A 57671-nucleotide genomic window follows, 5' to 3' on the forward strand; every position below is an offset into this window, starting at 1 on the left:
TGCTGTCCCGGGACGACCGCGTCACCCTGCTCGAATTCACCGACACCGGCGACAGCAAGGTGCCGGCTGCCACCCGCGACACCTGGCAAGGCCTGCTGGAAAAAGGCGTGGCGTTGGGCGCCTGCACCCAGTCTTGCCCGCAAAAGATGATCTCTGCTTACTACAATCTGGAAAGCTCGCAGTTGTCGATCCTCACGCAGGACGTTGAACTGAGTAGCGAAGCCCCGCGCTTTTACGACCAGCCCGACGGCGGCAGCCTGGGGTTGATCATCAACAACCAGCTCAACCTCAATGGCGGTCAGCAAGACAGCCTCGGCGGCCGTTATGGTTTGCAAGCCAGTTCCAGCGTGGGCAACTGGAGCCAGGTGTTCAACCTGCAACTGGCGCGCCAGAGCGGTAATGACCAACCCATGCGCCACGCGATTCATGAGCTGTACACCCAGCGTGAACTGGAGGGGCAGTTTTTTCGCCTTGGCCACTTCACCCCCAATTCCGATGGCCTGACCCGTCAACTGCGCAGCTTCGGCGCCAGCCCCGACACCGCCTTGGGCATCATGTACGGCAGTTCCGACAGCCTGGCGATCAACAACCCCAAGCCCAGCGTGTACCCGATCTATGTCACCGCCAACCGTCAGGCAGCGGTAGAGATCTATCGCAACGGCTTGCTGATCAACACCCAGGCCGTGGCCGCCGGCCTGCAAACCCTGGACACCCGGCCACTGCCCGGCGGTATCTATGAAGTGGAAGTACGCCTGGTGGAAGACGGCCTCACCACCAGCACTACGCAGGAGCTGGTGTACAAGCCCGGTAACTGGCGCAACGCCGAAGACCGCTGGCGCTACAACCTGTTCGCCGGGCGCGAAACCAAGCTGTTCAGCAACTGGGACGAGCAAGCCTCGGGTGCGGTGACGGCCGGCGCGTCGCTCAATTACCTGCTCCACCCACGGGTGATTCTTGGCCTGTCGGCCCGCCAGGTGCGCGAGCAACTGCAATATGGCAGCTCGGTGGACTGGACCGTTGCCGACAACACCAGCCTCTATGCCAATGTTTATCAAACCCGTGAACATGGCACGGGCCTTGACCTGCAAGGGCTCTACAGCTTCGGCGCGACCAACCTGGTGTTCAGTCACAACCGCAGCTGGCTCGACACCCGCGACACCTACGAAACCCTGCCCGACGGCACGCGCCTGCGGCGCAACACCTTTGTCGGCCAGGCCAGCAATTCGGCGTTGTCGGTCAACCATCGCCTTGATGCGAAAAACACTTTGAACATGCGAGTGTCCCACAGCCAAGGCAACGTCGAAGGTGCGGGGCTGGACCTGGGCTGGAGCCGTCACGACAGCTTTTTCGGCAGTGATGCTAACTGGCGTTTCTCGGTGTTCGACCGCCCCGGCAGCGCCGGCACCAATGACCAGCGCAACCGTGGCGTGGATGTGAGCCTGAGCGTGAACCTGGGCAGCGATGGCCGGCAGATTTCCGGCAGCATCGGCACCCGCACCGCCCGTGATGGCGGCCGCGATAACAACGCGTCGATCACGTATCGCCAGAACCTCACCGACCATGTGCTGCAAAGTGTCTCGGCCACGGCGATCACTGATACCTACGGCGTCGGCCTGTCAGGCATGGCCAACTTCAGCACCGACGTGGTCAGCGGCGACGGCTTTGTGCAGCGCAGCTCCTTCAATGGCGATTTCAGTGGTGGCTTGAACCTCAACAGCACCTTCGTCGCGGGCGCCGGGAAAATGCTGCTCAGCAGCCAGTACCAGGGCAACGGCGCGGGGATGATCATCGATGTGGAAACCGACCTTGACGAGATCGCCCTGCGCGCCGACGACCTGGGCGGCGGCAGCGCGGTACTGCGTCCGGGGCGCAACTACGTTCCGGTCTCGGCCTACAAGAGCAGCAGCGTGAGCTTCGACTTCGAAGGCAACCACCCGCCGGCGGCGAACATCCAGCCCGCACGCTCCAGTTACCACCTGAACAAGGGCGGCGTGGACTACCGCAAGATCACCGTGATGAAAACCGTCACCGTACTCGGCCGCCTGCTGGATGAACGCGGCGCGCCGCTTAAAGGCCATCACGTAATCAATCACGCCAGTCGTGGGGTCAGCGAAGTGGACGGGTTCTTCTCCATGGAGATGAGCGCCAGCGCGCCGACCCTGCAGGTGCGCTACCAGAACCAGTTGCTCTGCCAGTTCCGCCTGGACCCGAGCACTGCGCCGGATGAAAACGACGTGCTGATGATCGGTGATCTGCGCTGCACGCCGGACACGCTGGCCGAAGCTAACCACAAGGGCGAAACCGCCGGTTGACGGCGGTTGAAACGGGAGTTCATGACCTTGATTACCGCAATGAAAAAACGCTTGGGGCTCTGTGCATTCGCGCTGGTTTTGGGCGCTACCTACAGCTTGCCGGCACTGGCTATCGTCGAGCAGATCACGGCGGTGTTTCGCCCCGATCCGGCCAACCCAACGAGCAATAAATTCGTCAATACCACGCCGCAAAGTGGCTTGTGTCCCTGGCACGTTCCAGCCAGGTGCGAGGCGGTCAATACCTTCAGTATTCGTAACAGTTCGTTCCGGGCCTATTCCAATGGGCCGATACCGGCGTTTCCGGAGGATCCGCGCCAGAGCGCCTATTTCAAGGTGCCCTCGGCATTTCGCGATCTGCAAGTGACTCACACAGTCACCGGTCGTGCGGAGACGGTACAGATGCGCATTGCCGGTATTGGGGGACGGTGGAATGTCTCTTATCCACCGGGTGTGTCCGGCTGGGCCACGCCAGGTGTGGGCTGGAACGCTTATTGGCGAGGGGCGCCGGCACCGTGCTTGCCGATCAATTACATGGCGGCGGGACAAGCGTATGCGCTCTTTTTCTGGATCGTTCCGGAGAACGCCGGAGCCTGCAGCGTTACAAATGGTATGGAAATCGGGCGGATGAGCTACAGCACGCTTGAGTACGGCTACGAACTCAAGACACCAAACCCTCTGGGTATGGACGCTGGTACTTATGAGGGGTCCATCACTTACACCATGGGCCCGGGCGGCGATATGGATTTCGGCACCACCATGATCCCCGACGAAAACACCCTGACCTTCAACTTCATCTTGTCGGTGGAGCACGTGCTCAAGATTGACCTGCCGGCGGGCGGCAATCGCATCGAGCTGTTACCCGAAGGCGGCTGGCAAGCCTGGCTCAACCAGGGGCGGCGCCCGTCGCGGCTATGGCGTGACCAGACCTTCGCAATCTCCGCCAGCTCACGTTTCAAGATGACCCTGGAGTGCGGGCTGGTGATCGGCAACACCTGTGGCCTGCGCAACAACGACGGTGACGAAGTGCCGCTTCAAGTCGCCGTGAGCCTGCCCTATGGCTTGCGTGATCAGCATGACCAGGGTGTGAACAAACTGCCCCTGCGCCTTGACGGTGTCGGCACCGAACTGTTCCAGCCGTTGCAGTACGTGAACAACCGCGAGGGCAAGTTGCATTTCGAGGTGGGCAAGGATGACGTCGCCGACATGCTCAAGAAACCCGGCAGCACCTATTCCGGCGTGGCCACGGTGATCTGGGATTCGGAAGTCTAGGCGAGCCCGGCTCGCATATCGGCTCCCTGTGGTGGGCCGCGTTCAATCAATAAGGCGTAATCAAACATGAAACATGCAGTGTTAGGGGCTGGGCTGTTGCTGATGTCGTTGGCGGCGCAGGCCGGGCCGGCGATCAATGTCGGCGTGGTGTATGACTACCTGGAGGGCGACCGCAGTTCTTACCTCAAGCGGGTGTTCAACGGCGGCACCAGCACCGCCTTTATCAAGGTCAATGTGCTGGAAATTGTCTATAACGCCGACGGCACGTCCAGGGAAATTCCGGTGGCCTCCCTGACGGATGAGAAGGGCGCCGCCACCAGCCGCGACGGCCTGATGGCCAGCCCGGCGCGGTTGATCGTTCCGGCGGGCGGGCGCCAGGGGACGCGCTTGCTGTACATGGGCGAGCGCGACAAGGAGCGTTACTTCCGGGTGCGCTTCATCCCGGTGGTGCCGGAGAAGGAAGACGACTTCGCCGTGACCGACGCCGAGCGCGACGAGTACAAAAAAGATCTCGCCGCCGGCGTCAACGTCATGGCCGGTTACGGCACGGTGTTTTTCGTGCGGCCCAAGGACACCCGCTTCGATACGAAGGTCGTCGAGACCGCCGACCAGTACACCCTGCGCAACGCCGGCAACAGCGTGGTGGTGCTCGATGAGTTCCGGGACTGTTCAGCGGCGAAAAAAACCGACTGCGAAGCCACCACCAAGCACCACATTCTGCCGGGACGCCAATGGCAGCTCGTGAAAAAGCCCGGACGTGAATACCGCTTCCAGATGATCGAAGGCCGCGACAAAACACCGATGACGGTCAACAGCAACGGGTGATGACAATGTTCAAGCAACTGACGGTATGGGCGGGGCTGGTCGCAACGTTGTTCATCGGCGGGCCGGTACAGGCGTTTCAGGAGCGCCAGAGTTTTGATGTGTCGGTCACTATTCCGATCCACGAAGCCTATGTGCTGCCCTCCGAACCCGACTGGATGGCGCAGGACCAACTGCTGGCATGGGACCTGGCGACCTCCAGGCTCGGGCGCCTGCGCAAGAACTTCGACGTGAAAAACCTCAATGGCGGCGTAGCCGCGCGGCTGGGGGACGTGCCCTATCTGTTGAGCGGCCGCGACCGTATTGATTTGCGCGTGCTGTTCAACCGGGTGCCCCTGACCCTGGACTCGACCCAGATACTCAGCGCTGACGAGGCGGGCATGGGCCGGCGCGTCGAGCTGGAGATTGCTCCGATCGAGCCGCAGGGTGGATACCAGGGCGGGTCCTACTACGGCACGGTGCACCTGATGTTTGATTTTCTGGCGCCTTGACCGTTTGGGCTCATTTCATCGAGCTGCTGGTACTTCAGGTCGAAGGTGTTGCCGTTGTTTCATTTGGCGGTGGGGTTCTGCTGCTCAAGGTAACGCTTCCAACCTTCTCAACCGGGCTACCAGCGTACTGCGAGAGGCCAGATGAATACCGGCCTCGTCGTCCGATGTGAGCCGGTGCTGGTCCAGCTGCGTGCGGGTAGCGGGGCTCGAATAACAGGGTTGGGTAGTCTGTAAGTCAGATGACTTACCCTAATCACGTCCATGAAAGCATGGGTATCTACACTACTTTTTGGTGCGACGCCGGGCCTGTGGGAGGGGGCTTGCTCGCGAAGGCGACCTGACAGCTGAAGCTGTTATCCGTCTACATATCCATTTCTGCGGTAACGGCCACTTAGGGTTCCGCTTTTACAGCGGCTCACTTTTGAAAAGCGCAAAAGTAAGCAAAACGCTCTTGCCCCACCACTCGGCACCTCGCTTAGGCTCGGTGTGCCCGTAATCCGCCAGTGATTTGGGGGGCCGCCGCCACGCGCCATCCATGGCGCGGGGCGGCTAAACCGGCATCCCTGCCGGTTTACCCCCCAAATCCCTGTCGAATTCCGGCCAGCGTGGTTTGACGGGGCGCCTAAGATCAAGATCAAAAGCAGAGCAAGAGCAAGAGCAAGAGCAAGAGCAAGAGCAAGAGCAAGAGCAAGAGCAAGAGCAAGAGCAAGAGCAAGAGCAAGAGCAAGAGCAAGAGCGGCTCGCTTCGCATCGTGGTTAGCGTCGGCAGTGGCTACAAAAGTTGTGTAGATACCTATGCCCATGAAAGGCCAATACATAACCACTGCATCGCACTTTGCGCTGTATGTTCATTTACCGGTGCTGCTCACGCAGGCGTTCTGCTCGTCGCCTTGCAGGTATGGCATCAATAGGGGCGCCATGCCTTTGAGCACCTGCACAGGCAGCGCCGAGGTGAAGGTGAAACCCTGCGCCGAACTGCCGGGCACGAAGGCGGTGAGCGTGCCGAAGTGGCGCTCGCCGATATAAAACACAAAGGTGGCGGTGCGGTTGATTGCTTTGGAGCTGAGAATGCGCCCGCCGGCACCGATGGCTTCGATACGGTTATCGCCGGTGCCGGTCTTGCCGCCCATGGCCAACGGTGTGCCGTCGGCGTGTTTGAAACTGCCGGCGACGCGTTTGGCGGTGCCGGCATCGACCACCTGGGAGAGCGCGCCGCGCAGGGCCGTCGCCACCTCGGAAGGCATCACTCGGCGGGCGCGGTCGGGGGCATTGATCAGGCGGGTGTCATAGGGCGTACCGGCAGCAAAGTGCAGGCTGTCGATGCGCAGCACCGGAATGCGTACGCCGTCATTGAGGATGATGCCCATCAACTCGGCCAGCGCTGCCGGGCGGTCGCCGGAGCTGCCGATGGCGGTCGCCAACGATGGCACCAGATGGTCAAACGGATAACCCACGGCTTTCCAGCGCTGATGAATATCCAGAAACGCTTCGATCTCCAGCATGGTGCGGATACGCCCGTCGCGGGCGCTCTGATGGCGGCTTTTGAATAACCAGCTGTAAACCTCCTGGCGTTCGAACTGACTGGCTTTGACGATCTCGCTGAACGTCGCGTCCGGATGGTTGAGCAGGTAGCCCATCAGCCACAGGTCCAGCGGGTGCACCTTGGCGATATAGCCCTGGTCAGGCAAGTCATAGGCGCCTGGGCCGTAGCTGTCGTACAGCGTGTCGAGGCGTTTGTCGTTCAGCGTCTGCTGGCCTTTGGTTCCCGCCAGGCGCGCACGCAGGAAGCTGTTGAAACTCTCGCGGCTGGCGTCGGGCAGCAGGTATCGGTGCACGGCCGCCAGGCGGATCGGCGTGGGATGCAGACTGTCGAGGAAGGTTTCCAGGCGCGCCTGGGTGTCTTTTTTCTGGTACTTCTTCCAGAACTTGAGCAAAAAAGCGGTGCCTTCGCGGTCGGCGAATTGCGCCAGGTATTCCTGGCGGCGTGGCTCGCTGTCGTCCTTGAGCAACTGCGCGCTGTTGTTGGCGCTGCTGTAGGTGACGTAGCGCACCAGGTCGCGCATCAGGCGGATGAACGGCAGGTTGATCGACTCGCGCAGGGCATCGCGCAGGCTCGGGTTGCGGCCGTTGTCCTGGTTGCGAAAGTTATGGAAGCGGTGCAGGCCGCCACCGGTGAAAAAGCTTTCGCCGGGGCTGGCCGAATAGGTGCGGTCCAAGGCCGCTTCGAGCATGTCTGCCAAGGATTTACCGGGATTTTGCAGCAGGTAGTCCACGGCCCAACGGCTGAGGCGGTCCTGCTCGGCGACCTCGACTTTTTTCAACGCTGCTGGCGTCAATGCGCCGTAGCGCTCATGTAGCTCGGCGATGATTTGCAGGTAGGTGGTCAGCACGCGCAACTTGGCGGTAGAACCCAATTCAAGCTTGCTGCCCTCGTTGATGTCGAACGGCTGGTCGGTGTTGTCGGTCTGCACCCGCACGCGCGCGCTGTCGGCGGTGCGCTCGAACAAGGTAAAGCTGTAGCGCACCTGCGGCGTGCTGGCGGGGGTGAGCAAGCGCTCGCCCAGCAGCCCGATCTCTTTGGCATAGACCGGGTCGGCCAGTTGCTTGAGGTACGCGGTGATCTGCTCCTGCAGTCGGCCTTGCAAGGTGCTGGTGGCGGACAGGTCCAGGCGGTCGAGGTCGTACAGCGGGCGATCGAGCAGCGCGGCCAGGCGGCTGCGGGCCACGCTGATGCCTTTGTTGGCCTCGATCTTCTGGGTGGTCGGTTGTTGCTGCCAGTCGCGGTAGGTGACCTGGCTGGCCAGCGCTGCCTTCAATAATCCCGGCTCGATCACGCCCTGTTGCGCCAGCAGTCGCAGGTGACTGTCGGTCAACTGCGCCAGCTCATCGCGGCCCTTGGTCAGGTAGTGGGACGGGCGGCGCTGGGCGATCATCAGCGACAGCACTTGGCGCAACGCCAGGCCACGGGCCGCCAGGCTGGGCGCGGTGTTCGTGGTGTCGGCCAGGGCCCGGTTGACCTGGTTGAAGTCGGCGCCATACCACACCCGCAGGCCTTCGGCCATGCCGTGCACTTCGCCGTGGCCGGGCACTGCCGAAAGCGGCACGCTGTTGAGGTAGTCGCGCACCACGTTCTGCCGAGCGAGGAGGGTGTCGGGGCCGTGCTGATAGGCGCGCACACTGGCCGAGAGCATCTGGCGCAGTTTTTCGCTGCCCGACAGGGTCAGGCCGTCCGGCGAATGGCGGTACTTTTCCAACTGCGTGGCCAGGGTGCTGCCGCCCGCCGTTTGCCCCGGCAGGTGCAGCTGGCGCGCAACCTGTGACCACGCGGCCTTGGCAAAGCGCGGCCAGTCCACCGCCGGGTTGGCCTGGGCTGGCTGCGGGTCGAGCAACTCGCGGTTTTCGATAAACAGCAGGCTGCGCACCATCAACGGTGGCACGTCGCTGAACTGCGCATACAACTGCGTCGGGTAATTGAATTGATACAGCGGCGCGGCGCGGCAATCGGTGATGCTCAGCCCGGCCTGGATTTTTTCTGCGTAGGGAATAAACAGACCGTGACGGCTGTAGTTCATCAGCGCCGCGGAGAAGCGTGCCTGGGACTCGATCACGTAATTACGCTTGAGCAGGCGCGGCAGGAAGTCGCCCAGGGCGCTGTAGCCCAGGCGCTGATCGAAGGGCCCGGCGCCGGGGTACAGGATCGCATCGCTGGCTCCGGGTTCGACGCGGTAGGTCAACTGCGCGGCCCATTGGCTGAGGGTGCGAGCCTGCCAGTGAGCGCTGTGCATCTCGCGCAACACGGCAAAACCCAGGGCGAGCAGCACCAGCAGCAGGATCAGCCAGAACAGCCGGCGCCATGGCCGGGGCGGTCTGAATTTTTTCGGCAATGGGGCGGGTGACGGGCTGTCGGCTTCAGCCTTGTGCGAGTCGGTTTGCCACAGTGCGCCCATAGTCGACTGATCCATTCCTACAGATTGATCGGACTTGTCTGAAGCGTAGACGCGAATTGCCTTGCCCATGAAGTTTGTCGACGGGGCAGCACACAGCGCGTCATGGCAGGCGTTAATTGTCTAGGCCAGCGGGTCGCTCGGCGGCGGTTAGCGTTTGATTTTAACTGCCCTCAGAGTATCAACATGACCGCTTCCACCCCTCCAGCCGACTCACAGCACCTCATCACGAGCGAGCAAATCGAAACGTTGTTTCGCGAGCCGCCGTCATTGCTGGCGGTAGCGCAAGAAAGCGCCCAGGCCTACCTTGACCAGCATTTTGCTGAACACAAATGGCAGGCCGGTCTGATTTATATCGCTGCGCCCGCCGACACTGACGGTAGCCTCGTTTACCAGGCCTTGTCCGAGTGGCTGCTGCAACGCCTGGCCCTCGCCGGCCCGGTGTTGCTGGTGGCGGACTATCACGTGGTCGCCCAACGGGTGCGCGAGGTGTTTGTGGAAGGTGGCCCGAGCCTGGTTGAACTGGAGCGGCTGATCAACCGCTGCGGCGCGCTGTTGTGGAGGACCTACGTACGACGCCTGCAAGCCTGGTGGTGTGAAGAGTTGCCGGTGAACATGACGCGCTGGGGCTACCTGTCGGATGACCTGCTGACACTGCTGTATGACTCACCCAAGCCGCCGGGATACAGCGAAGAGCAATTCGCCACACTGTTCCCCAAAACCCTGCTGCATCCGATTCGTCCGGATAACGAGTGGAGCGCCCACGGCGATGCATTGCGGGTGCAGGCGGTTTACCTGGCGGGGCCGCCCGTCGAGATGCTGCCGGTGCTGGTCCTTATTCACGGACAACAGCGCTTGCTGTTCAGCCCGGCCAGTGGCCTGCACCCGCTGCGCGACGAGGACGAAATCGCTGCATGGTTGCCGGCTTTTGCTGAGGGCGCGCGCGTAGAGCAATGGTTTGCCGAGGACGTTGACAGCGATCCGTTCGACGCCCTGGCGGCGAGCTACCTGGCACGTCAACTGCGCGATATCGACCGGATTGACCGCAGCCTGGCACTTGCACCGGGGCAGCATCAGGCGTTGCTCGACTACATCACCGATCCGCGACGCTGGTTCGTCGCCAGCCTGGGCGCACGTCAGCAAGCGCTGCGCAGCGCCGTGCCGCTGTGGCTGGCCCACGCCGACGAGCAAGACAGCATCGCCTATGCGCGCCTGCTCCAGGCGCTGGTGGTGGCCCGCGAGCAAAATGGCGGAAAACAGTATCTCGACGGTATCGACTCGATCCGTCAGTTTGCCGATGACGCGCTCAAAACTTGCCTGCACGCTCAACCAGCGGCGCGCAAAGTGCTGCCTGCCGATGTTCAGCTGACCTTTAAACGGGTGATTGCCGCCGCAGTGCCGGTGCCGGGAGGTTTCATAGCGGGTGAAGTCGACCTGATCACCGTAAGCCTGACCGAACTGGCGCTGGAAAACCTGGCCGGGTTCCCTCACACCGTCACCAGCATCACGTTGAACGACGCCCCGGCGCCCGGTTGGTTGACTTACGACCTGCTCAGCGGGTGTGTGCAAACGGCTGACGTCGGCCAGGCTTACCCGGCTTTGTTGAAAAGAAAGCTGTTGGATGATCCAACCGAAAACGCTCGGCGCTTGCAGTTGTTCAAGCGCCAATTACGCGTGCAGTTGCCGATGCTGGCGTTGGAACTGAAGATCAAGGACGAGCACGGCCTGACGCTGGATGGCTTCAGGCGCGTGCAGGCTGCGCTGCAATCGCGCCTGGCCGATCGTACGGTACAGGACCAGGCAATGGCGCTGTGGCCGCTGGCGTTCAAGGCTTCGGCGGCTGCTGACGCCGATGAGGTGACCGCGCACTTCATCATTGGCCCAAGGGCCGGGCAGGCGGGCGTGCATCTGCTGTACCGGCCATTGCTCGAACCGATGTTGCAGGAGTACGCGTCGATCCACGCGTTGTTCGAGGCCATCAAGGCGCCAGGCCCATTACAGGACAGCGTGTTGACCTGGATCGCTCCGGCACGCCAGGCGGTCTACGCCAACGGCGGTTTCAATGAACCGCATATCCGTCGCTTTTTGCCTGGCGATGAGTTCGGCGTGTATGACAAACCGCCGGCGGCGCAACTGCACAAGCAGTTGGGCACGCAAGGCCCCTGCACCCTGGTGTTCAACGGCACGGCAAAGGCTCTGGTTGCCCTGGCTGACCGGCAATCGGTATCGAACGCCGAACAACGCTGGGCCCATATGAAAGAGGTAGGTTGGCTGTTGTTTGCCAGTGTCCTGCCGTTGACCAGCGGGCCGTTGCAATTGGGCGGATGGCTGGTGCAATTGGTCGACAGCCTGCAGCAGGATATTCAGGACCTGGCCAGCGACGATGAACAGGCCAGGAACAAAGCCGTTACGGATGTACTGAGCAACCTGATGGCAATTCTTGCGCACCAGGCCACGCCCCACGCCCCCCATCAGGCGCTGCAACTGGAGCACCCCGTCTTTGCGCCGTTGGCGCACGCCGAGCCCGCCGCGTCGGCGCCTGTTCGTGTCCCCGTGCCTGCAATGTTCCACACCCCGATCCGTTGGAGTAATGCGCGTAAAGACCTGACCACCGCGCAGAATGCTCGGGCACGCCGCCTGAGCCTCAGGGTTTTCTCCGGAGAATGGAGCAACGCCGAGCAAAGCGGCCCGCGCCAGGGTTTGGTCTATGACACTTCCTTTTCACCACCGCAATGGCATGCCTTGGTACGCGGGCACGTGTATCGGGTGGTGGACGAGGCCAATGCGGTGCGGGTCGTCAGCGCCGATGGCCGCGAGAAAGGTCCCTGGTTGAAATCCTTGGGTGACGGGTATTGGGATTTTGATGCGCGATTGCACTTGCCAGGGGGCAATGCCGATTCCGCGCTCGAAGCCGAACTGCAGGCACTTGAAGTGTCCGAGCCGAGCCTTGAACAGCAATATCGTGATGCTGGGCGCGCACGTGACAGGGCCGGTGCAGCCATGATCGTGGCGCGTAAGCTGGCGCGCGAATCAAAGGGCAAGGTTACCGAGGCACAGTTGGCGCAACTTGAGGAACGCTACCGCAAGGAAATGCAGAATAAGGTGACGTCCTCGCAACAAGAGCTGCAATTGCTGATGCGTTTGCGTGCGATCAAGCCACGGCCTCGGTATGAAGAAGAACTTTGTGAAGTGCTGGAATCACTGATTCTGGGCCTGCAATTACTGGATGCCGACACGCGTGAGCAGATGCTGCAGATCAATGCGCGCATCCGCCCTCTGCTCGATGTCCTGCAAGATGAGAGTGAGGACGAAGCCGGCTCCGATCTTAATCGCCAGGCCCATGCTGACTTGGACCGCAACATGCGTGAGCAAGTGGCAGCCGAGGAGGCGGCGATTCGCTGGCGCACGCTGGAAAAAACCTATATTGACCAACTCAGGGCAGTGCCGCGGCTTGGGCGCAACAAGGCCCGCGAGCTGCAAAATGACTTGGCTGCACGGCCTTCGGTCCTGGATTTGCAAGCGTTGCAAGTGACCACACTGTGGGGCATCACCATTGATATCGAAGGCCCACCGCTGGAGGCGGAGTTTTTTGACAGCTTGAACCAGGTGATCAATCGTGCCCGCTGGGCCAGCCGCTCCCTGGCGGACCTGGAGCATCTTTCCATCGCGCGGGAAGAACGTGTAGAAGTGCTCAAAAGCCTGGGGCGCATCTATGCGCTCACCGACGACCACATTCAGTTCTGGCGCGCCATGGCGCCGGACACCTTTGACTTGGCCAATCTGCAAAAACTCCAGACGTTGCTGTCTGGCCTGCACCGTCAGGTTGAGGAGCAACTGGCTGACCTGCTGGACACCGCCCCCGGCGTGGTGTCGGTCAAGGCAGAGGCAGCAGGCTCGCGGCAAAAAAAGATCATCCGCACGCGCAACCGCGATGTGTATGTGGCCCGGGTCAAAGGCCCGACCGGCACCGCAGAGCTGGTGGACGACAAGGGCAGTGTGATCGCCACCTTCACCGAGGCCGACGACGGCGTATGGGAAGCGGTGGAACCGCCGGCCAAACCCCGTACGGCCAACCCGCAACTGGGAGCGCTGGTGAACAAGGGCCTGCGGCTGTTGGCAGGCGTCGACAACGCGATTGCGAAGGTGCAAGGCATGTCGGACAGGTGTGAGCCCGAATCCCTGCAAGCCCTGTTGGCGGCGCAAGCCAACAGTCGGCGCATGGTGGCGGCGGATATCGACAGAAAATTACGCAGCCTGGACGTTTCACGGCTGGCCGCCACCCAGCAGGCCAACGCCAGGGTGCGGGCCAGCGACTTGCGGGCCGCGGCGACGCGCCTGGAGGCGGCGGGTGTCGAGGCGCGTGTCCGGGCCAGCAAACTCAAGCTGACGCGGGCCGAAGATGTCGATTTCCTGCACGCGCTCAATGAGGTGCGCATCCAGCGACAAGGTGCCCGCGTACGCCTCAAGGGTAAAACCGTGGATTTTCTGCAAGTCTATGTTGTGCAGGATGCGCAAACGGCGCAGCCGCTGTGTTACGCGCACTTTCACTATGGAACCCGCCTGGGCCCGGACGATCACTACACCGCCGCCCACATCAAAAGCCCCGAGCAGCAGCGCTTGGGGCGCCAGGCCCAGGCCGAAGCTGAAGCCCAGGCGTTCGCCCGCATGCGCAGCGGCCAGACCGGGCGCGTGCAGCAAACCCTGGACATCGACCGTGCGAGCATTTCCCGGCTGCTGGCCAGACGTTTGTTTTTCAGTGTGGACTGAACGGCACGCCGGCTCCCACATTTGAACGGCCTCGGGGTGCAGAACCGCGCCATCATGTGCTTGCCCCCAGGTGTCCCGATCCTGACCGGTTATGCAATACTCTGCGCCGTTTTGCGCCGGGAAGGCCGATCTAGACGCTTGGTGCTTGCACCGTCCAAGCGGTTTTTCTCGGGGCTTATCGCCAAATTTCCTTGTTTATTGAGTGAAAAGACCTGACGTTAGCTTTTTATACTGCACGCCCGCTGACCTGTGCGCGTGAGTCGCACCAGGCGGATTTGCCCATGAGGCGAGTTCGGTCCAGCCGGTGTATCAGCCCATCCGCGGATACGCCCAGGCTCGGTGGCTAAATCCAATAACAAAATGAGGTTGTATTCCTATGCCTGTCGGCAAACCACTGCCCCCTGGCGAGACCGCTCAAGGCGGCCCGCTCAAACGCGAACTCGGCGAACGGCATATCCGCCTGATGGCGCTCGGCGCGTGTATCGGTGTGGGGCTGTTCCTGGGATCGGCCAAGGCCATCGAAATGGCCGGCCCGGCGATCATGCTCTCCTACATCATTGGCGGCCTGGCGATCCTGGTAATCATGCGCGCCCTCGGAGAGATGGCCGTGCACAACCCGGTGGCCGGTTCGTTCAGCCGCTATGCGCAGGATTACCTCGGTCCATTGGCAGGCTTTCTCACCGGGTGGAACTACTGGTTCCTGTGGCTGGTGACCTGCGTCGCAGAAATTACCGCGGTGGCGGTGTACATGGGGGTCTGGTTCCCCGATACGCCACGCTGGATCTGGGCACTGGCGGCGCTGATCAGCATGGGCACCATCAACCTGATCGCGGTCAAGGCGTTCGGTGAGTTCGAGTTCTGGTTCGCGCTGATCAAGATCGTCACCATCATTGCAATGGTGATCGGCGGCGTCGGTATCATCGCCTTCGGTTTCGGCAATGACGGCGTGGCGTTGGGCATTTCCAACCTGTGGACCCATGGCGGCTTCATGCCCAATGGTGTGCAGGGCGTGTTGATGTCCCTGCAAATGGTGATGTTCGCCTACCTGGGCGTCGAGATGATCGGCCTTACCGCCGGTGAAGCGCGTAACCCGCAGAAGACCATTCCCAGCGCCATCGGCTCGGTGTTCTGGCGCATCCTGCTGTTCTACGTGGGCGCGCTGTTCGTGATCCTGTCGATCTACCCGTGGAATGAAATCGGCACCCAGGGCAGCCCGTTCGTGATGACCTTCGAGCGTCTGGGCATCAAGACTGCCGCGGGTATCATCAACTTCGTGGTGATCACCGCCGCGCTGTCGTCCTGCAACGGCGGCATCTTCAGCACCGGGCGTATGCTCTACAGCCTGGCGCAGAACGGCCAGGCGCCGGCGACGTTCGGCACCACCTCCAGTAACGGCGTGCCACGCAAGGCCTTGCTGTTGTCGATCTTTGCCTTGTTATTGGGCGTACTGCTCAACTACCTGGTGCCGGACCAGGTGTTCGTATGGGTGACCTCCATCGCCACCTTCGGCGCGATCTGGACCTGGCTGATGATCCTGCTGGCCCAGCTCAAATTCCGCAAAGGCCTGAGCCCGGCGGAGCAGGCGGGCCTCAAGTACCGCATGTGGCTGTACCCGGTCAGCTCCTACCTGGCGCTGGCGTTCCTGGTGCTGGTGGTGGGCCTGATGGCGTACTTCCCGGAGACCCGTGTGGCGCTGTATGTCGGGCCTGCGTTCCTGGTGCTGTTGACCGTGTTGTACTACGTATTCAAGTTGCAGCCCGCCGTCGCCAATAGCAGCGCGACCCGCTCCGTTTAAATGTGCGGGCTTGCCTGCGATAGCGGTGGTTCAGTTGCAGATTAATTGACTGGCCCGCAGCCTTCGCGAGCAAGCCCGCTCCCACAGGGGATCTGTGCCGGGCGTTGATCCTGTGGGCAATACACGACCAATGTGGGAGCTGGCTTGCCTGCGAAAGCGGTGGTTCAGTTGCCATCCTGGTGTCCGGCGGCGTCGCTAACTATGTAGTCGTGACGACGGCGCGGCTGGCGTAGCGTTGGTCCAGGCGCTTGTTCAGGTCCAGCCATGCCGCCAATAAGCCCATCAACACAGCGCCCGCCAAGGCCGTGGATAACTTGATCGCCAGGCTGTCGCCGGCCATGGCATTGAGCATGTCGGCCAGTGGCGCCAGCACCACGCCCAGGCAAAACACTTCCAGGGAGTAACGCCCCATTCTCGCCAATTGCAGGGCCAGCCACTGCTGCGTCCAGCCGACGTCGGGGAGCAATTTGGCGGTGACGTAGGCCAATGCCAGGAAGTGCAGCAGGCGCACCGGCGACAGATCGGTCTTGCTGATGGGGTACAGCCATTCGCCAATCACGCGTGGCATCCAGGCGTCATGCACCTCGGGCCAGCGCCACGACAGGGTGATCACACAAGTCACCAACACGTAGAGCGCAGCGGCCACGAACAAGGGTTGGCGCAGCACCGGCCGCGCTTCGGCGCGGCTGGGTGAGCGCAACGCGGCTGCGCCGCCGAGGATGAACAAGCATTGCCAGGTGATGGGGTTGAAGTACCACACTCCGCCGTTGCTCGCGGGAAAATTCCAGCCCTGCCAGGGCGCCAGCAGGTACACCGCCACCGAGATCGCCACCATCACGTTGGGCACATACACCAGCAGTGGCAGGGTGAGCGGCAGGCTCAGAATCAGCACGATGTACAACGGCAACGGGTCGGTGAGGTTGGGCTTGAAGCGCAGCAGCAACTCATCCATCAAGGCCTGCTGGGTATTGCTGAGAAAATAACCCAGGCCCATTTCCTGCACCAGGTCGCGAGTCTCGATATGGCTGTTGGCGAAAATCACGATGCCCATCAACAGCGCCAACAGGAAAATATGCGCCACGTAGAGTGTCCACACCCGACGCAGGATTTTCAGGCAGGCGAAGAGATAGCCCTCGCGCTGCAGAATCTTGCCGTAGGCCAGCACGGCTGCGTAGCCGGCCAGGAACACGAAGATTTCCGCGGCATCACTGAACCCGAAGTTCTGCACGGTGATGTTGGCGAGGGGGTTGTGAGGCACGTGATCCCAGAAAATGAAGATCAACGCCAAGCCCCGAAAAAAGTCGATGCGCGGGTCGCGTCCGTTCAGCATGGCAGCGGGCTCTTGAACAAGTAGTTGAATGACGAAATGTGAGCGCGGGCGTCGCCGCACGTCGGGCGGGCGCAGGTTGGCGGTATTTGTAAGCAATTGCAAAGGCTGGGTATTACTGAATGTCTCTAGAGATCAATGATCACCAGGGTGCCCTGGCTGCCGGCGAGCACACCGTGGGCGGTGCCGGCTTCCACCAGGTACATCTGGCCGGCGTCCACCCTGATGGCTTGATCACCGATACGCAGGTGCAAGTACCCACTGATCACCAACAACCCTTCGTTGTAGTCGTGGGTTTCTTCCTCGTACGTCTGTTCATCCATGCGCAGTACTTTGATCCGCGCCGGGCCAACCTGGCCCAGCCGTGTGGATGTCCAACTGTCGGGCAGTTGCGCGGCGATTACGGCGAAGTCCAGTAACGGCATGTGAATCTCCTTGTTTTCAACGATGCCGTCGGTGGTCCGGTTCAGCAGGCGGTGGGTCTTGTCAGAAAATGTCCATCAACAAGACCCGGCACGGCTTGGCTTGATGCTCATTGATCTGGGGCACCAACCGGGTGAAGTGCTCGGTCTGGCAGTGCGCATCCAGCGCCGCTTGATCTGGCCATTGCTCGATAAAAATGAAGTGCCCAGGGTCTTTTTGATCGATGAACAAATCGTAGGCGATGCACAGCGGTTCCTGGCGGGTTTTTTCCACCAGTTCAGCGTACCAAGGGCGCACGGTTTCCAAATGTTCGGGCTTGATAAAGTCTTCGGCGATGACTTTCAACATGCTAGGTGTCCTTTAGGCTGCAGCAATTTCATGCGGCTCAAAACTGTCCGCCCGCGCCATCTGCCACATCCGCGAATAAAACTCGCCGTTCACTTCCCCTGTGAGCAATTCCCCAGGCTTGAGGAATACATGCAACTGCGAAAACAGTTTGATCTCGGTCGCCGACATGCGTCGTACCAAGTGCTTGGCCGACAACTGCGACGGGTGATCGAGCCCGGCGGCGGCGAGCATTTCTGCCAAAGCGTGCAGCGTGTTGCGGTGGAAGTTGAACACGCGCTGGGCCTTGTCCGGCACCACCAGCGCGCGTTGGCGCAGCGGGTCTTGGGTGGCGACGCCAGTCGGGCATTTGTTGGTGTGGCATGACTGCGACTGAATGCAGCCAATGGCGAACATGAAACCACGCGCCGAGTTGGCCCAGTCGGCGCCGATGGCCAGGACGCTGGCGATGTCGAACGCGCTGACAATCTTGCCGCTGGCGCCGAGCTTGATCTTGTCGCGCAGGTTCAGGCCCACCAGGGTGTTATGCACGAACAGCAGGCCTTCGCGCAGCGGCACGCCGATATGGTCGGTGAATTCCACCGGCGCGGCACCGGTACCGCCTTCCTTGCCGTCCACCACGATAAAGTCCGGAAGGATGCCGGTTTCGAGCATGGCCTTGGCGATGCCCATGAATTCCCACGGATGGCCCAGGCAGAACTTGAAGCCCACAGGTTTGCCGCCGGACAGTTCGCGCAACTGAGCGATGAACTGCATCAGCTCGATCGGCGTGGAAAACGCGCTGTGACGCGACGGCGAGATGCAGTCTTCACCCATCATGATGCCGCGGGTGTCGGCGATTTCCTGGGTGACCTTGTGCTTGGGCAAAATCCCGCCATGGCCGGGCTTGGCGCCTTGGCTCATCTTGATTTCGATCATGCGCACTTGGGGGTTCTGAGCCTGCACGGCGAAGCGTTCGGGGTCGAAACGGCCGTCGCTGGTGCGGCAGCCAAAGTAGCCGCTGCCCAGTTCCCAGGTGAGGTCGCCGCCGTTTTCGCGATGGTAGGGGCTGATGCTGCCTTCGCCGGTGTCGTGGGCAAAGTTGCCGAGCTTGGCGCCGTGGTTGAGTGCCCGGATCGCGTTGGCGCTCAATGAGCCGAAGCTCATCGCCGAAATATTGAACACCGACGCCGAGTACGGCTGTGTGCACTGCGGGCCGCCGACCATCACGCGAAAACTGCTGGGGTCGCTCAGTGGCGCAGGGCGCATGGAGTGGCCGATAAATTCGAAGCCTGACTGGTACACGTCGATCAGGGTGCCGAAGGGTTTGTCTGCCGTTTCGTTCTTGGCGCGCGAATACACCAGCGAGCGCTGGGCGCGGGAGAAGGGCAGGGCGTCGCTGTCGGACTCCAGCAGGTACTGGCGGATTTCCGGGCGGATGGTTTCTACCAGATAACGGATATTGCCCAGGATCGGATAGTTGCGACGCACCGCATGGGGGCTTTGCAGCAGGTCGACAATGCCGATCAGGCTGAGTACACCGGTGACCAGCGTGATCGGCCACAGCCATTCATGTTCGATAAAGGGAAGGCTGGCGAGGGTGAAAATGACGCACACAGCAAAGAAGGCGTAGCGGCTTAACAAGGACAGGCTCATACGGTTTCCTTGGGTTCGGACTCTTCAGGTCGATTAACCATTCTGCACCTGTCGACAAAGCACGGACAAGGATTGATCGTCCAGTCAGCTATTTGAGCCTCTGCGTATTTGTACCGACAAAAAAACTATCAGCTTGATCAGGAACGTATTGCTGCCCCGTCACCATTCATTGAGTGTCTGGTTGTGACCGGGCGCTGTGAAGTAAGGACACTTTATCAAGAGGGAGTTTATAACGACCAAAACGAGTGACTTACCTATGACGACATCGATAGCGGTAGCGAATGTTTTTTCCAATGTCTGGAATTCTGCCCCCTCCAGCCACGATTGGAATAAAAGCCAGTTAACCGGCCCGCTACGGGAGCAAGTCGCCCAAGAACACAAACGCATTGAAGGCATCGAAAAACCTGAGCAGGATGTGAGCCGAAAGCCGGAGATCGCCACAGGCCGCCCACCGGGTGATAACCGCACCGCCGAACAAATCATCAACGATAATCCGATCCTCAAAAAACTGGGTCATCAAAAAGATATCAATCGCTCATTGGCTTACAAACTTCTTGGGGATTGGACGAGCAACAACAAAGACCCGGACGCACGGGCTGATGCAGCCTTCAACGCTGCGCGGGTGCTCAACTATATCGATACGTCCTTATCGGCTGACGGAGAACACCGAGGCAAGGCCCACGGCAATGGCGACCTTGAAGGCATTACCCATAGCGGCGACGCTCGGCACGGTACACCTGCAGGCGTGTGGAAAGACTTTACGGAGCAGGGTTATTTAGCCTTGCGTGAGCATCACCGTCTGGATAGTACCAGCGACACCCATGTCAGGAAGGACGGCACCAACAAAGATAACGTGCAATGGGCTGCCGGCGAGGCTGGAAAGAGAACCCGGTTTATCCCTGGACTCAGCAACATTCTTCTAGGTATTGGCGATTCGGAACCGGGAGTGATCGGAGCTATCAAAGGGGCGAAGGCGGGTTTTGACAAAACTCGGGCTGATGGTTTCGATGAAGCGCTCGCCAGCGCTACGAGAGGAAATCTTGTCGGCGTCGTTAAAGGGTATATCAATGCCGTGAAGAACAACGAAGCCAAGCCGAATGAGGCCCAGTCAGCACTGGATAAGATCAGCAGTTAAGCCAGTTTGGTTTTTAATGGTTGGACGTCCCAGGAAACGGATTTCCAGAAGGCCCCATAGCTCCTCGCGCTCTACCTTTATTGCAAGAGGTTCTCGTTTGGATGCTCGGTGTTGTGTTACTGTATAACAAATCAACCGCACCCAGACGCCCCGGAGGCCTCATGAAAGCTGGTATCCACCCCGACTACCGCACCGTGCTGTTCCACGACACCGCCGCCGATGTGTTCTTTCTCATCGGTTCCACCGCCGACAGTGATCGCACCCAGAAACACAGCGACGGCAACACCTATCCCTACATCCCCCTGGACGTCTCCAGCGCCTCGCACCCGGTCTACACCGGCCAGCAGCGCAAGACCCAGGCCGAAGGCCGGATTGCCGGGTTCAACAAGCGTTTTGCATCGTTTGGGTCGAGCCCGAAAAAAGCTGACGCATGAGCATGATTCGGCGGCGTGCCCTACGCCGCCGTCTGCCGAATCGGCAGTACTACCCGAAACTTCGTACCCTTGCCCACCTCACTGCTGACGCTGATATCGCCACGGTGTTTCTTGACGATCCCGTAGGACAACGACAAACCCAACCCGGTACCTTCGCCCACAGGCTTGGTGGTGAAGAACGGGTCGAAGATCTTCTGCACGGTGTCGGGGGCAATCCCACAGCCGTTGTCTGCGACTTCCAGCCACACGTTCTCGCCGTCCACCCCGTTGCTGATGGTGATGGTGCCGCGCTCAGGGCCCATGGCTTGTGCGGCGTTGATCACCAGGTTCATCACCACCTGGTTGAGTTGCGAGGCCAGGCACTCGATTTCCGGCAGCGGCGTGTAGTGCTTGACCACATCGGCCTTGTACTTGAGTTCGCTGGCGACGATGTTCAGCGTCGAATCAATGCCTTGCTGCAGGTTGGCGAATTGCCAGGTCTGGTCGTTATCCACCCGTGAGAAGTTCTTCAGGTCCTTGACGATCTGCACCACACGGCCGATGCCTTCCTTGGATTCGCGGATCAGGATCGGAATGTCGTCCTTGAGAAAATCCAGGTCCAGTTCGTTGCGCAATGCCATGAGCGGTTCGCGATGTTCTGGCGCCCCGATGTGCGCTTCGCTGCGCTGGTAGGCATCGAGCATCTGTTGCAGCTGCTTGAAGTAACTGTCGAGGGTGCTGAGGTTGGAGGAAATAAAGCCCACGGGGTTGTTGATCTCATGGGCGACGCCGGCCGCGAGTTGCCCCAGCGAGGCGAGTTTTTCCGACTGCACCAGTTGGCTTTCCAGGTGCTTGCGCTCTTCAATTTCCAGTTGCAGCGCTTGGGTGCGCTCTTCCACCAACCGCTCCAGCTGCGAGGTTTGCAGGGAAGCGCGGCGCGCCATGTCCCATTTGTTGGCCAGGGTGTTGGCCATTTGCTGGACTTCAATGTTGTCGAACGGCTTTTTCAGGATCAGCAGGCGGTCGTGGGCGTGCAGGCGAAACAACAGGTCATCCCAGGAATAGTCCGAGTAGGCGGTGCACACCACCACTTGCAGGTCGGGGGCGACTTTCCACAGTTCTTCAATGGTCTTGGCGCCGTCCCAGCCCTGGGGCATGCGCATGTCAACGAAGGCCAAGGCATAGGGGCGCTGTTGCGCCATGGCGCTGGTCAGCAAGCCCAGGCCTTCCTCGCCGCCATACGCGCCGTGCAGTTCGAATGCCTGGGCTTGAGGTTTGGCGGTGTCGCCGAACAACGCCGACTCCATTTCATCCAGCGCTTCGGTTGAGGCTTCGTCGGGCATCAGGATCTTGCGAAAATCCTCATGGATGGACGGTGTGTCATCGATCAGCAGGATGCGCCGGTTGGGAGGTTGGTTCATGAGCTGCTTCCGGCAAGGGTCATGGGGATGGTCAAGGTGAAGACGGCGCCAAGGCCCGGCCCGTCGCTGTGGGCGCTGAGCTGGCCGTTCATTTCCACGGCGGCCAGGGCGCAGCTGTGCAGGCCGAAACCGTGGCCCTCCTTGCGGGTGGTAAAACCGTGGGTGAAGATACGTGCCATGTTCTCGGGTGGTATGCCTTCGCCATCGTCCTTCACACTGATCTTCAGGGTCTCGTCGCCTACCGATTCCACCGCCAGGGTGATTTGCCGTGGCCGCTCAGACAGTTTGTCCATGGCGTATTTGGCATTGCTGATCAGGTTGACCATGATCAGCAATAACCTGTGCTTGTCCGCCAAGATCTCCGGCACCGGGGCGTACGCCTTCACAACAGTGACATGGTGACGGCTCAGCGCGCCGGCGTTCATGCGCAGGGCGTCGTCCATCAAGGCGCTGATATTGACCGGCTCCAGCAAGGTAGACGCACCCGCATAGGATTGCTGGGTCGAGACGATGTCCTTGATGTGGTCCACGCTTTTGCTCAACTGCACCAGCTCATCGCTCATGCCTTGCTGTTCGATGGCAATCGCTTCGACCAACTGGTTCAGATAGCCCGGCAGCAACTTGCCCTTTTCATCCTCGGTAAGGAAAGTGCCCAGGTCGCCTTGGTGAGCGTTGATCAGTTGCATGGCCTTGCCCAGGCCGAGTGCCTTGCTGCTGCGCAGCTTGCGGCTGACCAGGTCGGCGGAGATGTTCACACTGTTGAGCACGTTACCGACGTTGTGCAGCACGTTGGTGGCGATCTCCGCCATGCCGGCCTGGCGGGCGCTGTTCATCAGCTCGCTCTGGGCATCCTTGAGCTGTTGCGTGCGCCGTTCCACTCGTTGTTCCAGGGTTTCGTTGGCGGCCTGCAACGCTCGGTTGACGCGGTTGATCTCGGCGAAACTGCGCAAAAGGCGCACCGCCAGGTAAAGCAGCAGCACCACCAGCAAGGTCGAGAAGATCAGCAGGTAGCGATGGTACTGATGATCGATGAGGTCCGTAGCCTGCTGGTCCTGATTGAGGTGAGTGGTCAGGTCATCGAGGTGTTCGGCCACCGGCACGGCGGCAATCCGCTCGAGCAGGCTGTTGACCAGTGGCTGTTCGCGCAGGATCAGCGAAATATGATTGCTGAGGATCTCCACCGGTGCCTGGAACTCGCTGGGCAGGCTCTGTTGGTTGATGGCCAGCTTGCCCAGGCCCACCAGGATATCGGCGGCACGTTCGTCGCTGGTGACTTGGGCGAACTCCAGGCTGCTGAGCAGCAGGTCGTAAGTGTCGGTGGCCACGCTTTGCAGTTGCAGGCGGCCTTCGTCGGTCATGCTGTTGAATTGGGCCTGGATGTCGTCTTCGGCCGTCGGCAAAAAAGCCAATGAGTTACGCAGCACTGCGTTGTGGGATTTGAACTGGTCGACGAGCCGGGCTTTTTCCTCGATGGCCGTCAGATACGCCGCATGGCTGGCTTGCCAACCGGGCAGGTCGGCAGCGCTGTGGTAGGTGTCGCGGCTTTCCAGTTCAGCCCCGATACGGGTCATCTCGGTCAGCGGTGTGACCAGTGGGTCGTAGTTGTGGGTGATCGCGATGCGGGCCTTGAGTACTTCGCTGTCCCACTGAGCATTGAGCTGCTGGAGTTGGCGGATCAAGTCGCGCGACTGGGTATAAGTGGCTGTCTGGTCGCGTGAAGACTTGAGGTACAAAAACACCAGGGTGGAGGCCAGGAACAGGGTGATGAGGCCTAGCAGGATTTGGCTGGTGCGTCGGCGTGACAAGGGTCTCATAACGGCTTGCCCGCCCATTCGCCGGTCAGGGTCTTGAGAAACTGGATAATCAGGTCCTTGTCTTCCCGGGACGGGTTGCGCCCCAACTGGTACTTGAACATCACGTCAACCGCCTCTTCAAGGGTCTTGGCCGAGGCGTCGTGGAAGTACGGCGCTGTGACGGCCACATTGCGCAGGCTGGGCACCTTGAACACATGGCGGTCTTCCTCATCCTGGGTCAGCAGGTAGCGCCCCAGGTCCGATTCCAGCGGGTTGCCGCGGGCCTTGAAGTAATCGCCCATCACGCCGAATTTCTGGAACATATTGCCGCCAATGTTCACGCCCTGGTGACAGGCAATGCAGCCGTAATCCTTGAAGCGTTGGTAGCCGTATTTTTCCTGGCGGGTCAGGATATCGGTGTTGCCCAGCAAGTATTGGTCAAACCGCGAATTGGGTGTCAGCAGCGTACGCTCGTAGGTGGCCAGGGCGTTTTGCACATTGGAAGCGGTGACGCCATCGGGATAGGCCTGTTTGAACGCGTTCTGGTAGGCGGGCAGGGCGGACAGGTTGCGCACCACGCTATTCCAGTCGCTGCCCATTTCCACCGGGCTGATTACCACCTGCTCGACCTGGGCCTGCAGCGTGTCCACCCGACCGTTCCAGAACTGTTTGAAGTTCAGGCTGGCATTGAATACGGAAGGGGTATTGATCTGCACCGGTTTGCCGTCAAAGCCAATGGAGAATGGCTTGTTGTCGGCACCGCCGCTGGTCAGTTGGTGACAGCTCGCGCAGGACAAGGTGTTGTTGACCGACAAACGCGGCTCGTTGAACAGTTGGCGACCCAACTCAACCTTGGCCGGGTCCAGTACTGGAACCGCCGGCAAGGGCTTGAGCGCTTCGTCCAGCGGCGCGGCTGACAGCGATGCGGTGCCCAGGCATAACGCGAACATCAGGCCGGAACGGTGGTTTACGACATTGCTCAAGCGAGCACTCCTTGCAGGCCCAGGGCTATTTATTTTATTGATCCGGCATCAGTGTCGCTCTATCCGTTTGCAGCAGCTGCACAAAATCTTTCGAAGGCAGCGCCTTGCTGAACAGAAAGCCCTGGCCCTCCTCACACCGCTGGGCTTTGAGGAAGTTCAATTGGTCGACGGTTTCCACACCTTCGGCAATGATGTTCAGCTCCAGGCTCTTGCCCATGCCGATGATAGCGCTGATCAGTTGTTCGTCCTGGCTATTGATGCGCAGGCCGCGCACGAAGGATTGATCGATCTTCAGCACGTCGATGGGAAAGCGCCGCAGGTAGCTGAGGCTGGAGTAGCCGGTGCCGAAATCGTCCAGGGCCAGGCGGATGCCCATGGCCTTGATCTTTTGCAGGGTCTCCACGGTTTCGTCGACGTTCTGCATCAGCACGCTTTCGGTGATTTCCAGTTCCAGTTGGGTGGGCGGCAGGCCTGTTTCTTTCAGGATGGCGGCCAGGTTGTCGACGAAGTCCCGTTGGCGAAAGTCGATCGCCGAGATGTTCACCGACATGCGCAGGGGCGCCAGGCCCATCTCACGCCAGGCTTGGGCTTGTGTGCAGGCTTGGCGCAGGACCCACTGAGTCAGGCGCACGATCAGGCCGCTGTCTTCGGCGACCGGAATGAACTCCGCCGGGCTGACCCAACCCGACTGCGGTCGAAACCAGCGGGTCAGCGCTTCCGCACCGACGATGCGCCCGGACTCCAGCGCCAGCTTGGGTTGGTAATGCAGCACAAACTCATCGCGGTCCAGCGCCTGGCGGATCGCGCTTTCCAGGTTTTGCTGGTGCTGGGCGCGCAGGTTCATGTCTTCGGTGTAAAAGCTGAAATCCCCCGGGCCGCGTTCTTTGCTGGTGCGCATCGCGGTTTCAGCGTGCTTGAGCAAACCCACGGCATTGTCGCTGTCATCGGGGTAAATACTGATGCCCAGGCTGGCGCTCACACTCAGGTCATGCCCCGCGACATGGCGAGTCGCGCTGACAGCATTGAGTACTTTTTGCGCAATGTGCTGGGTTTGCTGGGGATGCTGGATATCGTTAAGCAGCACCACGAACTCGTCAGAGCCATAACGAAACACCGAGTCCGAGGCCCGTATCGCCGCCACCAGGCTCAGGCTCACCTGCGCAAGCACCTCGTCGCCGGCCGGATAGCCCAGGGCGTTGTTGATGCGCTTGAAGCGGTCGAGCCCCAGAAACATCACCGCCAGTTGCGTGTCGTGCCTGCGGGCCAAGGCGATCGCCTGGGTCAGGCGGTCGCCCAGCAACGTGCTGTTGGGCAACTCCGTCAGGGCGTCGTATTGCAATAAATGCGAGACCTTGAGCAGCTCCTGCACGCGTTCCTCGATGGTGCGCTCCAGGCTGATCACCTTGAGGGCCGCGTCTTGGGCCAGTTGCCATTTCCAGGTCAGGGCGCTGGCCATCTGGCGGATTTCCAGGTGGTCGAAGGGCTTTTTCAGGATCAGCAGTTGGTCGTTGTACTTCAGGCGCGCTTCGATGGCCTCGAAGGAATAGTCGGAATAGGCCGTGCAGAGCGCGATTTGCAGGTTGGGGTCCACCTCCCATAGCTGTTCGATGGTGTGCAGGCCGTCCCAGCCTGGGGGCATGCGCATGTCGATAAACACCATGGCGTAGGGCGAGTGGGCGTCCAGGGCCTTCTTGACCAGCGCCAAGGCTTCCTGGCCCTGGTAGGCCGAATCCAGGTCAAACGCCTGGCGCGCCGGCGCGGTGGTGCCGAAGAGGGTGGACTCCAGGATGTCGAGGGAGGGCTCGCCGTGCTCGTCGGCACAGAGGATCTTGCGAAAATCCTGGTGGATCGAAGCCGTGTCATCCACGATCAGGATGCGCCGGTTGGCCCGGCCCGATTCCGTCCTCATGGCGCACTCGGCACGTGCAAAAGGCTTGATGGCATGACAATTCCTTCCCTGGTTCTACAACTGAACGGGGCGCGAGCATGCAGTGCAGCATAGTTGAGTTCCCTTGATATCGACGGCCAGTTGGCGTCAAATCAATCGCGCTTTGTATTGCGCGGATTCAATTTAGCCTAACTTCGTTTAATTTGAAGGCAGAGTCGCCATGGATGAACAACTCGCTACGAAGTCCGCTGTTTTGCTGGTCGACGATGAAGAGTCGATCCTTAACAGCCTGCGCCGCCTGTTGCGCGGCCAGCCCTATGAGGTGGTATTGGCCACCAGCGGCGCCCAGGCGCTGGAGATCATGGCGACCCGGCCTATCGATCTGGTGATGAGCGATGCGCGCATGCCCGGCATGGACGGCGCCACGCTGCTGGCCGAGGTCCACCGCCTGTATCCCGCCACCAGCCGCATCCTGCTCACCGGCTACGCCGACCTCACCACCATCATCAAGGCGATCAACGACGGGCAGATCCACCGCTACATCAGCAAACCCTGGAACGACGAAGAGTTGCAACTGGTGTTGCAGCAAACCCTCGAGCACCAACGCCTTGAACGCCTGGCCCGAGACCAGACCGAACAGCTCAAGCTGCTCAACGCCACCCTGGAAAAACGCGTGGCGGCGCGTACCGCCGAGTTGCAACAAACCGCCGACATGCTCGACCTGGCCTACGATGAGCTCAAGCGCAGCTACGTGACCGGGACCGAAGTGTTTTCGCTGTTGGCCAACCTGCGCTTGCCCAAGGACAAACAGACCAACCGTGCGTTGATCGAGTTGATCCGGGTGTATTGCGCCGCCCAGTCCATGGACGAATCCAGCACCCGTGACCTGACCATGGCCGCCGCGTTGTACAACATCGGCAAGTTGAGCTGGACCGACAGCATGATGGTTGCACCGTCGGACAAGCTGCACAGCACCGACCGCGGCTTGTACCGTGAATATCCGGGGCAAAGCGAGTCGCTGCTGATGACCCTGGAGCCGATGAAGGATGCGGCGCGGATCATTCGCCATCACCAGGAGCGTTGGGACGGCACGGGGTTTCCCGACCACCTCAAGGGCGATACCATCCCGCCCGGTTCACGGCTGCTGAAGCTGGCGGTGGACTTTATCGAATTGCAGAAAGGCCTGATCCTGGAGCGGCACCTCAACAGCGACGAGGCGCTGTTGTATATCCGCAAGTACGCCGGGCGCCTGTATGACCCGGCGTTGGTGGAAGATTTCGTGCAAGCCTGCGCCACCTTCCTCAGCGATGTGACCCTGGGTGATCCGACGGTAAAAGTCCTCTCCACCCGTGAGCTGGAAGCCGGCATGGTGCTGGCGCGCAACCTCAATGCCGACAACGGCATGTTATTGCTCAATGCCGGCAAGGTGCTGAACCTGCCGCTGGTGGACAAGCTGATCGCGTTCGAGGCGATGGAGGGCGCCAAGTACAGTGTGTTTATCAGGGCGCCGGACGAGGTGCCGCCCCTCCTGTAGTTATACGCCCCAGGCTACGTGCTTGTTGGCGTGGTAATCAAAGATACCCCTGATGATGTAGACATCTTTGCCACCTTCTTTGCCGTTTTGTTCAATTGCCACGCGCCAAAGACCACGGCCTGTGCCGGGCTGCACCTGGGGGAGATCGACGTAGGTGAAGTTGCCTATTCGCTTGCGGCTGAGGCGACCGGCTTGGATATCCTGGGTGATCTCCTCAAGTTTGGCGGTGGCGGGGGTGGGCAGGAGTTTTTTCTGGGTTTGCGCCAGTTCATCCAGCTTCACGATGTTGATGTGCGGATCGCGAGTGGGCACGACTTCCGGCCCGACAGGCAGCGCCGGCGCTGGCCTTTCAACTCTATGGGTTTGAACGCGGGGGACTTCAAACTCCAGAGGCGTTGCAAACTTGGGCAGGGCTTTTTCGAATGCTGTGACATCTCTACTGTCTACCATCGCTACGCCAGTATCTGCCCCATGCTGGCCTCGGGATAGGGCGATATAGGGAATACCGGATTTTTTGAAATCCTCTGAAAAGGAGGTGACTTGAAGCTTGGCGAGTTTGGCCTTGAAGGTCTCCGTCATGAAGGCATCCAGGGTGCTTTTTGTCTCAGGCAGCAATAAGAATCGACGTATCGCTTCCTGGCGTGTAATTCCGAGATCTGAGGCGAGTTGATTAATATGTACGAGGTGTTCGGGCTTGTATGCAAACACTTTCAGTGCAGCATCCCGCCAAGTATAAAGTTCATATTTTGCTGCGAATTTATCCATCGCATGCTGGTGTTTGTGGGTGATGGCGTACCCGACAAATTGTGCGCCAGTATCGGGGTCGGCAACGGCAATCGATGTTCTGATTTGTTTGTCGAGGTTCTCGTTTTTGCCAATGAGCCTTTTGACTTTTTTAAACAGTTCTTCCTTGTCCCGCGCAGACAGGGGTTGCGCAAAATGTTGTGTCGACAGGTGTATATGTTCAACCGTGGCCAGTTCGAGCCGCAGGTTTAACAGGGAACTACGTAACCTCTCTTGATTGGCTCGGCTCAAGCTTTTCGAGTTCGACATCCAGCGGCGAAATTCAGCTTCATCCAGGGTGCCAAGCTGTTGTCGGGCGCGAGTGATCAAATCGAGCTTCAGGGAAGCGTCGGTTTGTTCTATGACGCGCACGAAATCCCGCATTTCCCCTTCTGTTGCAAAAAGCCGCATCGCCGCGATCAGGTCCGCATCCACTTGCTGTTCAGGGGTGAGAGGACGCAGGGCACCCAGAACGGAACCTCCGCCCACAGCGTTTCGTTCGAAACGGGGCTTCCAGCTCTTTGCGTCTCCCGGTACGACCATAAAGTCCACGTGGTGACCTGCCGGGTCTTTTACATAGCGTGCGCCGTCTTCTACATAGGACTGATACAGGTGATAGCGGCCTGTTGGGTCGCGCATCGCGATGAACTGGTTATTGTGTTTATCAAAAAAACACGGTGCGCGGCCCGACTGGCGCGACAGTCTGTATCGGTGGGTGTTGGCAAACTCCACTACGTCAAAGAACGGCTCTATTTGCTCAGGCAACCGATACGGCATCACATTGACCCAGGCGGGTTCCAACGGGCGGAGGGAGGCACCCGTCAGTACAATGGCGGTGCTCCTGTCCGTACCGACTTTACTGGCCAGCCCCGGAATGCGCCGCCCCAGCTGCTTGGCCACGCCTAATCCGCGGTTGATAGCTCGGCGCAAAAACGACAGGGCGGTTTTGCCGGGTATCAACCCGAGCAGAAAATCGGCGGTTTCCACCCCGAACATAAAGGCGTTTACTGCCGATTCGCGGAAAATTTGCGCATTGCTCCGTGAACGGTAGTCGGCGTGCGCGAGTTGAAAACCCAGTTGCGCCGAATACAGGTATGCGTGGAAATTGCCGGTTATCGGCGTCAAGGTATAGCGGTACACACTGCGCGTATCGTTGAAGATCCGTGTGATCTCTTTCGTATCCTTAGTGGCCATCTGGGAAGTGAAATAGGCCTGCCATTCCGGTTTTGCTTTCAGCGTGTCCAGCTCCACCAGCCCCTTGGTCAGCTCCCGGAAGGCAACGCCATCTGGTGCATCCGGGGTATACAGCACACTGACCCCGTCAGGCTTGGTGCCTTTTCGATGAATGACCAGGACACGATGCATGACCTGCCCGCCTTGGCCCCTCTCTTGCGCGGCGCCCAATACCAGCAGGTTGACCTCTATCTCGAATTCGCTGACTCGGGGGCGGGTGGTTGAATCAGGGTGTTCAGTGACAGCTTTTATCCAGTCAAACCCACTGCCTGGCGTCTGGAACGTAAACAGTTTGGCTGCGTCAGGGTTGAGACGGTTCTCAAGCGCGTCCTTATTCATTTTTGCCGCGTTGGCGCGCTGCCAGACTGTAGCGAAGCTGCTTGTCCCGCTGCTCAGCGAGAAGGTTGACCGCAGATACGTATCGTATTTTTGGCCAATGTCAGCTTCTGTTGCGAGTGCGCGCAAATCATCGTTGCCAAGTTTTCCGTGAGGGTTGCCGGCTGTGTCAATAATGTTGGCGGTGGCACTGATCGTTCTATGTATGCCATGCACCGACCATGGGTCGACATTACGTTGGGTATAACTTCCCAGTGTGCGCAGATCCACCACGGTTTGGGTACGCCAGGTGCCCCACGTCAGTTTTTTGCCTGGCAGGCACTGCGGGATATTGATCTTGCGGTCTTCGCTGATGTAGACAATGGTGGCTTCCTCGTTACGATACCCGGTCATCTCGGCCGACCGGGAGGACGTTGTGACGCGCAGATGAACCAGGCTTCTATAAGGGTCAATATCAAGGTTGGCATACACAGGTTTCTGTTTTTTCAGCACCTTGTCGGTCTCCTGTTGGGAGAACGCCTCCAGTGTCAAGATTCTCTCAAGATGAGGTGTGAGTTCCTCATTGCTGTCGATCAGTTCTTGTTCCAGTTGCCTGTACCGAGCCTGGTCTTGCTCGCCGGAGGTTTTCAACCATGCGGGTTCGGCCGTCAACAGGCGTAGATTGCGCACCATAAAAGCATTAGCGACATCCCACTGTGGCGTCAGGTCTGCGGCCAGGTCGAGCTCGCCTGTGGAGGGCAACGTCTCCCTGCGCAAGGCTTCGCGAACGGAGAAATGTTGCCTGACTCGCAATGCGCGGACACTGTCAGCAATCACGTCAGCGTCTATCTGGGACGGGGCCGTCGTCAGTACGGGCAAGCCGCTCAGCGCGGTACGAGCGGCTGTCGGCAGGCTTGCGATCAACAGCTTGCCTGGCGCTGCGCCGTCTTGTATGCGGGCTGCGACGGTGTCATTCAAACGCGCCAGGTTTTCAAACTCCTCAAACTCCTCGCTTGGGCTATAGAGCATCACTTTGCCCGTCAGAGGCGTCGTGCCCGTGGGGGTCAGAATGAATGCGCCGGCGAATTCACTGCCATTCTCCAGGGCCAGTCGGTACACCGTGGGCCTGTTGTCGACGGTAAACACCTGTTCACGTGCCGCAGCACTTGGGTACTTGAGCACGTTCTGCGCCAGCGTCCGTGCATGCGCCGACAACGTGCCGTCCACCGAGCGCAATGCCAGTTGATGGGCTAGCACTTGTCGGCGCAATGCGACCAATTGCTCCTCCGTGTTGGGTTGGGAGGGCTCGCCAGCCCCCCAGAATGTATTCAGGCTCAACGTGATGGCTATTTCCAGCCTGGCGGCCAGGGTTGTCGTCGAGGCATTGGCAGAGAGGATTTTATCGGTGTCCAGGGTGTTGCATTCGCGGTAGAAGGCGCCGCTCTCCTGGGTCAGATAAGACTCTGCGCCAGGCGCGCGTAAGGTGGCCAGCAGCGAGCCCAGTGGTTCGCAGGACAGCAGGTGCTTTTGTCCTTCCTGGTCTTCGCGATAGCGGCTATAAAAAATCTGGTTGGGATTGATGGGCAGATGTGCATCGGGAAACATCTCGGCCGATTGCTGCTGGTACACGCGGCCGACACTCGGCTGTCGCCTTACCAGCTCAGAGGTCTGTGCATTGAGTTTGTCGAGTTCACGGGTGAGGTAAGCCAGTTGTTCTTCGGCAGAAAGTGAAGCCGGCGGCACGACCGCAAGCGTCATCGGTTGCACGGTAGGGGTTGACGTGCTGTCGGCCGGCAGCGGTTGTGGTTCGTCAGTGGATGATTCTTTGAGGGTGGGCAATGAATTGTGCATGAGTAAACTCTTATAAAAGAGCGCGGCGCACCGAGGTGCAGCGAGCCCTGCTGAATATGAGTTTGCGAGTTTAGGGTGGCCGAAACTGGACCCTGCGGTGTATGTATGTCGGAAAAAATCGCCCTGCACTCGCGAGTTGCGTGTGCAGAATGCGCGTGGGATCCTTGGCCGCTTTTCAATCCGAGAGAGGGCCTTCCATGTCCAAGACTATCCGCATTGCAGCCGCGCTGTTGGTCCGTGGCGACGGTCAAACCCTGCTTGTGCGCAAGCGCGATACCCTGGCTTTCATGCAACCGGGCGGCAAAATCGACGCCGGCGAGCAACCTGCCGAGGCGCTCGTCCGTGAGTTGCACGAGGAGCTGAACCTGCGCGTTGATCCGAGCCAAGCCGTCTATCTTGGCCAGTTCTCGGCACCCGCGGCCAACGAACCGGGTTTTACCGTAGAGGCGGAGTTGTTCAAGGTGCAGGTCGACGTCGCCGTCACCCCTGCAGCAGAGATTGAAGAGGTGTGCTGGATCGATCCCATGGGCGAAGGTGACTTGCATCTGGCGCCATTGACGCGCGATTTGATCCTGCCGTTCTATCGTGATTCGCTGGCTACCGCATGATGATTCGCCCGCTGGACGCCGACGATGCGCAAGCCTATCGGGCATTGATGCTCGAGGCCTATGGCGCGTACCCGCAAGCGTTCACGTCCAGTGTCGCGGAGCGCGCCTCGATGCCATTGAGCTGGTGGGAAAAGCGTCTCGACAGCCCGCTGGATTGCCTGTTGGGCGGCTTTGATGGGGCGCGACTGGCCGGCATCGTCGGCCTGGCCTACGAGCCTCGCGAAAAGGCGCGGCACAAGGTGACCTTGTTCGGCATGTACGTGACCGAGGCTTATCAACAGCAAGGGCTGGGGCGGCAGCTGGTGCAAGCCGCACTGGAAGAAGCCCGCCGCCACCCGCGCCTCAAACTGATCCAGCTGACCGTCACCGCCGGCAATGACGCGGCCTTTGCGCTCTACCAGCGCTGCGGTTTCATTCAGTACGGCCTGGAGCCACTGGCCGTGCGGGTAGGCGTCGAATACTTCGACAAGATCCACATGTGGCGCGAGCTACATTGATCGTTCCAACGCTCTGCGTGGGCACGCATCCCGTGACGCTCCGCGTCACCACGTGGACGCAGAGCGTCCTTGGCGGCATTCCCACGCAGAGCGTGGGAACGATCGGCACTCGCCCGCACACTCAGAGCCCGCTCAACGCACCGCGCTTACGCCATCCAAGGTGGAAAACGAGGTGTCCTTGGCCGTCAGCAAGAAGTCGCGCATATAAGGTGCATCCAGCATGTCGGCACGAATGCCCGCATACAAGGTGGCGAACAAACCCTTCTCACCCAACCGCTTGGCCTTCACATACCCGCGTGAGCTGTATTCATGCAGCGCCCAGTGGGGCATACCGCACACCCCACGGCCGCTGGCCACCAGTTGCATCATCATCACGGTCAGCTCCGAAGTCCGCACCTGGGCCGGTTCAACGTCGGCCGGTTCCAGGAAGCGGGTGAAGATGTCCAGGCGGTCACGTTCCACCGGGTAGGTGATCAGGGTTTCTGTCAGCAGGTCTTCCGGCACGATGTAGGACTTGTTCGCCAACGCGTGCTGGTTGGCCACCGCCAGCATGGCTTCGTAGGTGAACAGCGGCACGTAGGTGATACCCGGCAGTTCCAGCGGGTCGGAGGTCACCACCAGGTCCAGGTCGCCACGGGCCAGGGCCGGCAGCGGCGCGAAGGCAAAGCCCGAGGCCAGGTCCAGCTCGACTTCCGGCCAGGCATCGCGGAACTGGTCGATGGTCGGCATCAGCCACTGGAAACAACTGTGGCATTCGATCGCCATGTGCAAGCGCCCGGCGGTGCCCCCGGCCAGCCGCGCAATATCGCGCTCGGCACCGCGCAACAACGGCAGGGTGGCGTCGGCCAATTGCAGCAGGCGTAGGCCGGCGCTGGTGAAGCGCACCGGTTTGGTCTTGCGCACGAACAGCGGCATGCCCAGGCGCTCTTCCAGTTCTTTGAACTGATGGGAGAGGGCGGACTGGGTCAGGTGCAGGCGTTCGGCGGCTTCCACCAGGCTGTCGGCTTCGCGCAAGGCGTGCAGGGTTTTCAAGTGACGGATTTCGAGCACAGGCGCTCCATGAAGAAAATTTGCGACGAATACGGAATGCTTGATTTTGTCTCATGTTGTGGGGCGTGTCGACCATGACCACTGGGCGCTCTTCATCAAACTGTCATCGAACTGTGGCAGCGCGCTTGAACAAACTTCATCAGACTCGCGCTCTACTGGGGTTCTGCGTTTTGGTGTTTTTCATGCGTGCGTTGTTTTTAGTGGCCGCTCTACTGTTCGGCCTGCCGTCTTTTGCGGCGTCTCGATGTGATGTCAATGTCCCGACCCAAACGGTCGACCTGGCTCAGGTGAGCATCGCCTATCAAAGTATCGGCCGTGCGTCCGACCCTGCGTTGCTGCTGGTAATGGGCCTGGGCGGGCAGTTGATCCACTGGCCGGACGAAGTGGTGGTGGCCCTGTGCGAACAAGGCTTTCGGGTGATTCGCTACGACAACCGCGACGTCGGCCTGTCCACCTGGCGGCAGGCGCCGGCGAGCGCCAACCTGACCTTCGAAGTGCTGCGCTACAAGCTCGGCCTGCCGGTGGCCGCGCCCTACACCTTGACCGATATGGCCGATGACGCCCTGGGTTTGATGGACGCGCTGCAGGTGCAGCAATTTCACGTACTCGGCGCGAGCATGGGCGGCATGATCGCTCAACACCTGGCGGCCATGGCGCCACAGCGCGTGGAAAGCCTGACCCTGATCATGACCAGCTCAGGCGCCGAGGGCCTCCCCGCACCGAACGCAGCGCTGGTGCAATTGCTGTCGCGACGCAGCGCGCCCAACCGTGAGGTGGCGCTGGAGCAACAGGCGGATTTGCTCGCGGCGTTGGGCAGCCCGGATATCAAGGACGATCGCCAGGCGTTGTTGCACCAGGCGGCGCTGTCCTATGACCGCGCCTTCAACCCCGAAGGCGTGAAGCGCCAGATCATGGCAATCCTGGCCGAGCCAAGCCGTGTGCCCTTGCTCAACCAACTGCGCGTGCCTGCGTTGGTCGTCCACGGCACCGCCGACCCTTTGCTGCCGGTAATGCACGGCGTGCACCTGGCTGCGCATATCCAGGGCAGCCAGTTGAAATTGATTCCCGGCCTGGCCCACCGTTTTCAGGAAGCGTTCAAGGCGCCCTTGCTGGCGGCGGTGTTGCCTTACCTGCAAGCCCATCGCCAGGATGCCGCGCACTGGGCGCAGATCGATTTGAGCGAGCCTTCGAAGGTGCTGTGAAGGTGGTGTATCGTGCAACCTTTATGTATACGCATGACTGCACGCGAGGTTGCCCACCATGAGTACTCCCCTGAAAATCGATTTCGTCAGCGACGTATCCTGCCCCTGGTGCATCATCGGCCTGCGCGGCCTGACCGAAGCCCTCGACCAGCTCGGCAGCGAAGTGCAGGCCGAGATTCATTTCCAGCCGTTCGAACTGAACCCGAACATGCCCGCCATCGGTCAGAACATCGTCGAGCACATCACTGAAAAATACGGCTCCACGGCTGAAGAGTCCCAGGCTAATCGTGCGCGTATCCGCGACATGGGCGCCGCATTGGGCTTTGCGTTCCGCACCGACGGCCAGAGCCGTATCTACAACACCTTCGACGCGCACCGCCTGTTGCATTGGGCCGGGTTGGAAGGTTTGCAATACAACCTCAAGGAAGCGCTGTTCAAGGCGTATTTCAGCGATGGCCAGGACCCTTCCGACCACGCGACCCTGGCGATCATCGCCGAGAGCGTAGGGCTGGACATTGCGCGCGCCGCCGAGATTCTTGCCAGCGATGAGTACGCCGCCGAAGTCCGCGAGCAGGAACAGCTGTGGGTTTCTCGTGGGGTGAGTTCGGTGCCGACCATTGTCTTCAATGACCAATATGCGGTGAGCGGTGGGCAACCGGCGGAAGCCTTCGTCGGCGCGATTCGCCAGATCATCAACGAATCGAAATCCTGAGGCCGGGCATGCAGCAAAATGTGGGAGCTGGCTGTCAGTTGCGAATGAGTTGGCTGACACACCGCCATCGCAGCATAGGTATCTACACAGCTTTGGTGTGACGCTGGACCTGTGGCGAGGGAGCTTGCTCCCGTGACGGACTGACAGCCGGCGCCTAGCTACCTGACACCCCGCGATTCAAATGTGGGAGCTGGCTTGCCTGCGATGGCGGCCTACCAGCCAATGCCTATCTACCTGACACCCCGCGATCAAACTGTGGGAGCGGGCTTGCTCGCGAAGGCGGCCTGACAGGCGACACAGTTGGACCGTGTACATATCCATTGCTGCGGTAACGGCCACTTAGGGTTCCGCTCTGACAGCGGCTCACTTTTGAAAAGCGCAAAAGTAAGCAAAACGCTCTTGCCCCACCACTCGGCACCTCGCTTAGGCTCGGTGTGCCCGAACGCAGGCTTGAATCCGTGGGCCGCCGCCCCGCGCCATCCATGGCGCGGGGCGGCTAACCCGGCGTCCTGCCGGGTTACCCACGAATTCAAGCCTGCGTTCGGCCAGCGTGGTTTAACGGGGCGCTTAAGATCAAAAGCAGAGCAAGAGCAAGAGCGACTCGCTTCGCATCGTGGTTAGCGTCTGCTGTTACAACTCACAAAGTTGTGTGAAGACCTATGGCCATCGCAGGCAAGCCAGCTCCCACATTTGATCTGTGTCGGTATTAAGAGAAGCGCTGGCCCATCCCTTGCATTACCCCCCTAAAGCCCAACCGGCCTGCGGTTGGGCACTGCCATTAGGGGTGAAACTTACCTTGAATATTCTTGACCTTGACCACAGCCTCACCGGCCAGGCACCGATTGCCCTGCGGTTGGCCAGCGGTCGGGCCACGCGCCTGGACCTGCTGGACCTGGGCCCGAAATTGCGTTTGTGGTCCACCGAAAAAACCTGGAAGCGTTTCGTCGAGCGCCTGGCCCAACGGCCACGGCCCCGTGACGCGCGTCCGGAAATCCTGTTTGTCGGTTCCGGGGATTATCACCACCTTACGCCGGCGTTTTTGGCAGACCTCAAAGAGCCCGTCAGCCTGATTCACTTTGACAACCACCCAGACTGGGTGCGCTTTGCGCCCAAGCGGCACTGTGGTTCGTGGGTCAACCGGGCGCTGAAGATGCCAGCGATCCAACGCATCGTCACCCTCGGCCCGTGCAGCGATGACCTGCATAACCCGCAACTGCGCGGCGGCAACCTTGGCGCCCTCAAGTGCGGGCGTTTGCAGCTGTTTCCCTGGCAGCATCCGCCGTCCAAGGTCTGGGGCCGGGTGGGGGACGGCGCCGGCCACCAGCAACAGGAAAACCACCTGCACTGGCGCAACCTGGCGGACCTGGATTGGGGCGCCTTCCTCGACCAGATGATTGCCAGCCTGCCCACCGAGGCGATCTGGATCACCATCGACAAAGATGTGCTCGCCAGTGAAGACGCCGCCACCAACTGGGACCAGGGCGGCATGCGCCTGACCCATTTGCTCCAGGCCCTGCGGGCGTTGGCGGCGGGTAAACGCATCATTGGCATCGACGTCTGCGGTGAGTTCGCTACGCCGGCATTCAGCAACGCGTTCAAGCGCTGGGAAGCCAAGTCCGACCAGCCGCCACCGGAGCGCTGGAGCCCGCAAGACTTGCAGCGTAATGCGGCAACCAATGAAGCCTTGATCGACCTGTTTGAGGAACTGTTCCCGTGACCCTGACCGTGGTGTTGTTACTGGCGTTTTCCATCGTCCTCGATGTGATTGGCCAGCTGTGTTTCAAATTGGGCGTGGACCGTTTGCCGCAACTCGATGGCGGTTTTCGCCTGCGTGCGTTCTGGGGCCAGGTGTTCAATGCGCCGCTGTTGTGGGCCGGCGTCGGCGCCTACGTGATTGAGTTTTTTGTGTGGCTCGAAGCGCTGTCCCGTGCGCCCTTGAGTCTGCTGTTTCCGCTGGCGGCGTTGGCCTATTGCCTGGTGGTACTGGCAGGCAGGGTGGTGCTCAAGGAGACCGTCAGTCGGCGTCGTTGGCTGGGCACGCTGGTGATTACTTTAGGTGTGATGTTGGTAGCGATCGCGGGGAATCAGGCATGACAACGCAAACAATCAATACCGGCTGGCTGCACGGGCGTGTTGGCACCCTGGTGCTATGGGCACTGCTGATCGCCACCGAAAGCGCCGGGCAGTTGTTCACCAAGGTGGCCGGCGATCAGTTGGGGCCGATGGACTTCAGTTGGCAATGGCTGGCGGACGTGGCGCGCAACCCGGGGATTCTGGCGGCGATTGCCAGCTATCTGGGTGCGTTTTTTGTGTGGATGCTGATCCTGCGGCGTAGCAGTTTGTCCCTGGCGTTTCCGCTGAGTTCGCTGGTGTTCGTGGCGGTGCTGCTGGGCTCTTGGCTGGGGTTGGGGGAGCACATCAGCGTGTTGCATTGGGTGGGCGTGGTGGTAATTATAGGTGGTATCGCACTGTTGGCTGAGGGCGAAGAACACTGAAGATAGATATGAAACACAGGCCCATTGTGGGAGCGGGCGTGCTCGCGAATGCGGTGGATCAGTGAAGTATCGGGTGACTGACACACTGCTTTCGCGAGCAAGCCCGCTCCCACATTTTGCTCCCAGGTGATTCAGTCAAAGGTGTAGCTGATCGCCGTCTGCACCTGGCCCTGATTCACATGGCCAGCCTCCTTGACGATGCTGCTCTTGGCCGCCGACCCCACCAGGTGTACCCAGCTGGCGCTGGTCAGCAGCGACCAATGGGGCGCCAGGGGGAAGGCGAAGCTTTGGCTCAGCGTCACGTTCTGGAAGCCCCCGCTCGCGTTATAAGGCCGCAAGCCTGAAGCGACAGCTTCGTTGTTGTCCACGCCGAAGAAGGTATTGGTCTGGCGCGCATCGGCAAAATGCGCAACCAGGCTATTGCTGCCGATAATCCCGCCACCCACGGGGTAACCCAGTTCGCCGCCGATTTTACCCAGGGCGCCGCTCTGGGAATGCCCGCCGCCCACGGCCTGGCCCAATTGCGCGTAGACCCGCCAGAAATTGGCCGGGGCATATTGGACGAAACCGCCCACCTCGGCCATGTCCGACACGTTGCGCAGGCCCTGCAATTCGCCGTTGGAGGTACGCCCCGGCAGGTAGTTGATATAGGGGCCAGCGGTAAGGCCGTGGGTATCCAGGGCGCTCCAGGTAAGGCCGTCATCGGTACTCAGGCTGACGTCACCCCAATCCAGGTCCAGGTAAGGCACAGGCCGGGTTTCGTAGCGGCTGCCGCTGGGGTCGTGGGGCTGATAGCTGAGGCCCACGCCCACGTCGCCCGTGATGCCTTCTGCCCACGCGGCACTGCAAAGGCCCCACCCTCCAAGTAAACCGGTGAATACAGCAGCAGCGAGCTTGGACATGGGGACGTTTCCTGAAGGTGGACAGGCGCGCATGAACGCGCAAACCGACGCGCCTGCGCAAGCACTCATGTTGTTTGTAGCAAGCTACAAAAATTGTAGCTCCCGCGACACCTATCACCGCGCATTTCGCCCTAACCCCCAGCCCTGCGGGGTTTTCGCCAGTTGGCACAGTCCCTGCTCTATCCCTTGGCAAGCGCATACAGCGCGCTCCTCCAAGGCCCTTTACCTAAAGGAAAGGCAGATGATCAACTGGCATATCGTGTGTGACTTCGACGGGACCATTACTCCCACGGATGTCATCGACAACGTCCTCCAACGCTTCGCCGGCCCCGAGTGGGAAACCATTGAGCAGGAATGGATGGATGGGCATATCGGTTCACGCGAATGCCTGAGCCGCCAACTGGCGCTGATCAAGGCCACCCCGGCTGAACTGCTGGCGTACTTTGACAGTGTCGAGATCGACCCGGACTTCCCGGATTTCGTCGATCACGTCATGGGCCTGGGTGCTTCCATCGAAGTGGTCAGCGACGGCCTCGAGCAGGGCATTGCCCGCATCCTTTCGCGCAACTACGTGACCCTGCTGCCGATCCTCGCCAACCGCCTGCGCCAGGTTGACCAGGACAGCTGGCGCATCGACTTCCCGTATGCCAGCGATGCCTGTCGCGCTGCTGCCGGCAACTGCAAGTGCAGATCCACGCCGCGCAACAAGCGCGTGCTGGTGATCGGCGACGGCAAGTCCGACATGTGCGTGGCCTCCACCGCCGACTTCGTGTTCGCCAAGGGCAGCCTCGCCGACTACTGCGTCGCCCACCAGATTCCTCATGCGCGCTTCGACACCTTTGCGCAAGTGCCGGCGTTGCTGGCCAAGCTGCCACAAGGCCTCGCCGCCAACGCCACCACCTTCAACACCTCTTCTGACAATCAGGAACTCTTCCATCATGTCTGATATCCGTATCGCTACCGCCGAAGACCAGGTGCTTCTGGATAAAGAAGCCAAGTATTGCTCCTACGGCGACACCGTTCACTACATCGAGCCGCCGCGTATTTTCAGCCGCTGCGAAGGCTCTTATGTGTGGGACACCGAAGACCAGGCCTACCTCGACCTGCAAATGTGGTACTCGGCCGTCAACTTCGGCTATGCCAACCCGCGCTTGAACAACGCGCTGAAAAAGCAGATCGACACGCTGCCGCAAATCGCCAGCCAGTACCTGCACAAAGGCAAGATCGAGCTGTCGGAAATGATCGCGGTCGATGCCAAGAACAAGTTCGGCCTCGACGGCCGTGTGCACTTCAACGTCGGCGGCTCGCAGTCGATCGAAGACTCCCTGAAAGTGGTGCGCAACGCCAGCAACGGCAAAAGCCTGATGTTCGCCTTCGAAGGCGGTTACCACGGCCGCACCCTCGGCGCCTCGTCGATCACCTCCAGCTTCCGCTATCGTCGTCGCTACGGCCACTTTGGCGAGCGCGCCAACTTCATTCCCTTTCCTTACCACTTCCGTGGCCCGAAGGGCATGACCAAGGAAGAGTACGGCAGCCATTGCGTGCAGCAGTTCGCCCGCCTGTTCGAGACCGAATACAACGGCGTCTGGGACCCTAAGACCAACCAGTGCGAATACGCAGCCTTCTACGTCGAGCCGATCCAGGGCACTGGCGGCTACGTGATCCCGCCGATGAACTTCTACCGCGAACTCAAGCACGTCCTGGATCAGCACGGCATCCTGATGGTGTCCGATGAAATCCAGATGGGCTTCTACCGCACCGGTAAACTCTGGTCGATCGAGCACTTCGACGTGCAGCCGGACGTGATCGTGTTCGGCAAGGCGCTGACCAATGGCCTCAACCCGTTGGGCGGTATCTGGGCCCGTGAAGAGTTGATCAACCCGAAGGTGTTCCCGCCAGGTTCGACTCACTCCACCTTCGCCTCCAACCCGCTGGGCACCGCCGTCGGCCTGGAAATGTTCAAGATGACCAGCGAAGTCGACTACGGCGCCATGGTCATGGCCAAGGGCAAATACTTCCTGGAAGGCCTGCAAGACTTGCAAAAACGCTTCCCGATCATCGGCGATGTGGACGGCCTGGGCCTGGCGTTGCGCTGCGAAATCTGCGGCCCGGATGGCTTCACCCCGGACAAGGCGACCCTGGACTACATGGTCGAAGAAGGCATGAAAGGCGACATGCTGGTAGACGGCCAGAAACTCGGGCTGATCCTCGACGTAGGCGGTTACTACAAGAACGTGATCACCCTGGCGCCGTCCCTGGAAATCAGCTACCCGGAAATCGATCTGGGCCTGAAGTTGCTCGAGCAACTGCTGGTGCGAGCGACCACGCGGTGAATGCTCAAGGGATCGACCTCGGTGAAGGCACTGCCGGTTTCGTTCTCGGTGATGGTCCGGTCGGGATCCTATTGATCCACGGCCTGACCGGCACACCGACTGAATTGCGCCAGGTCGCCAAGGGCCTGGCCAAGGCAGGCAACTGCACGGTGTATGTGCCCACACTGGCGGGGCACTGCGGCGACAACAGCGACCTGCAGGCCACCGGCTGGAGGGACTGGTACGAAGGCGTGCGCAAGACCTTCGTACAGGTCAAGCAACGCCACGGGCAGGTGTTTGTCGGTGGCTTGTCGATGGGCGCGGTGATGTCGATGTATGTGGCGTCCGAACATCCTGGGCAAGTCGCCGGGTTGCTGATGTATTCCACCACCTTGAAGTACGACGGTTGGAGCATCAACAAGCTGGCGTTCCTCACGCCGTTGCTGATGAAGATTCCATTCGGCGTACACATTTGCAGCTTCGAAGAGAAGCCGCCCTACGGCATCAAGAACGAGCGCCTGCGGGCCATCGTCGAGCGGCAGATGAAGGAAGGCGAGAGCAGTGAGGCGGGGTTGCTGACCATGGAAGGCATCACCGTGCGCGAGCTGCACCGCATGAACGCCGTGGTCAAGAAGCGCATGCCCCAGATCAAGGTGCCGGCGCTGGTGCTGCACTCCATCGAGGACGACATCACCAGCCGCTGGAACGCCGATTACGTGGAGCGCCACCTCGGCGGGCCGGTGACCAAGATCCTGTTGGACAACTGCTACCACATGATCACGGTCGATTTGCAGTACCGGCGGGTGATCGAGTTGAGTGCCAAGTTTGTCGAGCAGCACGCAGTGCAACTCAATCGTGTGGCGTGATTAGTTTACTTGTAGGAGCGAGCTTGCTGTGGCGAGCAAGCTTGCTTGCGCTGGGGTGCGAAGCACCCCCAAAAGCCTGCGACTGCTGCGCAGTCGAGCGGGAGCAAGCTCCCTCGCCACAGCAAGCTCGCTCCTACAGTAGAACGGTGTTGATAAGGAAAAACTGTGATAACCACCCAAGCCTTCCCGACCATCCGGGCTATCCAGCGCGATGCCTGGAACGACTGTTTTCCCGGTGCCCTGGAGGATTGGGACTATTACCTGGCCGTGGAAAACGCCGCGATCGATGACTTTCAGTGGCGTTACCTCGCGGTCTTCGAGAATCAAACGCTGGTGGCCGTGGCTGCCGCGTTCGTCACCCATTATCGCCTCGACACCACGGTGTCGGGGGCCGGCAAGCGCTTGACCGAGCGCCTGGAGCAGCTGTGGCCTGGCGTTTTGCAATTGGCGTTGTACGCCATCGGTTCGCCGGTGGCTGAACGCTGTGATGCCGGTGTCGCCAGCCATGTGCCCGAATCCCGGCGCCCGTTGCTGTTGCAGCAGTTACTGGAGGCTGCGCGCAGCGATGCCGACGCGCTCGGTATCGGCTTGCTGGCGGTCAAGGATGCGCCCACCAACGACCCGCATTGGACCCAGAGCTGCCTTGCCGCAGGTTTTCAAAGCATGCCCAGCTTGCCCACGGGGGTGTTGCCGCTGCCTTATGGCTCGGTGGATGCCTACCTGGGTTCGCTGGGCAAATCCACGCGCAAGGACCTGCGCCGCAAACTGCGCGCACCAGGGCCGCGGGTCGAGTGGCGGCGTAATATCGATGACGTGCTGCCCGAGGTCATGCGCCTGTATGAAGCCACGCTCGCGCGCGCAGACTTGCAGTTCGAACGCCTGCCCGCCGGTTACTTCACGGGCGTGCTCGAACACCTGCACGAGCGGGCGGTCTGTGTTCTGTACTGGGTGGACGAGCGCTTGGTGGCGTTCAACCTTATCCTGCTGGATGAGCATCGGCTGGTGGACAAGTTCTTTGGCCATGACCTTGCGTTCAGCCGCGAGTACAACCTGTACTTCCGCAGTTGGTTGACCAATGTCGACTATTGTATTGAACACCGTATTCCGGTGTACGAGTGCGGCCAGGCCGGGTATGCCAGTAAACTGCGCCTGGGGTGCGAGTTCGAGGGCAACAGCCTGTTCTTCCGCCACCGTAACCGGCTGGTCAACGGCCTGCTCAAGCTTGTAAAACTGTTTATTCGACCGGATCGTTCCGACCCTGCCATGGCTGCTGCGATAAGCGAAACCTGATGATTACCAAGACCCGCCAGAAAGCCCGCCCCTTTGCCATCTCGCGTTGGAGCGTCCAGCGCAAGCTGGTGCTGGCGTTCTGGCTGGTCAGCGTGATTCCCACCATGATCGCGGCTGAGCTGGCTGCCACCACGCTGTCGCAGATTTTCGACAGCAACGTGCGTATCTGGCTGCAAGAGTCGACCAAGATCGTCAAGGACGAAATCGGCGACATCCTTCACGACAACGCGCGCATGGCCAAGCTGTTCCTGCGCTATACCAGCCCGCCGTCGTCCAAAAATGCCGAGAAGCATGACCGGCTCACCGCCGACATTGCCGATGCCACCGATATCGACGTGGTCGCGCTGATCCGCACCAGCGACCGTAAAGTGATGTTCAGCACGGCCGCCGATGACATCGTCAGGCAGATCAACCTCACCAGCAACGCGGTGCTGCAAACCGTGCAAGTCGCCGGCGTGAGCACGGGCCTTGTGGTGTCCACCTTCGAAACCAGCCGTGACGGCGTTGATTACCTGTTGCTGGTCGCCACTTACCTGGACAGCAGTTTTCTCACCAGCGTGGCCGATGTGCATTCCCTCGACCTGCGTTTGTACCTGGCCAACCCTGCCGGTTTTTCCGAAATATTTTCCACCCAGCGCTTCGCCAATCACCCCTCGCGCATCCCCAAGAATGTCGAGGCCTACCTGCGCAGCACCAAGCAGCCCAGCGAGCAGTTCACTAACCAGTACAGCGGTTTGTATTGGCCGATTTTCAATGATGCCGGCGAGTTGCAAGGCGTGATCTTCAGCGGCCTGCTACGCCATACCAGCCTGGTGGGGTTGGTGAACCAGAGCAACTTGTTCGTGCTGATCTTCCTGGTCAGCTCGGCGCTGTCACTGGCGGCCGGGTTGTTGGTGTCGCGGCGCCTGACCAAGCCCCTGCGCGATTTGTCCCAAGGCGTGGATGCGGTGATCTCGGGCAGTTATGCGCACCGTGTGGTGGTCAGTGGCGGTGACGAACTGGCGCAATTGAGCAGCACCTTCAACCACATGACCGAACGCCTGGGCGAGTTGCATCACCTGGAAGCCCAACTGCGTCGGCGTGACCGCTTGCATGCCCTGGGTGAAGTCGCCATGGGCCTGGCTCACGAAATTCGCAACCCACTGGGCATCATCAAGACCGCCACCCAACTGTTGCATCGGCGCGCTGACCTTGCGGAAACCGACAAGCGTCACCTGGAATATGTCATCAGCGAAGTCAGCCGCATCAACGAGCTGATTACCGAGTTCCTCGATTTCGCCAAGCCCAACCCGCCGATACGCGTGCAGCAACCGGCACGCGCCCTGGTGGAAGAAATCCTCGGTTTCTGCGGCCCGGAGCTGAGTAGCCATCGCATTGACGCGCAGATCGACGACCAAGCGCCTGGCGCGACGATCTACGCCGATGCCAAGCAGCTCAAACAGGCCTGTCTCAACCTGATTCTCAACGCCGTCGACGCGATGCCCGACGGCGGGCGCCTGACCCTGGGCATTCGCAGCGTGGGCGACAACACTGTGATCAGCATCGCCGATACCGGCGAAGGCATCCCGGCGGACATGGTGGAGCGCATCTTCACGCCATTCGTCACCACCAAGGCCTCGGGCACAGGCCTGGGCCTGGCCAAAGTCTATTCGATCATGGAAAGTCACGACGGCAGCATCGAATGCGCCAGTGAGAAAGATGCCGGCGCGACCTTCAGCCTGTACATTCCGGCTGACGGTGAAGACGACGGTGAAGATGAGGACGGGCATGACGCATAACGTATTGGTGGTCGACGACGAGCCCAAGCTCTGTGATCTGCTGACCCAGGCCTTGAGCCAGAACGGCATCCAGGTGTTCAGCGCGGGCAATGGCCTGCATGCGCTCAAGGTGCTGGGGGAGGAGGACATCGACCTGGTCATCAGCGACTGGCGCATGCCGGGCATGGACGGGCCGGCGTTGCTGGCCGAGATCAAGGTGCGTTATCCGACTTTGCCGGTAATCGTGATGACGGCCTACAGCACGGTGAAAAACGCCGTGCAGTCGATGCGTAACGGTGCCTATGACTACATTGCCAAGCCGTTCGACATCGACGAGCTGGACATCACCGTGGCCAAGGCCCTGCAATTTCGCGACATCATGCGCGACAACGCGCGCATGCGCGCCGAGCTGGACGAGCATGCTCAGTTCGACAGCCTGGTGGGCGACAGTCCGGCGTTTCGCCAAGTGCTCCAGGCGGTGGATTCGGTGCGTGACAGCAACGCTACTATCCTGCTGACCGGCGAAAGCGGCACTGGCAAGGAAATGGTCGCCCGCGCCATCCACAAGCATGGCAGCCGTGCCGACCAACCCTTCGTGGCGGTCAATTGCGCAGCCATTCCTGAAGGCTTGTTGGAAAGCGAAATGTTCGGCCATCGCAAAGGCGCGTTCACCGGCGCCGTGGCTGACCGGGTAGGGCGCTTCATGCAGGCCGACAAGGGCACGCTGTTTCTGGATGAAGTCGGTGATATGCCCTTGGCGTTGCAGGCCAAGATTCTGCGCGCCTTGCAGGAGAGGGTTATCGAGCCGGTAGGCGACCCCCGCGAGCGCAAGGTGGATGTACGAGTAATTGCCGCCACCAACAAGAACCTGCTGGATGCGGTGGCGGCCAAGGAGTTTCGCGAAGACCTGTATTACCGCCTCAATGTCTTTCCGATTCCGTTGCCGTCGTTGCGCGAACGCGTGGAAGACATCGCGCCCCTGGCGCGCCACTTCGCTCACACTTTGAGCGCCACCACTGGCAAACGTATCACCGGTTTCAGCCCCGAGGCGTTGCAGGCCATGGCTGCGTATCACTGGCCGGGCAATATCCGCGAGCTGCAAAACTGCGTGGAGCGCGCAACCATCGTGGCGGCTTCATCGGTGATCGAGGATATTGATTTGCCCGGGTATTTGTTTGCTTCCACACCGAGCGAGGGTGATGTGACCGCGATCCTCAGCGACGGCCCAGGCGTGCCGCGGGATCTGGATGCGGCGCTGGCCGAAGTGGAGAAAGCCTATATTCTTGCGGCGCTGCAGGAGAGCAATGGGGTGCAGGCCGCGGCGGCGCAGCGGATCGGGATTTCCGAAAGGAGCTTCTGGTATCGCCTGAAGAAGCTGGGGATTCAGGTCGACAAGATCGTGCGCTGATCTGAGTGTGGTAACTCATGATCGCTCCCACGCTCCACGTGGGAGTGCCTCTGGTGACGCTCTGCGTCACGCGTGTGGACGCGGAGCGTCCTTGGCTGCATTCCCACGCGGCAGCGTGGGAACGATCTGCCGTGTTGCGTCAGGTGTGCAGGCGTACCCACACGCTGACCAACACCGTCGCGGCCATCAACCAGGCCACGGCGGCGACTGCCAGCGATGCCTCCAACCGCAGCCGATCGACCATCACATACAGCGTCGCCAAATACACAAAGTACGGAATGATCGACCACATCCCGAACAGGATCGTGGTCTTCAAGTCCGCAACCGTTCGGCCTTTGCCGACGATGTAATGGGCGATCAGCGCAAAAGTGGGAAACAGCGGCACCAAGCCTGCGATGTAATAGTTTCTGGTCTTGGCCAGCGCCGCCAGGATCAGCACCACTGCGGCGCCAAGTGCAGCCTTCAGGAACAGATCCATCAGTGACTCAACCCGTATTTCTTGACCTTGTCGAACAGGGTGGTCTTGGCCATCCCCAGTTCCTGGCTGGCCTGGGTCAGGTTCCCGCCGCTGCGTTGCAGGGCATCGTTGAGTAGGTTGCGCTCAAAGGCTTCCACCGCCTCGGTAAAGGCAACCCCTTGGTTGCCGCTGCCGGCGCCGCTTTTCTTGAAGGCGGGCAGGCCGAGGGCGAAACGTTCGGCGACGTTGCGCAGCTCACGCACGTTGCCTGGCCAGTCGTGGCTCATCAGGCTGGATAGGGTCTGGTTGTCCAGCTCCGGCACCGCCCGGTCGAAGCGTAGCGACGATTGCTGCAGGAAGTGTTCGAACAGTTGCAGGATGTCTTCGCGCCGTTCGCGCAAAGGCGGCAGTTCCAGGGTGACGACGTTGAGGCGGTAGTACAGGTCGCTGCGGAACTGGCTGGCGCGGCTCAACTCGTCGAGGTCGGACTTGGTGGCAGCGATTACCCGGCAATCCACCGCCACGCTCTGGTTCGAACCCAGGCGTTCCAACGTACGTTCTTGCAGCACCCGCAGCAATTTGATCTGCAGGTTGATCGGCATGCTCTCTACTTCATCGAGGAACAGCGTGCCTTGATGGGCATGCTCGATCTTGCCGATGCGACGTTTGCCGGCGCCGGTGAAGGCGTTGGCCTCGTGGCCGAAAATCTCGCTTTCAAACAGGTTTTCCGGCAGGCCACCGCAGTTGAGGGCGACGAACTGGTGGGTATGGCGCCGGCTGAAATCATGCAGGCAGCGCGCGACCAGTTCCTTGCCGGTGCCGGTCTCGCCTTCGATCAGCACGTTGGCCGAGGTATCGGCGACATTGGCAATCAGTTCGCGCAGGTTTTGCATGGCCGGCGAGCGGCCGATGATGCGGCCTTCCAGCGAGTCGCGTTCGGCCAGTTGCCGGCGTAGCGACCAGACTTCCCGCGCCAGCCCGCGTTGTTCCAGGGCGCGGCGTGCCACGTCCACCAGGCGTTCGGGCGAGAAGGGTTTCTCCATGAAGTCGTAGGCGCCGTTACGCATGGCGCCCACCGCCATGGAGATATCGCCATGCCCGGTGATCAACACCACCGGCAGGCTTTTATCCAGGGCCTTGAGGCGGGTCAGCAGTTCCAGGCCATCGATGCCCGGCAGGCGGATATCGCTGATGACGATGCCGGCAAAGTTTTCGCCGATGCGCTTGAGCGCTTCTTCGGCGCTGCCCACGCCGACGCTAGTGATGTCTTCGAGCGCCAATGCTTGCTGGCAACCGAGCAGTACATGGGGGTCGTCTTCGACGATCAGGACGGTAAGGTCTTGGGCTTGTGTATTCATGTCGACTCAGCTCGTTGAGCGCCCACCAATGGCAGGTTCAGGACAAAGGCGGTACCACCATTGGCCGGATGTTCCACGGCAAGGCTACCGCCTGTGGCGGCCGCGAGGCTTGCGGAAAGGGTCAGGCCCAAGCCCAGGCCTTGTTCGCCGGGCTTGGTGGTAAAAAAGGGTTCGAACAAATGCTTGCGCGCCTCGGGGTCGATGCCGTGGCCATTATCACGCACCAACAGGCGGTATTTGCCATCGCCGTTCTGGCCTTCCAGCCACAGTTGCGGCACTGCTTGGGCCTGCATCGCATCGAGCGCGTTACCGATCAGGTTGACCAGGATCTGCTCCAGGCGGGTCTGGTCGATCTGCAATTGGGCGTTGGCAAAGTCACGGTGCACGGTCAACGGCAGGCTGTCCAGGCGCGCGCCGAGCACCTGGAACGCGGCGTCCACGGCCTTGCCGAGGCTGGCTTCGCCCTGGTCGTCACCGCGCCGGGCAAAGGAGCGCAGGCTCGCGGTGATGCGGCCCATGCGGTCGATCAGTTCGTTGATGGTCTTGAGGTTGGTGCTGGCAGTGTCCAGGGCGCCGCGCTCAAGGAAGCGTACGGTGTTGCCCGACAGCGTGCGCAGCGCTGCCAGCGGCTGATTCAGTTCATGGGCGATGCTGGTGGACATCTGGCCGATGGCCGCGAGTTTGCCGGCCTGCACCAGTTCGTCCTGGGCGTGGCGCAGGGTTTCTTCGGCCTGGCGTCGTTCGCGAATCTGGCCCTTGAGCCGTTCGTTGCTGGCGCGCAGGTCGGCGGTGCGTTCGGCAATCCGACGCTCAAGCTGGCTGTTGGCTTCCTGCAAGGCTTCCCGTGCGGCGAGGCGGGTGGCGATGACCTTGCGCCGTTCGTTCCAGGCGATCAGCAGGAAGGCGACCAGGCCAAATGCGACGGCCACCAGGATGCCCTGGTTGATCGCGGCGCGGCGCAGGTCGTTGAGCGGGGTGAGCAGGGTGAAGTTCCACGGCGTGTCGTTCAGCGGGCGGGTTTGCGCCAGGTAGCTGACGGCGTGCTGGTCGTTGACCACTTCGGTGTTGGCCGGGAAGGTCAGTTTCTCGGTGCCTTCGTTCAGGCGCTCACGGGCCAGGGGTTGCAGTTCATTGAGCGTCGCCCAGTAATATTGCAGGCTGTGGGCCAGGCGGTCCTTGGTGTCATCGCTCAGCGGGCGTACAGCTTTGAGGCGACGCGCGGGGTCGCTGGAAAGAATAATGATGCCGTTCTCATCGCTCACGAAAGCTTCGAGGCGCGCACGTTGCCAGCGCTCTTCAAGGGCTTCGAGGCGCACCTTGACCACGGCGACGCCGATGATCTTGCCGTGCTCTTCCAGGCCGTGGGCCAGGTAATAGCCGGGTTCGCCGTTGGTGCTGCCGATGCCGTAGAAACGACCGGGCTGGCCGCGTACAGCATTCTGGAAATAGGCGCGAAAGGACAGGTCCTCACCTTGGTAACTGTCGGCATCGCGCCAGTTACTGGTGGCCAGCACACGGCCGGTGGTGTCCATTACATAGATGGCGCGGCTGCGACTGCGGCGGTTCAGGCCTTCGAGGTAGTCGTTGACCGTCTTGCGGGTTTCCTGGTTCGGGTCGGCGAGCAGTTGGGAAACACTGGACTCCAGCTCCAGCAGGCTGGGCAGGTAGGTGTACTTGCTCAGTTCGCTTTCGACGGTGCGGGCGTGCAGCTCCAACTGGCGTTCGCCATTGTCGCTGAGGGTGCGGATGCCGTAGTAGTCACTGACCCAGAAGCCGATATAACCCAGGCCGACCATCAGGGCGATGATCAACGGCGGCAGGAACAGTTGGCGTATCAGACGAGGCTTCACGGCAAGTGATGGCGGCGCGGCGCGATATTGATTGGGGTCGCATTTCATCACAGATGCCTTGGGTCAGCTACTTCTCGCCAGTGTAAGAGCGGGCTTGTGTGGGAGCCGGGCTTGCCGGCGATGCAGGCGCCTCGGTGTAACAGTTGCACCGAGGCGATGCCATCGCAGGCAAGCCAGCTCCCACACAAGCCCGGCTCCTACAGGACGAACGGTGTTGCTTTTAGTGCTGCAGGATTTTCTCGAGGAAGTGCTGCGCACGCTCGGAGCGGGCGCTGATGTCGCCGAAGAACTCTTCTTTCGGGCAGTCTTCGATGATCTTGCCGGCGTCCATGAAGATCACGCGGTCGGCCACTTTGCGCGCAAAGCCCATTTCGTGGGTCACGCACATCATGGTCATGCCTTCGTGGGCCAGTTGCACCATCACGTCGAGCACTTCGTTGACCATTTCCGGGTCCAGCGCCGAAGTCGGTTCGTCAAACAGCATGACGATCGGGTCCATGGCCAGGGCGCGGGCAATCGCCACACGTTGCTGCTGACCGCCGGAGAGCTGGCCAGGATGCTTGTGGGCGTGTGCCGACAAGCCCACGCGTTCGAGCAGTTGCAGGCCCTTCTTGGTGGCTTCTTCCTTGCTGCGGCCCAATACCTTGATCTGCGCGATGGTCAGGTTTTCGGTGATGGTCAGGTGCGGAAACAGCTCGAAGTGCTGGAACACCATGCCCACGCGCGAACGCAGTTTTGGCAGGTTGGTCTTCGGGTCGGCGATGGAGGTGCCGTCGACGACAATGTCGCCTTTCTGGAACGGTTCCAGCGCGTTCACGCACTTGATCAGGGTGGATTTGCCCGAGCCGGACGGCCCGCACACCACGATCACTTCGCCTTTTTTAACCTCAGTGCTGCAATCGGTCAGCACCTGGAAGTCGCCATACCACTTGTTGATGTTCTTGATAGAGATCATACGGCAAACCTTTTTTGCAGACGCTTGACCAGCAGCGAGGCGGAAAAGCTGATGATGAAGTAGACGACACCGGCAAAGATCAGGAACTCGTTGGAGCGGCCGATGATGTCGCCGTTGGAGCGGGCGGAGTTGAGGAAGTCCACCAGGCCCACGGTGTAGACCAGGGAGGTGTCCTGGAACAGGATGATCGACTGTTGCAGCAGCAACGGCGTCATCTTGCGGAACGCCTGGGGCAGGATGATCAGGCGCATGGTCTGGCCGTAGGTCATGCCCATGGCTTGTGCCGCCGCCATCTGGCCCTTGGGAATCGACTGCACACCGGCTCGTACGATTTCGCAGAAGTACGCGGCCTCGAACATCATGAACGCCACGACGCAGGAGGTGAACGCACCGATCGGCGTGTCTTCGCCGGTGATCCAGCGCAGTACGAACGGCACCGCCAGGTAGAACCAGGTGATCACCAGCAGCAAGGGGATCGAGCGGAAGTAGTTCACGTAGGCGCCGGCCACGCGGGACAGCAGTTTGTTGGACGACAAGCGCATCAGGGCCAGGATGGTCCCGATGATGATGCCGCCGACCACACCCATGACCATCAGCTTCAAGGTCATGACCATGCCGTTCCACAGGCCTGGAATGGCGGGGATGATGCCGCTGAAATCGAAGTCCATTATTTGCCCCCCACGGAGATCAGGCCGGGCACTGCGACTTTCTTCTCGACCACGCGCATCAGCAGCATCAGGCTCATGTTCAAGGTGAAGTAGATCAGCGTGGCCAGGGTGAAGGCTTCAAACAGGTTGGCCGAGAACTCGGCGGTCTGTTTGGTTTGCGCCAGCAGTTCCATCAAGCCGATCAAGGACGCCACGGAGGAGTTCTTGAACACGTTGAGGAATTCCGAGGTAAGCGGCGGAATGATGATGCGGTAAGCCTGGGGCAGCAGCACGTTCCAGTAGATCTGCGGCAGCTTGAAGCCCATGGCGCGCGCCGCGGATTCCTGGCCGCGTGGCAGCGCCTGGATACCGGTACGCACTTGCTCGCACACACGGGCGGCGGTGAACAGGCCCAGGCACACCACGACGCTCAGGTAGGCCGAGGTGGTCGGGTTCAGGTCTTGTTTGTACCAGTCCTGCAGGTTCTGCGGCAGCATGTCCGGTACCAGGAAGTACCAGATGAACAGCTGAACCAGCAGCGGCACGTTACGAAACAGTTCCACGTAGCAGGTCGCGATGCCCGATACGAGGCGGTTTGGCACAGTGCGCATGACCCCCAGAATGGAGCCCAGCAGCAAGGCGATAATCCATGCCACGACAGCGATGGCGATGGTCCAGCCCAGCCCGGAGAGGTACCAGTCGAGATAAGTCTCGCTGCCCACGCCGGTGGACTTGAAGAACACGCCCCAGTCCCAGTTGTAATTCATTAGGGTCTCCCCTCGAGATCGATCGATGTACAAGCACCCGCTTGGGGAAGATCCGTTCCCGCCTGACGTTGAACGCCAGGCACACACGATCGGCTCGAAAACCGCCAGGTCGAGTGTTCCAAGTTAAAACCAGCAGGTAATTACAGACGCCTGAGGGAGGGTTGGCTCCCTCAGGACATAAGCTTAGTCAGGTATCAGATTTTTACTTCTGGCGCTGGTTTGTCGCTAGGGTTAGCGATCAGCTCCTTGACCTTGTCGCTCATCGGGAAGTTCAGGTTCAGGCCTTTCGGTGGGATCGGGCTTTCGAACCATTTGGCGTAGATCTTGTTGATCTCGCCGGACTTGTACAGGGCGACAATGGCGTCATCCACGGCTTTCTTGAAGTCCGGGTCGCCTTTGCGAACCATGCAAGCGTAGGCTTCGAAGGACTGCGGAGTACCGGTAATGACCCAGTCGTCCGGCTTCTTGGCCTTGGCTTCTTCACCGGCCAGCAGGGCGTCGTCCATCATGAATGCAACGGCGCGGCCGCTTTCGAGCATCTGGAAGGATTCGCCGTGGTCTTTGGCGGAGATAACGTTCATGCCCATCTGCTTGTCGGCGTTCATCGCCTTGATGATGCGCTCGGACGTGGTGCCGGCGGTGGTCACGACGTTTTTGCCTTTCAGGTCGGCAAAGTCAGCGTAGGACGGCTTGCCTTCCTTGTCTTTCTTGACCAGCAGGCGGGTGCCGATTTCGAAGATGTTGACGGTGAAATCAACTTGCTGGGCGCGTTCGGTGTTGTTGGTGGTGGAGCCGCACTCCAGATCCGCGGTGCCGTTCTGGATCAACGGGATACGGGTTTGCGAGGTCACCAGGTTGTACTTGGCTTTGAGGTCGGGTTTGTTCAGGTCTTTTTTCAGTTGCTCGACAACGGCCAACTGGATGTCGTGGGAGTAGCCCACGGGTTTGCCCGAGCCATCCGCGATGTAGGAAAACGGAATGGAGCTGTCGCGGTGAGCGAGAGTGATGGTGCCGGAGTCGTTGATTTTCTTCAGTGTGCCGGTGAGTTCGGCGGCAAAAACTGGAGTGCTGATCAGAGCAGCAGCGATAGCTGCGCCCAGGATATGGGGAACGATGCGCATCAATACTTCCTCGACATTTGTTTTTTTTATGAAGCCAGCTGAACGGCTCTCTTGTAAAGCGACTGCCCCTGACGGCTCCTAAGGCGCCTCAGGCAATCGTTGAAGAGTGTAGAGCATGAGTCGTGCCATACCGAAAACAAAAGGATAACTTCATGATTTATATGGAAATTAACTTTTTGTGTCGGCAGTATTTTCGGTCGGTAGTCCGGCAAACCGAATAGGGCAGAGGTGCGCGTTCGGAAAACCGAATAGTCCGTAGGAGCGAGCTTGCTCGCGAAAAACGCAAAAACGCCGCGTTTATGCTGAATAAACGCGGCGCTCTCGGGTTTTTCGCGAGCACGCTCGCTCCTACACTGGGGCGGTCAGGCGGCTTCGATCTTGCTGCGGTTCTGCTCGACCTTGGACAAGTAGCGCTGCAGGTTTTCCTGCTCTTGCGGCGTGGTGAACAGGCCAAGCTTGGTACGGCGCCACAGCACGTCCTGCGGTTGTGTTACCCACTCTTCGGCGCACAGGTAGTCGACTTCGCGGGTATAGAGGCCGCCACCCAAGTGGTCACCCAGATCGGCGAGCGATTGCACGCCTTCCAGCAAGCGCCAAGTGCGGCTGCCGTAGGTGGTGGACCAGCGACGGGCGATCTCGCTCGGTACCCAGTCGAACTTGGCGCGGATGGCATCGGCCAGGGCTTCCGGGGAAGTCATGTGTTCGCCACCGGGCAGGCTGGCTGTGGCAGTCCAGCTTGGGCGCATCTGGGTGAAGTACGGCGCCAGTTGGGCCATGGCCGACTCAGCCAGTTTGCGATAGGTGGTCAGCTTGCCACCGAACACCGACAGGATCGGCGCTTCGCCGGTGCCGCCGGACAGCGACAGGGTGTAGTCACGCGTAATGGCCGACGGGTTGTCCGACTCGTCATTGCACAGTGGGCGCACGCCGGAGTAGGTGTGGACGATATCGTCGCGGCTCAGCTGTTTCTTGAAGTGCGCGTTGACCACTTTAAGCATGTAGTCGGTTTCACCTTCGGTGATCGCCACTGCAGCCGGGTCGCCGGTGTATTCGCGGTCGGTGGTGCCGATGATGGTCAAGTGGTTCAGGTACGGAATGGTGAAGACGATGCGTTGGTCTTCGTTTTGCAGAATATGCGCGTGAGCGCCCTCGTACAGTCTCGGCACGATCAGGTGGCTGCCCTGGATCAGACGAATGCCGTACGGTGAATCCAGCTTCAGGTCGTCCCGGATGAATTTGGCCACCCATGGGCCGGCGGCATTCACCAGGGCGCGGGCGCGGATCGAGAACAGGCTGCCGTCGGCACGTTCCATGTTCATTTCCCACATGCCGTTGCTGCGCTTGGCGCTGACGCAACGGGTCTGGGTGTGGATGTGCGCGCCTTTCTCGCGGGCAGCCATGGCGTTGAGTACCACCAGGCGGGCGTCGTCGACCCAGCAGTCGGAGTATTCAAAGCCTTTGGTGATTTCGCTTTTCAGCGGGCTGTCGGCACCGAACTTGAGGCTTTTGGAACCCGCGAGCTTTTCGCGCTTGCCCAAGTGGTCATAAAGGAACAGACCAGCACGAATCATCCAGGCCGGGCGCAGGTGCGGGCGGTGCGGCAGTACGAAGCGCATTTGCTTGACGATGTGCGGTGCCTTGGCCAGCAGTACTTCGCGTTCGGCCAATGCTTCACGCACCAGACGGAATTCGTAATGCTCCAGGTAACGCAGTCCACCGTGGATCAGCTTGCTGCTGGCCGATGAGGTGTGGCTGGCCAAGTCATCCTTTTCGCAAAGGAATACCGACAAACCGCGACCGGCTGCGTCTGCTGCAATCCCGACGCCATTGATCCCACCACCAATTACGGCTACGTCATAGACTTCGGCAAGCGGTGGAGCAGGCAAGGTGGAAGGGTTCATCGGCTGGCCTCGCGATCTTTTCGTCTTGGAATTCGAACATGAATGTTCATTTGCGAAAATGGTAGCTGATAATTGCGGGCACAGCCACCCGACTTCGATTGAAAAAACTCATCGAAGGGCGGAGAAAGGAAGAATTATGAACAAAGGTGAATGTATGGGTGTGAGTGAGGCCGTCATCGCGGGCAAGCCCGGTTCCCACATTTGATCGCATTTCAAACTGTGGGAGTCGGGCTTGCCCGCGATGACGCCTGAACAGGCGCTAAACGACTTCCAGCCGCACCTTGTGCTCATTCAGCACTTGCACCAACGCCGGCACCGGCTGCTGGTCAGTCACCAGGCAGTCCACCAGGCTGATCGGCCCCAGGCGAATCATGGCATTGCGCCCGAATTTGCTGGAGTCCGCCGCCAGGATCACCTGCCGCGCATTGGCGATGATTGCCTGGGAAACCCGCACCTCCTGGTAATCGAAGTCCAGCAGGCTGCCGTCCTCGTCGATCCCGCTGATGCCCACCAGGGCAAAGTCGACCTTGAACTGGTTGATGAAGTCGACACTGGCCTGGCCCACCACACCACCGTCACGGCGCACATTGCCGCCGGTGAGCAACACATCGAAGTCGTCCTTGGCACTGAGCATGGTGGCGACGTTGAGGTTGTTGGTGATGATTTTCAGGTGGCTGTGATTGAGCAGCGCACGGGCGATGGATTCGGTGGTGGTGCCGATGTTGATGAACAGCGAGGCATGATCGGGAATCTGCGCGGCGATGGCTTCACCGATGCGTTGCTTCTCGTCGCGCATCTGGTCGGCACGCATGGCGTACGCGGTGTTCTCGACACTGGAGTCATAGGCTGCGCCGCCGTGGTAGCGGCGCAACAGGTTGGCGTCCGCCAGCTGGTTGATATCGCGGCGGATGGTTTGCGGGGTGACAACGAATAGCTGCGCCATTTCCTCGATACTGACGTACCCGCGTTCGCGGACCAGTTCGAGGATTTGTTGTTGGCGGGGAGGCAGATTCATGGGGCGTCCTTTGGGCTGCCAT

The 57671-nt window shown here is 60.4% G+C and carries 43 protein-coding genes (1 of these 43 running past the window's edge); 22 read left to right on the top strand and 21 right to left on the bottom strand.

Features of this window, described 5'->3' with window-relative positions:
* The 4 genes from ACP7CZ_RS04500 to ACP7CZ_RS04515 form a co-directional block, all read left to right on the top strand.
* Nucleotides 1-2312, top strand: the 3' portion of a protein-coding gene (locus tag ACP7CZ_RS04500; protein ID WP_186526468.1) for a CS1-pili formation C-terminal domain-containing protein. It extends 211 nt beyond the left edge of the window; only the last 2312 of its 2523 coding nucleotides appear in the window; its start codon lies off the left edge, out of view; the stop codon is at nucleotides 2310-2312.
* A 21-nt stretch (nucleotides 2313-2333) separates the two neighbouring features.
* Nucleotides 2334-3581 (top strand): hypothetical protein, encoded by a 1248-nt coding sequence (locus tag ACP7CZ_RS04505; RefSeq protein WP_054922508.1) that lies wholly within the window; start codon nucleotides 2334-2336, stop codon nucleotides 3579-3581.
* A 66-nt stretch (nucleotides 3582-3647) separates the two neighbouring features.
* Nucleotides 3648-4406, top strand: coding sequence for a molecular chaperone (locus tag ACP7CZ_RS04510; protein WP_294164129.1), 759 nt, complete (start codon nucleotides 3648-3650; stop codon nucleotides 4404-4406).
* A 5-nt stretch (nucleotides 4407-4411) separates the two neighbouring features.
* The gene (locus ACP7CZ_RS04515) at nucleotides 4412-4894 is read left to right on the top strand and encodes a CS1 type fimbrial major subunit (protein WP_054922516.1); all 483 of its coding nucleotides are present in this window, start codon (nucleotides 4412-4414) and stop codon (nucleotides 4892-4894) included.
* A gap of 848 nt (nucleotides 4895-5742) precedes the next feature.
* Here the strand turns inward: ACP7CZ_RS04515 and ACP7CZ_RS04520 are convergent.
* On the bottom strand, nucleotides 5743-8841 hold the full coding sequence (locus tag ACP7CZ_RS04520) for a transglycosylase domain-containing protein (protein ID WP_294164130.1): 3099 nt from the start codon (nucleotides 8839-8841) through the stop codon (nucleotides 5743-5745).
* Nucleotides 8842-9024: 183 nt separating this feature from the next.
* Here ACP7CZ_RS04520 and ACP7CZ_RS04525 point away from each other — a divergent pair, with 183 nt between their 5' ends.
* Both ACP7CZ_RS04525 and ACP7CZ_RS04530 read left to right on the top strand, forming a co-directional pair.
* Nucleotides 9025-13605: a hypothetical protein gene (locus ACP7CZ_RS04525; RefSeq protein WP_294164132.1), complete on the top strand. Its 4581-nt coding sequence runs from the start codon at nucleotides 9025-9027 to the stop codon at nucleotides 13603-13605.
* 376 nt (nucleotides 13606-13981) lie between these two features.
* Entirely contained in the window at nucleotides 13982-15400 is a 1419-nt protein-coding gene (locus tag ACP7CZ_RS04530; RefSeq protein ID WP_054897689.1) for an amino acid permease, read from the top strand.
* Nucleotides 15401-15599: 199 nt separating this feature from the next.
* Here ACP7CZ_RS04530 and ACP7CZ_RS04535 read toward each other — a convergent pair whose 3' ends face one another.
* The 4 genes from ACP7CZ_RS04535 to ACP7CZ_RS04550 form a co-directional block, all read right to left on the bottom strand.
* Nucleotides 15600-16730: an OpgC family protein gene (locus ACP7CZ_RS04535; protein ID WP_294164137.1), complete on the bottom strand. Its 1131-nt coding sequence runs from the start codon at nucleotides 16728-16730 to the stop codon at nucleotides 15600-15602.
* 125 nt (nucleotides 16731-16855) lie between these two features.
* A complete protein-coding gene (locus ACP7CZ_RS04540; protein WP_054897691.1) occupies nucleotides 16856-17152 on the bottom strand; it encodes a cupin domain-containing protein in 297 nt (98 codons plus the stop codon).
* Nucleotides 17153-17213: 61 nt separating this feature from the next.
* Complete coding sequence (locus ACP7CZ_RS04545) at nucleotides 17214-17498, bottom strand: putative quinol monooxygenase (RefSeq protein WP_054897692.1); 285 nt, start codon at nucleotides 17496-17498, stop codon at nucleotides 17214-17216.
* A 12-nt stretch (nucleotides 17499-17510) separates the two neighbouring features.
* On the bottom strand, nucleotides 17511-19130 hold the full coding sequence (locus tag ACP7CZ_RS04550; RefSeq protein WP_054897693.1) for an FMN-binding glutamate synthase family protein: 1620 nt from the start codon (nucleotides 19128-19130) through the stop codon (nucleotides 17511-17513).
* Nucleotides 19131-19386: 256 nt separating this feature from the next.
* On the opposite strand from ACP7CZ_RS04550, the gene ACP7CZ_RS04555 reads away from it, so the two are divergent.
* Nucleotides 19387-20265: a hypothetical protein gene (locus ACP7CZ_RS04555; protein ID WP_089041311.1), complete on the top strand. Its 879-nt coding sequence runs from the start codon at nucleotides 19387-19389 to the stop codon at nucleotides 20263-20265.
* Nucleotides 20266-20426: 161 nt separating this feature from the next.
* Nucleotides 20427-20699 (top strand): type B 50S ribosomal protein L31, encoded by a 273-nt coding sequence (locus ACP7CZ_RS04560; RefSeq protein WP_034126440.1) that lies wholly within the window; start codon nucleotides 20427-20429, stop codon nucleotides 20697-20699.
* Between the two features lie 20 nt (nucleotides 20700-20719).
* Here the strand turns inward: ACP7CZ_RS04560 and ACP7CZ_RS04565 are convergent, their stop codons facing one another.
* Genes ACP7CZ_RS04565 through ACP7CZ_RS04580 form a run of 4 tightly spaced genes read right to left on the bottom strand, consistent with a single transcriptional unit; the run spans nucleotide 20720 to nucleotide 26784 of the window.
* Nucleotides 20720-22099, bottom strand: coding sequence for an ATP-binding protein (locus ACP7CZ_RS04565; RefSeq protein WP_072447596.1), 1380 nt, complete (start codon nucleotides 22097-22099; stop codon nucleotides 20720-20722).
* Complete coding sequence (locus ACP7CZ_RS04570) at nucleotides 22096-23913, bottom strand: DAHL domain-containing protein (RefSeq protein ID WP_252950955.1); 1818 nt, start codon at nucleotides 23911-23913, stop codon at nucleotides 22096-22098. Before ACP7CZ_RS04570 ends, ACP7CZ_RS04565 begins: the two co-directional genes overlap by 4 nt.
* The gene (locus ACP7CZ_RS04575; RefSeq protein ID WP_294164149.1) at nucleotides 23910-24875 is read right to left on the bottom strand and encodes a cytochrome-c peroxidase; all 966 of its coding nucleotides are present in this window, start codon (nucleotides 24873-24875) and stop codon (nucleotides 23910-23912) included. The genes ACP7CZ_RS04570 and ACP7CZ_RS04575 overlap by 4 nt, the downstream gene beginning before the upstream one ends.
* A gap of 34 nt (nucleotides 24876-24909) precedes the next feature.
* Nucleotides 24910-26784, bottom strand: coding sequence for a putative bifunctional diguanylate cyclase/phosphodiesterase (locus tag ACP7CZ_RS04580; protein WP_294164152.1), 1875 nt, complete (start codon nucleotides 26782-26784; stop codon nucleotides 24910-24912).
* Between the two features lie 199 nt (nucleotides 26785-26983).
* Here ACP7CZ_RS04580 and ACP7CZ_RS04585 point away from each other — a divergent pair, with 199 nt between their 5' ends.
* Nucleotides 26984-28297 carry an HD domain-containing phosphohydrolase gene (locus ACP7CZ_RS04585; protein ID WP_054917582.1) on the top strand — a complete coding sequence of 438 codons (1314 nt, stop codon included), beginning with the start codon at nucleotides 26984-26986 and terminating at the stop codon, nucleotides 28295-28297.
* Here the strand turns inward: ACP7CZ_RS04585 and ACP7CZ_RS04590 are convergent, their stop codons facing one another.
* Complete coding sequence (locus ACP7CZ_RS04590; RefSeq protein WP_294164159.1) at nucleotides 28298-32479, bottom strand: hypothetical protein; 4182 nt, start codon at nucleotides 32477-32479, stop codon at nucleotides 28298-28300.
* A 197-nt stretch (nucleotides 32480-32676) separates the two neighbouring features.
* On the opposite strand from ACP7CZ_RS04590, the gene ACP7CZ_RS04595 reads away from it, so the two are divergent.
* Nucleotides 32677-33087 (top strand): NUDIX hydrolase, encoded by a 411-nt coding sequence (locus ACP7CZ_RS04595; protein ID WP_034126447.1) that lies wholly within the window; start codon nucleotides 32677-32679, stop codon nucleotides 33085-33087.
* Nucleotides 33084-33584 (top strand): GNAT family N-acetyltransferase, encoded by a 501-nt coding sequence (locus ACP7CZ_RS04600; RefSeq protein ID WP_054897702.1) that lies wholly within the window; start codon nucleotides 33084-33086, stop codon nucleotides 33582-33584. Before ACP7CZ_RS04595 ends, ACP7CZ_RS04600 begins: the two co-directional genes overlap by 4 nt.
* 132 nt (nucleotides 33585-33716) lie before the next feature.
* On the opposite strand, the gene metR is transcribed toward ACP7CZ_RS04600, so the two are convergent.
* Nucleotides 33717-34634 (bottom strand): transcriptional regulator MetR, encoded by a 918-nt coding sequence (gene metR / locus ACP7CZ_RS04605; RefSeq protein WP_003188924.1) that lies wholly within the window; start codon nucleotides 34632-34634, stop codon nucleotides 33717-33719.
* Nucleotides 34635-34816: 182 nt separating this feature from the next.
* Between metR and ACP7CZ_RS04610 the strand changes: the two genes are divergently transcribed.
* The 5 genes from ACP7CZ_RS04610 to ACP7CZ_RS04630 all read left to right on the top strand — a co-directional run bounded on the left by ACP7CZ_RS04610 (nucleotide 34817) and on the right by ACP7CZ_RS04630 (nucleotide 39043).
* The gene (locus ACP7CZ_RS04610) at nucleotides 34817-35836 is read left to right on the top strand and encodes an alpha/beta fold hydrolase (protein ID WP_034126527.1); all 1020 of its coding nucleotides are present in this window, start codon (nucleotides 34817-34819) and stop codon (nucleotides 35834-35836) included.
* Between the two features lie 58 nt (nucleotides 35837-35894).
* Nucleotides 35895-36548 carry a DsbA family oxidoreductase gene (locus tag ACP7CZ_RS04615; RefSeq protein ID WP_034126450.1) on the top strand — a complete coding sequence of 218 codons (654 nt, stop codon included), beginning with the start codon at nucleotides 35895-35897 and terminating at the stop codon, nucleotides 36546-36548.
* Nucleotides 36549-37344: 796 nt separating this feature from the next.
* The gene (locus ACP7CZ_RS04620; RefSeq protein WP_089041307.1) at nucleotides 37345-38265 is read left to right on the top strand and encodes an arginase; all 921 of its coding nucleotides are present in this window, start codon (nucleotides 37345-37347) and stop codon (nucleotides 38263-38265) included.
* Nucleotides 38262-38642, top strand: a complete 381-nt coding sequence (locus ACP7CZ_RS04625) for an EamA family transporter (RefSeq protein ID WP_003188930.1) — start codon at nucleotides 38262-38264, stop codon at nucleotides 38640-38642. Before ACP7CZ_RS04620 ends, ACP7CZ_RS04625 begins: the two co-directional genes overlap by 4 nt.
* Entirely contained in the window at nucleotides 38639-39043 is a 405-nt protein-coding gene (locus ACP7CZ_RS04630) for an EamA family transporter (RefSeq protein ID WP_034126452.1), read from the top strand. The genes ACP7CZ_RS04625 and ACP7CZ_RS04630 overlap by 4 nt, the downstream gene beginning before the upstream one ends.
* A 131-nt stretch (nucleotides 39044-39174) precedes the next feature.
* Here ACP7CZ_RS04630 and ACP7CZ_RS04635 read toward each other — a convergent pair whose 3' ends face one another.
* The gene (locus tag ACP7CZ_RS04635) at nucleotides 39175-39945 is read right to left on the bottom strand and encodes a MipA/OmpV family protein (protein ID WP_057976070.1); all 771 of its coding nucleotides are present in this window, start codon (nucleotides 39943-39945) and stop codon (nucleotides 39175-39177) included.
* A gap of 241 nt (nucleotides 39946-40186) precedes the next feature.
* On the opposite strand from ACP7CZ_RS04635, the gene ACP7CZ_RS04640 reads away from it, so the two are divergent.
* From ACP7CZ_RS04640 to ACP7CZ_RS04665, 6 genes are all read left to right on the top strand, one after another.
* Complete coding sequence (locus tag ACP7CZ_RS04640; RefSeq protein ID WP_057976068.1) at nucleotides 40187-40891, top strand: MtnX-like HAD-IB family phosphatase; 705 nt, start codon at nucleotides 40187-40189, stop codon at nucleotides 40889-40891.
* Nucleotides 40884-42278 carry an aspartate aminotransferase family protein gene (locus ACP7CZ_RS04645; RefSeq protein ID WP_003188936.1) on the top strand — a complete coding sequence of 465 codons (1395 nt, stop codon included), beginning with the start codon at nucleotides 40884-40886 and terminating at the stop codon, nucleotides 42276-42278. Before ACP7CZ_RS04640 ends, ACP7CZ_RS04645 begins: the two co-directional genes overlap by 8 nt.
* Nucleotides 42275-43123 carry an alpha/beta hydrolase gene (locus tag ACP7CZ_RS04650; protein WP_057976065.1) on the top strand — a complete coding sequence of 283 codons (849 nt, stop codon included), beginning with the start codon at nucleotides 42275-42277 and terminating at the stop codon, nucleotides 43121-43123. The genes ACP7CZ_RS04645 and ACP7CZ_RS04650 overlap by 4 nt, the downstream gene beginning before the upstream one ends.
* A gap of 165 nt (nucleotides 43124-43288) precedes the next feature.
* Nucleotides 43289-44413 carry a GNAT family N-acetyltransferase gene (locus tag ACP7CZ_RS04655; protein ID WP_057976063.1) on the top strand — a complete coding sequence of 375 codons (1125 nt, stop codon included), beginning with the start codon at nucleotides 43289-43291 and terminating at the stop codon, nucleotides 44411-44413.
* Nucleotides 44413-46191 carry a sensor histidine kinase gene (locus ACP7CZ_RS04660; protein WP_057976061.1) on the top strand — a complete coding sequence of 593 codons (1779 nt, stop codon included), beginning with the start codon at nucleotides 44413-44415 and terminating at the stop codon, nucleotides 46189-46191. Before ACP7CZ_RS04655 ends, ACP7CZ_RS04660 begins: the two co-directional genes overlap by 1 nt.
* The gene (locus tag ACP7CZ_RS04665) at nucleotides 46181-47578 is read left to right on the top strand and encodes a sigma-54-dependent transcriptional regulator (RefSeq protein WP_034126458.1); all 1398 of its coding nucleotides are present in this window, start codon (nucleotides 46181-46183) and stop codon (nucleotides 47576-47578) included. The genes ACP7CZ_RS04660 and ACP7CZ_RS04665 overlap by 11 nt, the downstream gene beginning before the upstream one ends.
* Nucleotides 47579-47717: 139 nt before the next feature.
* On the opposite strand, the gene ACP7CZ_RS04670 is transcribed toward ACP7CZ_RS04665, so the two are convergent.
* The 9 genes from ACP7CZ_RS04670 to ACP7CZ_RS04710 all read right to left on the bottom strand — a co-directional run bounded on the left by ACP7CZ_RS04670 (nucleotide 47718) and on the right by ACP7CZ_RS04710 (nucleotide 57649).
* Complete coding sequence (locus ACP7CZ_RS04670) at nucleotides 47718-48056, bottom strand: GlpM family protein (RefSeq protein ID WP_014717129.1); 339 nt, start codon at nucleotides 48054-48056, stop codon at nucleotides 47718-47720.
* Complete coding sequence (locus ACP7CZ_RS04675) at nucleotides 48056-49393, bottom strand: sigma-54-dependent transcriptional regulator (RefSeq protein WP_034126459.1); 1338 nt, start codon at nucleotides 49391-49393, stop codon at nucleotides 48056-48058. The genes ACP7CZ_RS04670 and ACP7CZ_RS04675 overlap by 1 nt, the downstream gene beginning before the upstream one ends.
* On the bottom strand, nucleotides 49390-51291 hold the full coding sequence (locus ACP7CZ_RS04680) for a sensor histidine kinase (protein ID WP_054897713.1): 1902 nt from the start codon (nucleotides 51289-51291) through the stop codon (nucleotides 49390-49392). Before ACP7CZ_RS04680 ends, ACP7CZ_RS04675 begins: the two co-directional genes overlap by 4 nt.
* Nucleotides 51292-51463: 172 nt before the next feature.
* Nucleotides 51464-52198 (bottom strand): amino acid ABC transporter ATP-binding protein, encoded by a 735-nt coding sequence (locus tag ACP7CZ_RS04685; RefSeq protein WP_007916729.1) that lies wholly within the window; start codon nucleotides 52196-52198, stop codon nucleotides 51464-51466.
* Nucleotides 52195-52866: an amino acid ABC transporter permease gene (locus tag ACP7CZ_RS04690; protein ID WP_003188954.1), complete on the bottom strand. Its 672-nt coding sequence runs from the start codon at nucleotides 52864-52866 to the stop codon at nucleotides 52195-52197. The genes ACP7CZ_RS04685 and ACP7CZ_RS04690 overlap by 4 nt, the downstream gene beginning before the upstream one ends.
* Nucleotides 52866-53612, bottom strand: coding sequence for an amino acid ABC transporter permease (locus ACP7CZ_RS04695; protein WP_014717132.1), 747 nt, complete (start codon nucleotides 53610-53612; stop codon nucleotides 52866-52868). Before ACP7CZ_RS04695 ends, ACP7CZ_RS04690 begins: the two co-directional genes overlap by 1 nt.
* 194 nt (nucleotides 53613-53806) lie before the next feature.
* Nucleotides 53807-54733, bottom strand: a complete 927-nt coding sequence (locus ACP7CZ_RS04700) for a glutamate/aspartate ABC transporter substrate-binding protein (protein WP_003188957.1) — start codon at nucleotides 54731-54733, stop codon at nucleotides 53807-53809.
* A gap of 362 nt (nucleotides 54734-55095) precedes the next feature.
* Nucleotides 55096-56634: a glycerol-3-phosphate dehydrogenase gene (gene glpD, locus ACP7CZ_RS04705; RefSeq protein ID WP_054897715.1), complete on the bottom strand. Its 1539-nt coding sequence runs from the start codon at nucleotides 56632-56634 to the stop codon at nucleotides 55096-55098.
* A 259-nt stretch (nucleotides 56635-56893) separates the two neighbouring features.
* On the bottom strand, nucleotides 56894-57649 hold the full coding sequence (locus ACP7CZ_RS04710) for a DeoR/GlpR family transcriptional regulator (protein WP_003188962.1): 756 nt from the start codon (nucleotides 57647-57649) through the stop codon (nucleotides 56894-56896).
* Nucleotides 57650-57671 lie beyond the last annotated feature (22 nt).

The organism is Pseudomonas sp. DWP2-2, assembly GCF_049897065.1.
Classification (GTDB): Bacteria; Pseudomonadota; Gammaproteobacteria; order Pseudomonadales; family Pseudomonadaceae; genus Aquipseudomonas; species Aquipseudomonas paracarnis.

What these genes read in the sequence shown, in the direction of transcription:
- ACP7CZ_RS04670 (WP_014717129.1), bottom strand. Translation starts at nt 48,056, where the DNA reads ATGGATCTGTTCCTGAAGGCTGCACTTGGCGCCGCAGTGGTGCTGATC.
- ACP7CZ_RS04595 (WP_034126447.1), top strand. Translation starts at nt 32,677, where the DNA reads ATGTCCAAGACTATCCGCATTGCAGCCGCGCTGTTGGTCCGTGGCGAC.
- ACP7CZ_RS04665 (WP_034126458.1), top strand. Translation starts at nt 46,181, where the DNA reads ATGACGCATAACGTATTGGTGGTCGACGACGAGCCCAAGCTCTGTGAT.
- ACP7CZ_RS04630 (WP_034126452.1), top strand. Translation starts at nt 38,639, where the DNA reads ATGACAACGCAAACAATCAATACCGGCTGGCTGCACGGGCGTGTTGGC.
- ACP7CZ_RS04550 (WP_054897693.1), bottom strand. Translation starts at nt 19,130, where the DNA reads ATGAGCCTGTCCTTGTTAAGCCGCTACGCCTTCTTTGCTGTGTGCGTC.
- ACP7CZ_RS04700 (WP_003188957.1), bottom strand. Translation starts at nt 54,733, where the DNA reads ATGCGCATCGTTCCCCATATCCTGGGCGCAGCTATCGCTGCTGCTCTG.
- ACP7CZ_RS04590 (WP_294164159.1), bottom strand. Translation starts at nt 32,479, where the DNA reads ATGCACAATTCATTGCCCACCCTCAAAGAATCATCCACTGACGAACCA.
- ACP7CZ_RS04520 (WP_294164130.1), bottom strand. Translation starts at nt 8,841, where the DNA reads ATGGGCGCACTGTGGCAAACCGACTCGCACAAGGCTGAAGCCGACAGC.
- ACP7CZ_RS04635 (WP_057976070.1), bottom strand. Translation starts at nt 39,945, where the DNA reads ATGTCCAAGCTCGCTGCTGCTGTATTCACCGGTTTACTTGGAGGGTGG.
- ACP7CZ_RS04525 (WP_294164132.1), top strand. Translation starts at nt 9,025, where the DNA reads ATGACCGCTTCCACCCCTCCAGCCGACTCACAGCACCTCATCACGAGC.
- ACP7CZ_RS04615 (WP_034126450.1), top strand. Translation starts at nt 35,895, where the DNA reads ATGAGTACTCCCCTGAAAATCGATTTCGTCAGCGACGTATCCTGCCCC.
- ACP7CZ_RS04660 (WP_057976061.1), top strand. Translation starts at nt 44,413, where the DNA reads ATGATTACCAAGACCCGCCAGAAAGCCCGCCCCTTTGCCATCTCGCGT.
- ACP7CZ_RS04505 (WP_054922508.1), top strand. Translation starts at nt 2,334, where the DNA reads ATGACCTTGATTACCGCAATGAAAAAACGCTTGGGGCTCTGTGCATTC.
- glpD (WP_054897715.1), bottom strand. Translation starts at nt 56,634, where the DNA reads ATGAACCCTTCCACCTTGCCTGCTCCACCGCTTGCCGAAGTCTATGAC.
- ACP7CZ_RS04685 (WP_007916729.1), bottom strand. Translation starts at nt 52,198, where the DNA reads ATGATCTCTATCAAGAACATCAACAAGTGGTATGGCGACTTCCAGGTG.
- ACP7CZ_RS04535 (WP_294164137.1), bottom strand. Translation starts at nt 16,730, where the DNA reads ATGCTGAACGGACGCGACCCGCGCATCGACTTTTTTCGGGGCTTGGCG.
- ACP7CZ_RS04530 (WP_054897689.1), top strand. Translation starts at nt 13,982, where the DNA reads ATGCCTGTCGGCAAACCACTGCCCCCTGGCGAGACCGCTCAAGGCGGC.
- ACP7CZ_RS04710 (WP_003188962.1), bottom strand. Translation starts at nt 57,649, where the DNA reads ATGAATCTGCCTCCCCGCCAACAACAAATCCTCGAACTGGTCCGCGAA.
- ACP7CZ_RS04680 (WP_054897713.1), bottom strand. Translation starts at nt 51,291, where the DNA reads ATGAAATGCGACCCCAATCAATATCGCGCCGCGCCGCCATCACTTGCC.
- ACP7CZ_RS04515 (WP_054922516.1), top strand. Translation starts at nt 4,412, where the DNA reads ATGTTCAAGCAACTGACGGTATGGGCGGGGCTGGTCGCAACGTTGTTC.
- ACP7CZ_RS04675 (WP_034126459.1), bottom strand. Translation starts at nt 49,393, where the DNA reads ATGAATACACAAGCCCAAGACCTTACCGTCCTGATCGTCGAAGACGAC.
- ACP7CZ_RS04640 (WP_057976068.1), top strand. Translation starts at nt 40,187, where the DNA reads ATGATCAACTGGCATATCGTGTGTGACTTCGACGGGACCATTACTCCC.
- ACP7CZ_RS04695 (WP_014717132.1), bottom strand. Translation starts at nt 53,612, where the DNA reads ATGAATTACAACTGGGACTGGGGCGTGTTCTTCAAGTCCACCGGCGTG.
- ACP7CZ_RS04565 (WP_072447596.1), bottom strand. Translation starts at nt 22,099, where the DNA reads ATGAACCAACCTCCCAACCGGCGCATCCTGCTGATCGATGACACACCG.
- ACP7CZ_RS04545 (WP_054897692.1), bottom strand. Translation starts at nt 17,498, where the DNA reads ATGTTGAAAGTCATCGCCGAAGACTTTATCAAGCCCGAACATTTGGAA.
- ACP7CZ_RS04560 (WP_034126440.1), top strand. Translation starts at nt 20,427, where the DNA reads ATGAAAGCTGGTATCCACCCCGACTACCGCACCGTGCTGTTCCACGAC.
- ACP7CZ_RS04510 (WP_294164129.1), top strand. Translation starts at nt 3,648, where the DNA reads ATGAAACATGCAGTGTTAGGGGCTGGGCTGTTGCTGATGTCGTTGGCG.
- ACP7CZ_RS04690 (WP_003188954.1), bottom strand. Translation starts at nt 52,866, where the DNA reads ATGGACTTCGATTTCAGCGGCATCATCCCCGCCATTCCAGGCCTGTGG.
- ACP7CZ_RS04570 (WP_252950955.1), bottom strand. Translation starts at nt 23,913, where the DNA reads ATGAGACCCTTGTCACGCCGACGCACCAGCCAAATCCTGCTAGGCCTC.
- ACP7CZ_RS04600 (WP_054897702.1), top strand. Translation starts at nt 33,084, where the DNA reads ATGATGATTCGCCCGCTGGACGCCGACGATGCGCAAGCCTATCGGGCA.
- ACP7CZ_RS04610 (WP_034126527.1), top strand. Translation starts at nt 34,817, where the DNA reads ATGCGTGCGTTGTTTTTAGTGGCCGCTCTACTGTTCGGCCTGCCGTCT.
- ACP7CZ_RS04540 (WP_054897691.1), bottom strand. Translation starts at nt 17,152, where the DNA reads ATGCCGTTACTGGACTTCGCCGTAATCGCCGCGCAACTGCCCGACAGT.
- ACP7CZ_RS04585 (WP_054917582.1), top strand. Translation starts at nt 26,984, where the DNA reads ATGGATGAACAACTCGCTACGAAGTCCGCTGTTTTGCTGGTCGACGAT.
- ACP7CZ_RS04645 (WP_003188936.1), top strand. Translation starts at nt 40,884, where the DNA reads ATGTCTGATATCCGTATCGCTACCGCCGAAGACCAGGTGCTTCTGGAT.
- ACP7CZ_RS04555 (WP_089041311.1), top strand. Translation starts at nt 19,387, where the DNA reads ATGACGACATCGATAGCGGTAGCGAATGTTTTTTCCAATGTCTGGAAT.
- ACP7CZ_RS04580 (WP_294164152.1), bottom strand. Translation starts at nt 26,784, where the DNA reads ATGAGGACGGAATCGGGCCGGGCCAACCGGCGCATCCTGATCGTGGAT.